This window comes from Natrinema gari JCM 14663 (assembly GCF_000337175.1).
GTDB lineage: Archaea > Halobacteriota > Halobacteria > Halobacteriales > Natrialbaceae > Natrinema > Natrinema gari.
Window position 1 is genome coordinate 54661 of the sequence record NZ_AOIJ01000044.1, and the last position, 47491, is coordinate 102151.

42 protein-coding genes and 2 pseudogenes (1 of these 44 cut by a window edge) are annotated in these 47491 nt (G+C 63.7%); 15 read left to right on the forward strand and 29 right to left on the reverse strand.

Annotated features, from left to right (window positions below):
* The 3 genes and pseudogenes from tuf to C486_RS22270 form a co-directional block, all read right to left on the reverse strand.
* Window positions 1–620: the start of a translation elongation factor EF-1 subunit alpha gene (gene tuf, locus C486_RS07430; protein ID WP_008454734.1), read on the reverse strand. 643 nt of this gene lie to the left of the window's left edge; only the first 620 of its 1263 coding nucleotides appear in the window; the start codon lies at window positions 618–620; its stop codon lies off the left edge, out of view.
* A 325-nt stretch (window positions 621–945) separates the two neighbouring features.
* Window positions 946–1062 (reverse strand): annotated as a pseudogene (locus C486_RS20910) (IS630 family transposase); the annotation flags it as partial.
* A gap of 68 nt (window positions 1063–1130) precedes the next feature.
* Window positions 1131–8003, reverse strand: a complete 6873-nt coding sequence (locus tag C486_RS22270; protein ID WP_008454735.1) for a hypothetical protein — start codon at window positions 8001–8003, stop codon at window positions 1131–1133.
* A gap of 292 nt (window positions 8004–8295) precedes the next feature.
* Between C486_RS22270 and C486_RS07440 the strand changes: the two genes are divergently transcribed.
* The 3 genes from C486_RS07440 to C486_RS07450 all read left to right on the forward strand — a co-directional run bounded on the left by C486_RS07440 (window position 8296) and on the right by C486_RS07450 (window position 15079).
* Window positions 8296–12687, forward strand: coding sequence for a hypothetical protein (locus tag C486_RS07440; protein WP_008454736.1), 4392 nt, complete (start codon window positions 8296–8298; stop codon window positions 12685–12687).
* Between the two features lie 87 nt (window positions 12688–12774).
* Window positions 12775–14745: a HEAT repeat domain-containing protein gene (locus C486_RS07445; RefSeq protein ID WP_008454737.1), complete on the forward strand. Its 1971-nt coding sequence runs from the start codon at window positions 12775–12777 to the stop codon at window positions 14743–14745.
* Entirely contained in the window at window positions 14720–15079 is a 360-nt protein-coding gene (locus C486_RS07450) for a hypothetical protein (RefSeq protein ID WP_008454739.1), read from the forward strand. The genes C486_RS07445 and C486_RS07450 overlap by 26 nt, the downstream gene beginning before the upstream one ends.
* 15 nt (window positions 15080–15094) lie before the next feature.
* Here the strand turns inward: C486_RS07450 and C486_RS07455 are convergent, their stop codons facing one another.
* From C486_RS07455 to C486_RS07495, 7 genes are all read right to left on the reverse strand, one after another.
* Window positions 15095–15565, reverse strand: coding sequence for an SMI1/KNR4 family protein (locus C486_RS07455; protein WP_241432477.1), 471 nt, complete (start codon window positions 15563–15565; stop codon window positions 15095–15097).
* A gap of 142 nt (window positions 15566–15707) precedes the next feature.
* On the reverse strand, window positions 15708–16832 hold the full coding sequence (locus tag C486_RS07460; protein WP_008454743.1) for a suppressor of fused domain protein: 1125 nt from the start codon (window positions 16830–16832) through the stop codon (window positions 15708–15710).
* A 400-nt stretch (window positions 16833–17232) separates the two neighbouring features.
* Entirely contained in the window at window positions 17233–17943 is a 711-nt protein-coding gene (locus C486_RS07465; RefSeq protein WP_008454747.1) for a HEAT repeat domain-containing protein, read from the reverse strand.
* On the reverse strand, window positions 17921–18289 hold the full coding sequence (locus C486_RS07470; protein ID WP_008454748.1) for a hypothetical protein: 369 nt from the start codon (window positions 18287–18289) through the stop codon (window positions 17921–17923). Before C486_RS07470 ends, C486_RS07465 begins: the two co-directional genes overlap by 23 nt.
* 653 nt (window positions 18290–18942) lie before the next feature.
* Window positions 18943–20115 carry a hypothetical protein gene (locus C486_RS07480; RefSeq protein WP_008454750.1) on the reverse strand — a complete coding sequence of 391 codons (1173 nt, stop codon included), beginning with the start codon at window positions 20113–20115 and terminating at the stop codon, window positions 18943–18945.
* A 421-nt stretch (window positions 20116–20536) separates the two neighbouring features.
* Complete coding sequence (locus tag C486_RS07490) at window positions 20537–20734, reverse strand: hypothetical protein (protein WP_241432478.1); 198 nt, start codon at window positions 20732–20734, stop codon at window positions 20537–20539.
* 158 nt (window positions 20735–20892) lie between these two features.
* Window positions 20893–21261, reverse strand: coding sequence for a hypothetical protein (locus C486_RS07495; protein ID WP_008454753.1), 369 nt, complete (start codon window positions 21259–21261; stop codon window positions 20893–20895).
* 125 nt (window positions 21262–21386) lie between these two features.
* Between C486_RS07495 and C486_RS07500 the strand changes: the two genes are divergently transcribed.
* Window positions 21387–21650 (forward strand): hypothetical protein, encoded by a 264-nt coding sequence (locus tag C486_RS07500; protein ID WP_008454754.1) that lies wholly within the window; start codon window positions 21387–21389, stop codon window positions 21648–21650.
* A 17-nt stretch (window positions 21651–21667) separates the two neighbouring features.
* Here the strand turns inward: C486_RS07500 and C486_RS07505 are convergent, their stop codons facing one another.
* The 3 genes from C486_RS07505 to C486_RS07515 are packed head-to-tail and all read right to left on the reverse strand — an operon-like array spanning window position 21668 to window position 23484.
* Window positions 21668–21985: a hypothetical protein gene (locus tag C486_RS07505; protein ID WP_008454755.1), complete on the reverse strand. Its 318-nt coding sequence runs from the start codon at window positions 21983–21985 to the stop codon at window positions 21668–21670.
* A gap of 21 nt (window positions 21986–22006) precedes the next feature.
* A complete protein-coding gene (locus tag C486_RS07510) occupies window positions 22007–22987 on the reverse strand; it encodes a hypothetical protein (protein WP_049910256.1) in 981 nt (326 codons plus the stop codon).
* On the reverse strand, window positions 22972–23484 hold the full coding sequence (locus C486_RS07515; RefSeq protein ID WP_008454757.1) for a hypothetical protein: 513 nt from the start codon (window positions 23482–23484) through the stop codon (window positions 22972–22974). The genes C486_RS07510 and C486_RS07515 overlap by 16 nt, the downstream gene beginning before the upstream one ends.
* 240 nt (window positions 23485–23724) lie before the next feature.
* Between C486_RS07515 and C486_RS07520 the strand changes: the two genes are divergently transcribed.
* A complete protein-coding gene (locus C486_RS07520; protein ID WP_008454759.1) occupies window positions 23725–26835 on the forward strand; it encodes a hypothetical protein in 3111 nt (1036 codons plus the stop codon).
* A gap of 126 nt (window positions 26836–26961) precedes the next feature.
* Here the strand turns inward: C486_RS07520 and C486_RS07525 are convergent, their stop codons facing one another.
* The gene (locus tag C486_RS07525) at window positions 26962–27483 is read right to left on the reverse strand and encodes an SMI1/KNR4 family protein (RefSeq protein WP_008454761.1); all 522 of its coding nucleotides are present in this window, start codon (window positions 27481–27483) and stop codon (window positions 26962–26964) included.
* Between the two features lie 337 nt (window positions 27484–27820).
* Between C486_RS07525 and C486_RS07535 the strand changes: the two genes are divergently transcribed.
* The gene (locus tag C486_RS07535) at window positions 27821–28141 is read left to right on the forward strand and encodes an SMI1/KNR4 family protein (RefSeq protein ID WP_152419134.1); all 321 of its coding nucleotides are present in this window, start codon (window positions 27821–27823) and stop codon (window positions 28139–28141) included.
* A gap of 64 nt (window positions 28142–28205) precedes the next feature.
* Here C486_RS07535 and C486_RS07540 read toward each other — a convergent pair whose 3' ends face one another.
* Window positions 28206–28829, reverse strand: a complete 624-nt coding sequence (locus C486_RS07540) for an Imm5 family immunity protein (protein ID WP_338042882.1) — start codon at window positions 28827–28829, stop codon at window positions 28206–28208.
* 178 nt (window positions 28830–29007) lie between these two features.
* On the opposite strand from C486_RS07540, the gene C486_RS07545 reads away from it, so the two are divergent.
* Window positions 29008–29322: a hypothetical protein gene (locus C486_RS07545; RefSeq protein ID WP_008454772.1), complete on the forward strand. Its 315-nt coding sequence runs from the start codon at window positions 29008–29010 to the stop codon at window positions 29320–29322.
* Between the two features lie 189 nt (window positions 29323–29511).
* Here the strand turns inward: C486_RS07545 and C486_RS07550 are convergent, their stop codons facing one another.
* From C486_RS07550 to C486_RS07575, 6 genes are all read right to left on the reverse strand, one after another.
* A complete protein-coding gene (locus C486_RS07550) occupies window positions 29512–29916 on the reverse strand; it encodes a hypothetical protein (RefSeq protein WP_049910262.1) in 405 nt (134 codons plus the stop codon).
* Between the two features lie 160 nt (window positions 29917–30076).
* Window positions 30077–31024 (reverse strand): homoserine dehydrogenase, encoded by a 948-nt coding sequence (locus C486_RS07555; protein WP_008454775.1) that lies wholly within the window; start codon window positions 31022–31024, stop codon window positions 30077–30079.
* On the reverse strand, window positions 31024–31593 hold the full coding sequence (locus C486_RS07560) for an amino acid-binding protein (protein ID WP_008454777.1): 570 nt from the start codon (window positions 31591–31593) through the stop codon (window positions 31024–31026). Before C486_RS07560 ends, C486_RS07555 begins: the two co-directional genes overlap by 1 nt.
* Window positions 31594–31746: 153 nt before the next feature.
* Window positions 31747–32112: a NifU family protein gene (locus C486_RS07565; RefSeq protein ID WP_008454778.1), complete on the reverse strand. Its 366-nt coding sequence runs from the start codon at window positions 32110–32112 to the stop codon at window positions 31747–31749.
* A 60-nt stretch (window positions 32113–32172) separates the two neighbouring features.
* The gene (locus C486_RS07570; RefSeq protein WP_008454779.1) at window positions 32173–33654 is read right to left on the reverse strand and encodes an LVIVD repeat-containing protein; all 1482 of its coding nucleotides are present in this window, start codon (window positions 33652–33654) and stop codon (window positions 32173–32175) included.
* A 77-nt stretch (window positions 33655–33731) separates the two neighbouring features.
* Entirely contained in the window at window positions 33732–34709 is a 978-nt protein-coding gene (locus C486_RS07575) for an ROK family protein (protein WP_008454780.1), read from the reverse strand.
* Between the two features lie 147 nt (window positions 34710–34856).
* Here C486_RS07575 and C486_RS07580 point away from each other — a divergent pair, with 147 nt between their 5' ends.
* Window positions 34857–35291: a hypothetical protein gene (locus tag C486_RS07580; RefSeq protein ID WP_008454783.1), complete on the forward strand. Its 435-nt coding sequence runs from the start codon at window positions 34857–34859 to the stop codon at window positions 35289–35291.
* A 56-nt stretch (window positions 35292–35347) separates the two neighbouring features.
* Here C486_RS07580 and C486_RS07585 read toward each other — a convergent pair whose 3' ends face one another.
* Window positions 35348–35812, reverse strand: coding sequence for a universal stress protein (locus C486_RS07585; RefSeq protein ID WP_008454788.1), 465 nt, complete (start codon window positions 35810–35812; stop codon window positions 35348–35350).
* A 123-nt stretch (window positions 35813–35935) separates the two neighbouring features.
* Window positions 35936–36391: a universal stress protein gene (locus C486_RS07590; RefSeq protein WP_008454790.1), complete on the reverse strand. Its 456-nt coding sequence runs from the start codon at window positions 36389–36391 to the stop codon at window positions 35936–35938.
* Between the two features lie 114 nt (window positions 36392–36505).
* Between C486_RS07590 and C486_RS07595 the strand changes: the two genes are divergently transcribed.
* The 6 genes from C486_RS07595 (at window position 36506) to C486_RS07620 (ending at window position 40647) form a co-directional block, all read left to right on the forward strand.
* Entirely contained in the window at window positions 36506–37246 is a 741-nt protein-coding gene (locus C486_RS07595) for an SDR family NAD(P)-dependent oxidoreductase (protein ID WP_008454793.1), read from the forward strand.
* 55 nt (window positions 37247–37301) lie between these two features.
* Window positions 37302–37994, forward strand: coding sequence for a YqjF family protein (locus C486_RS07600; RefSeq protein ID WP_049910264.1), 693 nt, complete (start codon window positions 37302–37304; stop codon window positions 37992–37994).
* Window positions 37995–38208: 214 nt separating this feature from the next.
* The gene (locus tag C486_RS07605; RefSeq protein ID WP_049910274.1) at window positions 38209–39006 is read left to right on the forward strand and encodes a YqcI/YcgG family protein; all 798 of its coding nucleotides are present in this window, start codon (window positions 38209–38211) and stop codon (window positions 39004–39006) included.
* Window positions 39003–39602, forward strand: coding sequence for a cysteine hydrolase family protein (locus C486_RS07610; RefSeq protein ID WP_049910275.1), 600 nt, complete (start codon window positions 39003–39005; stop codon window positions 39600–39602). The genes C486_RS07605 and C486_RS07610 overlap by 4 nt, the downstream gene beginning before the upstream one ends.
* A 97-nt stretch (window positions 39603–39699) precedes the next feature.
* The gene (locus C486_RS07615) at window positions 39700–40167 is read left to right on the forward strand and encodes a phosphopantetheine adenylyltransferase (RefSeq protein ID WP_008454800.1); all 468 of its coding nucleotides are present in this window, start codon (window positions 39700–39702) and stop codon (window positions 40165–40167) included.
* A 69-nt stretch (window positions 40168–40236) separates the two neighbouring features.
* Entirely contained in the window at window positions 40237–40647 is a 411-nt protein-coding gene (locus C486_RS07620; RefSeq protein ID WP_008454801.1) for a hypothetical protein, read from the forward strand.
* A gap of 33 nt (window positions 40648–40680) precedes the next feature.
* Here the strand turns inward: C486_RS07620 and C486_RS07625 are convergent, their stop codons facing one another.
* Complete coding sequence (locus C486_RS07625) at window positions 40681–41124, reverse strand: universal stress protein (protein ID WP_008454803.1); 444 nt, start codon at window positions 41122–41124, stop codon at window positions 40681–40683.
* A gap of 76 nt (window positions 41125–41200) precedes the next feature.
* On the reverse strand, window positions 41201–41998 hold the full coding sequence (locus C486_RS07630; protein WP_008454805.1) for a ZIP family metal transporter: 798 nt from the start codon (window positions 41996–41998) through the stop codon (window positions 41201–41203).
* 166 nt (window positions 41999–42164) lie between these two features.
* Between C486_RS07630 and C486_RS07635 the strand changes: the two genes are divergently transcribed.
* Window positions 42165–43805, forward strand: a complete 1641-nt coding sequence (locus tag C486_RS07635) for a potassium channel family protein (protein ID WP_008454807.1) — start codon at window positions 42165–42167, stop codon at window positions 43803–43805.
* Between the two features lie 29 nt (window positions 43806–43834).
* Here the strand turns inward: C486_RS07635 and C486_RS07640 are convergent, their stop codons facing one another.
* The 4 genes and pseudogenes from C486_RS07640 to C486_RS07660 all read right to left on the reverse strand — a co-directional run.
* Window positions 43835–45079: a digeranylgeranylglycerophospholipid reductase gene (locus tag C486_RS07640; protein ID WP_008454810.1), complete on the reverse strand. Its 1245-nt coding sequence runs from the start codon at window positions 45077–45079 to the stop codon at window positions 43835–43837.
* Window positions 45080–45457: 378 nt separating this feature from the next.
* Window positions 45458–45874 (reverse strand): universal stress protein, encoded by a 417-nt coding sequence (locus C486_RS07650; RefSeq protein ID WP_049910277.1) that lies wholly within the window; start codon window positions 45872–45874, stop codon window positions 45458–45460.
* A gap of 131 nt (window positions 45875–46005) precedes the next feature.
* The gene (locus tag C486_RS07655) at window positions 46006–46797 is read right to left on the reverse strand and encodes a hypothetical protein (protein WP_008454815.1); all 792 of its coding nucleotides are present in this window, start codon (window positions 46795–46797) and stop codon (window positions 46006–46008) included.
* Between the two features lie 115 nt (window positions 46798–46912).
* Window positions 46913–47491 (reverse strand): annotated as a pseudogene (locus tag C486_RS07660) (nitrite reductase); the annotation flags it as partial.

Here is a 47491-nt window from a genome sequence, read left to right on the forward strand (position 1 = left end):
TCGAGCAGGATTTCGCCGTCGTACCACGGCGTGTTGTCGGACTCCTCGGCGATGTTGTCGCCTTCGAACGCCGAGATCGGGATGAACGAGGCGTCCTCGGTGTTGAACTGGACCTGCTTGAGCAGCTGGTTGACCTCTTCGACGACCTCGTCGTACGTCGACTCCTCGTAGTCGACGATGTCCATCTTGTTGATGCCGATGATGAGCTCGTCGATACCGAGGGTTCGAGCCAGGAAAACGTGCTCCTGGGTCTGGGGCGCGACACCGTCGTCAGCGGCGACGACGAGGACGGCGTTGTCCGCCTGGGATGCGCCCGTGATCATGTTCTTCACGAAGTCGCGGTGACCCGGACAGTCGACGATGGTGAAGTCGTAGGCGTCCGTGGAGAACTCCTGGTGGGCGATGTCGATGGTGACACCACGCTCTCGCTCCTCGGCGAGGTTGTCCATGACGTAGGCGAACTCGAAGCCACCCTTGCCCTTCTCTTCTGCTTCTTCGCGGTGCTGTTCGATGACGTGCTCGGGTACGCTCCCCGTCTCGTAGAGGAGTCGTCCCACGAGCGTACTCTTCCCGTGGTCAACGTGACCGATGATGGCCAGGTTCTGGTGTTGGTCGCTCATTGTTGTAGCTCACGCGCAGAGGCGCTTATATCGGTCCCTTTGGCTCGTTGCGGTTAAAACCATTTCGAAAGCGTATTCTCCCCATCCCGACGCCGTCTTGCGGTTTGGCTAGCATTCACACGACACGGAACGTTCGAAAGACGATAACTGCCGCTGAGAAACGGGTCCGAGAAGTGGTGCGGTCCCGTCAAAGATTTTCGAGATTCCGACGCGCACGCGTTGATAATCTTTGGAGGAGAATCGGCGACGGAGAACCGCCGTTCGACGACATCGGTCCGGACCGTTCGGCCACACGGAGATGAGACGGAGCAGCGTATAGCAGCCATTAGAAGTAATTGCTCACTTCTGGAAGCGAGAGTTGCTCAAGAGCGGTATCAATCGCTGTTGTGAGTGCAGAACGTGAGTCAAAGAACCGGCTTCTAAGTGCTGATTGAAGTTGTCTCCCGAACGTGTCCCTCTCGGCTGATTCTGCCGTCGAAACGGCGGTTTCCTTCGACGGTGGGGTTCGGATTAGATGGACGAGGGACCGTCGAATCGGTCGTGATCGGCGAAGGGAGCGAACTGGAGTGCACTGGTTAGTTGTGACTGTATCTCCTCGTCGTCGGGGTACTCGTGGGCGAGCAGTTCGAGTCGTTCGAGAGCCGACTGACGGTCGTCGAGTGTCCCCACCTGATTTTCGATGGCGTGACCCAGTGCCCAGGCGAGTCGCCGCTGGATCGTCTGGCTATCGGGACGGTCCCGGGCGAGGGCCTGGAGACTATCAAGGTGAGCCTGGAAGTCGTCGCGTCGACCGGCAGCCGCCTCGCGTTCCATGAGTTTACAGATCGCAGCACCGAATTCTGACTGTAGCTCCTCGCTATCGGGATGGTCTTCGGCATGGGCTTGGAGTCGGTCGAGGTAGCCCGCCGCGTCTTCGAACTGCCAGGCACCACTCGACGCGAAAACCGCGTTGAACAGGACCTGTGCGAAATCGGACTGGATCGCATCGGCGGCAGGATTGTCGGCAGCCAGTGTTTCGAGGCGATCAACTGACCGTGCGAACGCGTCGAACCGCTTGTCCTCGGCCTGGTATCGCGCGGTGGTAAAGATCGCTTTCGAGAAGCGCTCCTGGACCGTCTCGATATCCGGATACGTCGTCGCCAGCGTTTCGAGACGGTCTAGATGTGTCTCCACAGCGTCGGTCCGACCGGCGTCGGCCGCGTGGAACGTGGCATTCCAGAGTGCCGTTGCAAAGGCTGCCTGGACATCGGCGATGTCGGGATATGCACCAGCATGTGATTCGAGTCGGTCGAGGGAACCGCCGTTCGCGAGAACGTCCGCGAGGACGACCTGCATCTCCTCGTCGGTCGGATGGTCGCGTGCGAGCGTTTCGAGGCGGTCGAAATAGTCCTGATCGTGGTCGAATCGGCCTGCCTCACGCTGGGTGAGGACCGCAGTCTGCAGCCCCGACGCGAACGTGCGTTGGATCCGCTCGCTCTCGGGATGGGCCGCTGCGATGGTTTCGAGCTGGTCGAGTCGCGCCGGGAGTACGTCGACCCGACCGGCGTCACTCTCGTGGGAGAGAGCCGTCTGCAGCGCGCTTGCGTAGTGGCACTGGATTTCAGTATCGTCACGATGGCTGCTAGCGAGGCGGTGGAGGCGGTCGAGATAGTCCTGTCCGTCCTCGAATCGGCCTGCCGAAACCATGTGATAGACTACCGCTCGGAGGGTGTCGGCGAACTGGCGTTGCACCGCCACGAACTCGGTCGAGGCTTCGGTGACGGATTCGAGACGCGACAGGACTGTCGTGAGGTCCTCCATCCGGTCGGCCTCGGCCAGGAACGTGACGACGTTGTACAGCGAGGTGGCGAACGCGTTCCGGATCTCCGCGTTGTCCGGGAAGTCGGCGACGAGTGCTTCGAGGCGGTCGAGATGGACGTGGAGACCGACGAGCAGCCCGGCATCTCCTTGCTCCTTCGTCGCGTTCAGGGTTGCAGTTGCGAGTCTGACGTGAATCTCCTCGATGCCAGGGTGGTTCTCGGCGAGGGTTTCCAGCCGGTCGAGAAGTCCTCGCTGGTGCTCGAACCGACCGGCTTGGCCCACGTTGTTCACGGCGTTGAACAGCGCGAGACTGAACCGTGACTGTATCTCCTCGTCGTCGGGCTGGTCATCGGCCAGCGTGTCGAGCCGGTCGAGAAAGCGGTCAAGGGCCTCGAACTGACCGTGATTTCCTGCGTGTGTGGCACAGCTGGCCAGGGTCTTGGCGAGATTGCGCTGGAGTGTATCGGTCTCCGGATTCTCGGCGGCGAGTTCCGCAAGCCGGTCGAGATCCGCCCGCTCTGCCTCGAGCCGCCCAGCTTCGCCCCGGAAGTAGCTGGTGTGATAGAGCGCTTCGCCGAGGCGGGTTCGAATCGCTTCGTTGTCGGGGTACTCGGCTCGAACCGAATCGAGATCGTCGAGACAGGAGTGTGCCGCTTCGAACCGTCCAGCGGTCCCGTTGTACGTCGCCGCGTTGCAGAGCCCCTTCGCGTAGCGGACGTGAATCGCTTCGGTCGGTGTGGCGTCACACAGCTGCTCGAGTCGGTCGATGCGGGCATCGAGTCGTTCGAATGCCCCGGCTTTGCCCTCCGACCCTGCAACGTTGTACAGTCCGTTGGCGAGCTGGAGCTGTATCTCGTCGGTGGTTGGATACTCCATCGCGAGGGCATCGAGGCGGTCGAGGTGCGTCTGAGCCACGTCGAGCCGGTCGGCGTCTGCCGCGTGATACACGGCATTGAACAGGCCCGTTGCGAACTGGGACTGAACTTCCATGTGGCCCGGATACGCACGGGCGTGGGCTTCCAGCCGGTCGAGTGACCGCTGAACGTCGTCGAATCGACCGTTTTCGCCCCAAGAGTAGACGGCACCGGCAAGCGCACTGGCGAGTTGGTGTTGTATCTCCTCGTCGTCGGGATTCTGGTCGGCATGCGTCGCCAGACGGTCGAGATACTGTCGCTGCTGGGCGAACTCTCCGCACTCGGCTGTGGCCGAGGCGACACTCCGGAAGCCCTCTGCGAGCCGTTGCTGAATCTCGGCACTGTGGGGGAAGCTCTCTGCAACGGTTTCGAGCCGCCCGAGATACCCGCGTTGCACCGAGAGCCGTCCGCTCTCGCCCGCGTAGCACGTCCCGTTGAACAGCGTCTTGGCGAGGTGACCGTGAATCGACTCGTCGGGATGGGCGGAAGCAAGGGCGTCGAGGCGGTCGAGCGACTGCTGGAACGCATCGAATCGGTCGGCTTCTCCCTGAAACGTTGCTGCGTTCGAGAGTGCCTTCGCGAGTTGCCGGCGAATCCGGGGGTCACTGGACGTTGCGGCGAGATGGTCGAGACGGGAGAGGTGTGCGGACACCTCGTCGGACCGGCCAGCCTCGCTTTCGTACCGGACGGCATTGAAGAGGCCCTGGGACAGTCGGAAGGTCAGCTCCTCGGTGGGGTAGTCGCTAGCGAGGTGTTCCAGTCGGTCGAGACGGTCAGTGAGTCGTTCGACTCGACCTGCCGCCCCCTCGTGGTGTGTGATGTTGACGAGCGCTCGAGCACATTCAACCTGAATTTCTTCGTCCAGTGACCGTTCGGCGAGCGATTCGAGTCGCTGAAGCGTCGTCTCGGCGACCTCGAACCGGCCGGCTTCCGCCGCAGCGTTTACCACGAAATGGAGTCCTTTCGCGAACCTGTGTCGAATCTCCTCGATGTGGGGGTGTGCCGCCGTGAGGGATTCGAACTGATCGAGACGGGACCGACAGTCGTCGAACCGGTCGGCCTCTGCCTCGGCTTTCGTGGCGCTGAACAGGACGAGTGCGAACGAATACTGGATCTCGTCTGTCGCGGGATAGTCGCCTGCTATCGTCTCGGCCTGTTCAAGACTGGTCTGCAGGTCTCCGGGTCGATCGGCTTCGCATGCGTATTTCGCGGCATTGGAGAGGGCCTTGACGTGTCGGCGCTGGATCGCTTCGGTGCTGTCGGGGTACTCCCCCGCCAGCGTCTCGATGCGGTCGACCGAGGCCGCGACCTCGGTGAACCGGCCGGCCTCACCCAGAGGAACCGTGGCATTGAGGTGGCCGATGGCAAGCTGAACCCCGATAGCTTCGGAGTCTGGGTGTGCGTCGGCCAGTGCGTCGAGTCGGTCCAGGCAGGTCCGGAGCTCGGCGAATCGGCCAGCCGCCCCTTCGTACTGGATTGCATTGGAGAGGGCTCTGGCGAGTTGCTGCTGGACCACGTCGTCATCGGGGTACTCGGCGGCGATGCCAGCGAGAACATCGACATGGCGCTGCTGGTCGACACCCTCGATCTGGCCGTTCTTACCGTCGGCATCGGCGATGTGGTGGAAGGCCTTCGCGAGTTCGGTCAGGACGTCTTCGTGTGGATGCTCGGCAGCCAGTGCTTCCAGCCGCTCAAGATACTGCAGACGGTCGTTGTCTCGGCCGGCTGTCACAGCAAAGCCAGTGGCCGTCCGGAGCGCAGTCGCCAGCTGAGACTGGATCTCGATCGGTTCCGGATACTCGGTGGCGAGTGCAGTCAGACGGTCGAGCGACGACTCGAAATCCGTGACTGCAGCCTCACTGGTCTGGCCCTCGGACACCGCTACCGTGACACCAGTTGCGTGTCCCTCGGCGAGACGGCATTTGATTTCCTCCTCGTCGGGATAGTCGGCCGCGAGCGATTCCAGCCGCTCGATGTAGCGCCGAATCCGATCGTATTCGAGCGGTCCCTCACTGTGTTCGATATAGGCCGGCACGGCGAGAGACCGGACGACTCCGACGAGCGTGCCGGCGAAATGGGTCTGGACGCTGCTGTCCGGATGCTCCGCGGCCAGCGCCTCGAATCGGTCGAGCCGGCTCTCGAAGTCGGCGAGCTGCGGCGTCTCCCACTCGTATGGGGCGACGTTGACCAGTGCCTTCGAGAGTGCCGACTGGAACTCGTCGTCGGACGGTCGGGCAGCCGCCAGTGTCTCCAGACGATCGAGATGCGTCTGGAGATCCGCGAACCGACCGGCTTCACAGTCGTGGAACGTAAGGAGCGAGAGGGTGTTCGCGAGTGCGAGCTGGATATCGTCGGTTTCGGGGTAGTCGGCGGCGAGCGAATCCAGCCGCTGCTTGTAGGTCCGTCGGTCCGCGAGGGAGTCCGCCTCCGCCGCGGCAATCGTTCCGTTGGCCAGTGCGCTGGCCAGTTCGGCCTGAAGACGCTCGTCGTCGGGATACCCTGCAGCGAGGGTTTCCAGCCGCTTGAGGTGGCGTCGGCGGTCGTCACCGCCGAGCCGACCCTCCGCCTCGTCTTCGTGTGCTGTTGCAGCGACACAGTTTGCGAGTGCGCTCGCGAATCTGCGCTGGATTTCCTCGTCGTCGGGGTGGTCGTCGGCGAGCCCGTCGAGTCGGTCGAGGCAGGCCTGGAGGCGTTCGTACTCGAGGGGGCTGTCGTCGGCGGAGAACACTGGGTCGAGAAGGGTCCGGATGGCATCGCGGAGTGCCTCGGCGAGGTGGAACGGAACCCCACTCTCCGGGTGGTCACTAGCCAGTGTCTCGAAGCTGTCGAACCGATCCCGGACGGTATCGAGTGCATCGGTCTGTCTCTCGTACTGGATGGCGTTCGCCAGTGCCTTCCCAAAGGCCGCCTGAACCCGCCATTCGAGTGGCGCGCCGGCAGCCAGTGTTTCGAGTCGGTCGAGGTAGGTCCGAACCTGCTCGTACCGGCCGGCCCTCCCTTCCTCGGTCGTCGCCACAGCGTAGGCCTTCGCGAGTGAGTGTTGCATCCGTGTCGCCGGAGTATCGTCGGCCAGGGTTCGAAGTCGTTTCACGGTGGCTTCGAGGTCTGCGAACCGGCCCGTGTCCCCATAGTCGATTATCGCGTTGGTGAGCGCCGTCCCGAATTCGTGAGGAATCCGCTCGGAATCGGGATGCTCCGAAGCCAACGCTTCGAGTCGGGCGAGTCGTGTCTGGAGCGTCTCGAACCGACCGGCGTCGCCATCGTGCGACGCGGCGGTGCGGATGGCCCGTGCCAGAACCGTCTGAGCCTCGGTGTCGGCGGGCGCTGCGTCCGCGAGCGCGTCGAGTCGGTCAAGCATGTCCCGCCGCGTTTCAAGCGACTCTGCCGAACTGCTGGCGGCACATGCCACGCGAAGCGCGTGGGCGAATACGAGACGGAGCAAGGCGTTCTCGGGATGTGCCTCGACCCGTGATTCGAGACAATCCAGGGAATGACGCAGCGTCTCGGCTTCGAACTGCCCGGTGTCGACGGGTTCGAAACTCCTGGTGACGACAGTCTCGGCGAGCTGTCCGAGACGCTCCTCGGGAGTGAGCCAGTCCTTGTCATCGTCGAGTGTTTCGATCCTGTCGAGCCGTTCCGGGAACGACTCGGTGAGGGGACGACCGGTCAGTGTCGCCATCAGGTCGGCTCGTGTGACCGTGAGTTGCACCCGAAAATCGTCCGGATTGTCGGTAGCGAGGGCGTCCAGGCGATTTAGTGAACTTTCGAGTGCGTCCAGGTCCTCACGCTGGTGCTCTGGCACACGAGAATGTGCAGTCGCACAGCGGCGCTGGACGGCGGCGGTGGAAGGGTACTCGTCGGCCAACGTGTCGAGCCGGTCGAGACACGCCCGCCGTTCCTCGAACCGACCAGCCGACGCGTAGTGGAAGCTGGCAACCGAGAGCGCTTTCGTGAGTGGCAGGTGGAGTCGCGAGTAGGGATACTCGGCGACGAGCAGTTCGAGTCGACTGCGCCAGGTCTCGAGACTGTCGAGCCGGCCGGCGTTCCCCGCATCGATGATGGCGTTGACGAGTGTCTGGGCGAACTCCTGTCGAATCCTCTCGGAGTGTTGGTTTTCCTCGGTAAGCGCATCGAGGTGCTCGATCCTGGTCTGGAGCACATCGAATCGACCCGCCTCTCCCTCGTGATAGGCAGCGGTGGAGAGCGCCCGTGAACGGAGATACTGTATCTTGTCGTCGGCGACGTACTCGCCAGCCAGTGTCTCGATGCGGTCGAGATGGGTCGCCATGGACTCGAGCCGTCCCGATTCCCCGTCGTCCTCGATTGCCCGAATCAGTGTCCGAGCCAGTAGCTGTCGAAGTGTGTCAGCGCTCGGATTGTGCGCGACGATGGACTCGAAGCGGTCGAGGGGAACCGAACGCTGTTCGAACTGTCCGGTTTCGACCGCATCGACGATGGCTGCAAAGAAAGTGTCGGCGATCCGAGGTTGATGCTCGTCGGCAGCGGTGTCCGCCAGTCGCGGGATGAGGCTGTCAACGTGTGACTGTCGGTCCTCGTGCCGGGACGGGGCGGCATCGGAATCGAGTGCGGTGAGAAGCGCCTCGACGATCTCAGTGTGGGCCGGAGGCGGACCAGTGGCGGCTTCAGTGGGTGATTCGTCGCCGTTCATTACGCGATATCCGACCCGGCTGACAATAAACAATGTGATTGTCCTGTTTCGAGTGAAATAAAATCCCACTCCATCGGTTGGAGTAACGGAGCACCGCAAACACAGGTCTGGGGCCATCAGACGTGCGAATCGACGCGGCAGCCAGATCAATAGCTGTAGTCAGATCGGCGATCAGTGGATAACTACTGCCCGATAGCAACTATTATATTACCTTCATAACGAACTGGATATATCCGCCTGCCGTTGTCGTTCTCTCAGACGAGTCGTCAACAGGGTCGGTTGCAGTACACTCATGGATTCCACGATACAAGAAGTCAGACCTGACGAACTGGCAGACACCATCGAACTGGGCGAGGTAACCCTCGTTCTCGGTGCACCCGGTATCGGAACGTCACAGCAGCTACGGCCACTGGGGCAGTCCGTCGACCGACTGCCCGAGACGGACGTTGCTGACGACGGGGAACTCGTAATCGTCGAGGACTTCGTCTCAGCAGCGTTCGCCCTCGACGACGAGTCCCTCTCGACCTACAGTTACGAGTACGGGGAGAAATCGCTGTTTTCCATATCGGGTGGCGCAGTACTCGTCACCCACCCCCGGAGTTTCGACTGGCTTTGCCGGAGTGATCTGGGAGTCTCGGGGAGTTTCATCGAGACTGTCGACAGGGTAGTGGTGGTTCGAACGCCGCCGACTGCTGCCGGGACAGCAATCGACGAGGTTCGACAGCGTCTCTCAGGTGGAACGCACGGATTGGGTGCCGACGAGCGAGCCGCCGTCCTGGAACGAGCTAGATATCCACCCTACTACTTCACCACCCCGGAACTGCAAGAGCACCTGGGATGGTACGACGGGACAGTCACGCCGGAAGCGTTTCTCCCCCTCTCGAAACACGACACGTCGGCAGTGCTCCTGCCTGGCGACGTCAGACGAGTGTTCGAGGGATGTGAGATCACGAGTGGTCCCTTCGATAGCGAGTTCGCGGATGCCATCGCACGACTCCTTCCGAGAGGGGGTCTCCCCAGCCGAATCCCGAACGAGCGGTCGCCAGCAGTACTGGCTGCGCTCGCGCTCGTCGCCGTTGGAATCGCCGAGGACGGGGACTGGCTCGATTCCCTCGCTCGAAATCGGACACTTTCACCGACCGCTGAGGCACTGGAACGTGCCCTGGATCTCCCGCCTGGAACAGCCGACCACCTCCAGGTCTTCGCTGGGGAGTCGATGCGAGCACGAATTCACGAACGTCTCGCGGCCGACGACGAGGAACCGATCCTCGACGTGTCTCGTGAGGCACTCGACGACGCACTGGATGCGCTACAGTCGGAGAGTGCATCGCTCGAAACCGTCTCCACGGACCCTGAAGCGTATGGCTCCTCGCCACTCGTCGGTGCCTGGCACTGGGACGGGCCGGAGGCACTGCACGAGGCTGCTGCCGAGCGTGAGCTCCCGGGCACGATTCAGGAGCCAGACGAGACCGACGAGGAGGGGCTGGACTGGCGGTCGTTCGTCGACGGGGAGGACGACGACGATGGCGACGACCTCCTCGATGCGCTCGATGGCGGGCTGGTCGTCCTCGATGGCCCGAAATCGAGCGGAAAACGACAGGTCGCTGCCACACTCGCTTCGGAACTCGAGGACTGGGGAACGACCGTCAAACTCCCCGACCTGAGAAACCCCGACCAGATTCGGACCGGGATCGAAGCGACACCGAACACGGTCGTCGTCGCGACGTACGGGGCCAAACCAGCGAAGATAATCAGCGACGAAGGCGTCCGAGCACTCCCCGAGTGGGTCGGGGACGGAAGTTGTGCCGGCGCGCTGCTCATCTGTGACGACACCAACCGCGAGCGCCTCGACGAGGTCGCTGAACGGGCTGGCTGTGACGAACTTCCAGCCTGGACCGACCGCGTCGAGTTCTCGGTCGAGGATCCGAGCGTCGATACTGATCGTGACCCGGCAGACGTTGCTCAGGAGCTACTGGATGTGATTGGCTGGAACACGGTGCAGTTCCCATCTCGTCGGAACCTCGATGTCGAGTCGGTCGCCGACCAGAGCACCGTAGCAGCCATTGCGGGTGTTCCGGATCACGCACTCGATGGGGAGTTCGTGGGGCGTGTTCTTGCCGAGGTTGTCGACATCGTCTCGACGACACACGGGCCCGACGCAGCACAGCAGTGGCTCTCGTTCGTCGACGACCTCGTGGCGGACGTGGGTCGGAATCGGAGTTCCGACACGGAGGAGGCTCTCCAGTACCGGGGGGAAGTGTACGAGACCGCAATCACAGCCGTTGCGTTGGCTAATCCGAGAACTGACGAGTGGGTCCACGCGGTCGCACTCGGTGTGTTAGAGGTCACGAACGAGGTATCGAATCCCCACGAGGTGAGCCTCGGCGTGAATTTAGAGCCGTTTGCCACCGCGTTCTCGGGTGCGCTGGCGAGGCTCGCACAGCCGTCGGACGGATCGGTGGTAAACCACGGCGCAATTGGGTGTGTCGACGAAACGCTTCACGCTATGGTTGCGGACGACGGGTGGCGGTTTCCGCTCCACTTCGTCTACGGGAAGGCCGTCGGCCGGATCGTCCGACGGGCGGAGAATCCAGCGGCAGCGAACGGCGGTCTCTCGACGGTCGTCTCCCTCGTTCGCCAGTACGCCTCGAGCCCCAGCGATCACTTTACGACGGTCGTGCTCGCACAGAGCTTCGGGTCCATGCTTGGGGCTGTCGCGGATGTCGACTGTTCGCCCGAGGCGATGGCTGCCTGGGTGGCCGATATCCAGTCTCGTGCCAGCGACGCGGTCGCTATCATTACCGAACAGGACGCCGGAACAGCGATGCTCGGAGCGTTCTACGTCGCCGCTGTCGGCCAGTGGGTGTTCGAACACGAGTGTTCGGACGACCGGATCGGCCCCTGGCTCGATGCCGTCGGGCTCAGTATGTGCAACACAGCGACAGTGTCGACACGCGACGTGGCTCCCGAGGCGTTCGTGACGGATGCCTACGGGGGTGCTGTTCGGACCGTCGTCCAGACGGGCGACCTCGACCGCGCCGAGCAGTTGTTTGCGACGTGTCACCGCCTCGTCGACGCCATCGCAGACGCCGGCCACTTCGAGGCCGAACAGGAACTTCGGGCAATGCTGCACGCCACGGCCTTCGCGGCCTTTGGCAACGTCGAGCAGCAATACCCAGATCAGGTCAGTCAGTACCCGTACGGCGTAGAATCGATTCCGTTCGACGACTCACTGGGCTTCGAGGACTGGATGGCACTGTACGACGAGTCAGTGACACGGGGTGGTGCCGCCACGGAGTCCACCCAGAAACGGACCCAGCATCTGACAGCCGTATATCGCGACGCCCTTTCGACAGCCGTTCAGGGGTTCGAACCTGATTCGGCTGATTCGGACGACAGCGTCGTGACGAACGGGATGGACGGGTCGGACGAGTGGGGCCACTGGGACGAGTGGAACATGTTTGGCGATTTGGCCGAACCTGACCCCAGTGTGACGCCACGCGAAGAGCACACGTGGTACACTGGCATCACGGACTGCATTGAAGCACGGGCGAGTTCGGTCGAGTCGATCGACGACCCGGTTCAGTTCCTCGCAGACGTCTACGGCGGCGCAGCCGTTCGCTGGGCGGCCGATGGCGCATCGAGTCGTACCCAGGAGTGGGTTACGGTGCTCGTCCAGTCGCTACGGACCAGTCGCGAGTCCATCGACGAGCCCGACAAGACGGCCTGGTTCGACGCGTTCGCGACGGTCGACGCAGAGATTCTGACTGCGGTGCTGACTCGGTCTGACGTCGGCGAACGCACGCACGAGCGACTGGTCGAGGCGGTGCTGTCCCAGATCGAAGCGGCTGCGACCGCGCCGGACAATCCACCACACCCAGTCGTGTACGTGGCCTCGGTGTTCGGTGGCGCACTCGGACACGCCGCCAGCGTCGAGTCCGAGGAGGTCCGCTTCTGTGTGATCGAGGTGCTGTCGGTTCTCGACGATGGGTTCTCCTTCGACTGGATCGAACTCGACCGAGCCGACATCTTCGAGCGGATCTTCGCCGAGGCGCTCGCGACGGTCGGTCGAACTCACGCCGACAGCCCGGTGACCGACGAGTGGTTCGAGATCGTGAGCGACAGAATCGAATCGACCGCCACGCGGGAAGCGCCGGACTGTCCGGACGAATTCGTCGCCGACGTGTACGTTCGAGCCCTGTTCGAGGCAGTGCAGGACGATGCCGACGAGTGGCGACGACGACTCGATTCGGAACTCCGTGAGTTCACCAGGGGATCGTACGTGAACGACCCGGAAGCGTTCCTGGAAGGCCTCTACGCCGATGTGATCGTCAAGGGTGCAGAGAACCACGGCCCCTGGACACGGATCGAAGCGTGTATCGACGCCGTGAACGAGTCCGTTCAGGATGCGATCGATGCTGATCTGCTCCGCGCCGATGGAGCCCACGAACGAACATTCTCGAACGCGCGCGACACGCTGTTCTCGGCCAATGGTCGAGCACGCGCGGACTATATTACACGCCTCGATCAGGGACTCCAAGCCACAGACAACGGCGACATCTCCAGCGCCATTTTCGATGCGGAGGGTGTCGACGACCCTGACGACCCCGCCGACGGGCCGGATTCGACAACTGACCGTGATACCGATGATGGTGAGAACCCACCGAGACAGGAGGATCGGTGAGCTCGATGCTGTAGCGAGAGGACTCGCTGACCGACAACAGACGACAGCCCCGATAAGTAGATTCCCAACCCGATTTCGGAATACAACATGACGAACGATACCCCAGACGACCCCGACGACGAAGCGCGACGAGCCAAGGAGCTCCGAGAGACAGTCGATCCCGCCACGGTGACGGACGAAGAGATCGAGGCCCTGTGTGCGCTCATCGACGGCCGCCACGGGCGCTCGGACGCCCAGGAAGCCCTCTGGAAGATCGGGGCCCACCCCAACTGCACTCGACGTGTCGCAGAGGCCCTCCAGCCGTACGTCGTCCACGAGACCAGACGGACACGGGAGGAGGCCCGCGACATGCTCATGTGGGTCGCACAGAATGACCTGGACGCGCTCGATACAACTGTCGAGTGGCTCGTGGAAAACCTCGACACCGAAGACGAGCACGTGCGAGAAACCTCCGTGACAGCGCTCGAGACACTCGCCGAGACCAAGTCCGTGCTGTTGCGCCCGCACGTCGACGAGATCATCGACTGCCTTGATGACGAGTCGCTGCGTGGCTGTGCAATCACTCTGTTGGCGACGATCTCATACGCCTACCCGATGGCGATCGCGCCTGCCAGACACGACCTGCTCGCACTGACCGAAGACGAGACGGTCGAGGAAAGTCCATTGTCAGCGCCACTTGTCCAGATCGCGCTCGTCTGTCCCGATATCGTCGATCCCGTCGTTGAGGGCCTGCGAGACCGGCTTACCGAACAGGCGGGACCACAGCAGATCGGCACTGCGGCCGCACTCGCAAACGTCGCTATCGCCTATCCTGACCAACTCTCGGTCGTCGTCGAAGAGCTGCTGACACGTGTTGAAACGGAGACGGGAGATCGGTTTCGCAACCTGGCCCGTGGGGAGATACTCAAAACTGTCGGGCGGATCGGTGCCGCACATCCCGATGCGGTCGTTCCCGAACTGGACCGTATCACCCCACACCTCGAAAGCGACGATCACCGTCTCCGATCAGGTGCCGTGAAAGCCCTTGGCGACATCGCGACCGTCCGGCCTGCTGCTGTCCGACCAACCGTCGACGACCTGGTGACGCTGGTAGACGACAATGACGAGTCCGTGCGCAACGCCGCCGTGACGGAACTCGGGAAGATTGCAGCAGCGGACCCTGAGGTCGCACCGCGCGTCGTTACGGCGTTGGACGACCGCTTCGACAGTACCGCGGACACCACAGACCCAATCCTCGCGGCGGTGGATGAGAGATATTCCGACGACGAGGTCGATGTGTCTGGGATCATCGATGCGTACAAGCGAATCGGTGCCGCACATCCCGAGGCACTCGACCCTGCCATTGAAGACCTCCGGACCTGCCTCGACGACGAGGTACTCTCGTGTGACGCCGCCGAAGCACTCGGCGAGATCGGTGCCAGCCGTTCAGTCACAGTTCGGCCAGCCGTTGAGGACCTTCGGGAGTTGCTTGACGACGGCTCGCTCCACAATCGGAGCGCCGCCGCAATCGCACTTGGGAAGATCGGGGCCGACGACTCCGAGGTTGCCGCGCTCGTCCGAGACGATCTTCAGACGCTTGTCGAGGACAGACAACGGTACGTGCGCGAGGCGGCAGCTGAGGCACTCGGAACGATTGCAGCAGCCGACACGGAACTACCGACGACGGTCAGTGACAGCCTGCGGCCACTCGTGGACGACGAGGATCGCGGCGTTCGAGTGGCAGCCCTCGAATCCCTCGGGAAGATCGGCGCGTCGGATCCCAACATAGACCCACACTGGTTCGACGAGTTGCAGGCCGACCTCGGTGATGTCGACGCTGAACTGCGGGAAGAGACTGCTGAAGCCCTCGGGCGGATCGGCGCTTCCCACCCCGAACTTGCCGCCCCAGCCGCCGATGTCCTCCAGTCCCGCCTCGACTGTGACGAAGAATATATCAAGGTGAAGGCATCGATTGCCGAAGCGGTACGGACGATCAAGCGATCCCACCCCGATGCCGTCACACGCTCCGAGACGGAACTCCAGCGGTACATCGATGCGGTGCCTCCCCTTCACGAGTAGCCCCTGGGATACGACGACGGATGGCGACTCGAACCCACCGCTTCGGTCGTTGGTCCGCCGGTCACTGTGGACGACTCTCGACAGTGGTCGAGATCAGCGGTCGTCGGCCGCGACGGCACTCGCCGCGGTCGGCGTCGCCCACTCAGCGCTGACCGCCACGGCCGTCGAGGCGCTCACCGCTCGGTTCGAGTGTGACGAGGAGCATCTCTCCGTCCGGTCGACGATCGCCGAGGGACTCCTTTCACTCGACTCGGCCCACCCCGATGCCGTCGAGGTGAACGAGACTGAGCTCCAGCAAGTCGCCGCCGCGTACGTGATTCTGGAGGTCGAGTAGCTTCGAGGGACTGTCTCATCGAGGTGCGTCGATGTCGTACAGCAGGGCCAGAAAGTCGTCGAACGACTCCGCAAGGCGAGTGGTGTTCTCGGGATAGTTGCCAGCACTCCCGTCGAACGGACGCTCGCCGGGCAGTTCGTGATCGATGTAGAACACCTCGCCGTTGGAATCCGCACGAATCGACAGGAGGACGAGATCACCGCCCGATCCCTCCGCAATCGGACAGAGCCCCTCCGGAATCCAGTGTTCGACGGTGTCGTAGCACCCTTCGATGTCCCGGGAGTCGTCGCGGATGCCAAGAAAGTCGTTCACGGAGGCACCCGACCGACCGTCCAGTGGGTCCGCGAACTCGAACGAGGCTTCGCGTGGCTTCCCGCCGTTGTACTCGCGGAGAAACTCCCGATACGCCTCGGGCAGCTCCCCGCCGAGTGCTGTCTCCAGCGATTCCAATTCCTCCGCAGTGACCGGCGGTCCCGTGTCTCGCATCTCGGTTATCATTGGGGTTGTTCAATCGACGAGGGAGACCGAAATAGCGATTGTCATTCGAAAAGACCAGTTCCGATCAATCGTGAATACGGAGAGCGGACGGGCAGCCACGAGACTGCTGGGTCGACGTGCTGGAGAGGACTTAGACGAGCGTCGTGACGTTCGGCCGGTCGACATCGACGACCCTCGGAATGTCGAATTCCTGAAACAGTTCGAGGAGTGCGGCTGGGTCGTGCTCCTCGACGTATTGCCACTCTTCCTCGTAGATAGGATACACCGAATAGAACTGCACGGGGCTACTGTCGGGTTTCGTGACGCGCTCCTCGCGCTCCTGATTCACGACTGTCAGGAAACAGGACATGTCCGTGTTGTCGGCGAGCGGTTCCGGTGGGTCCTCATTGGAGTACGTTCGGCTCTTCCCGAGCCACGTCCTGGTATCGTGGGGATAATGCGCGAGGCGTTGCAGCCACTCGACCGGCCAGCGGTATTCGTCCTGCGTCAGCGCCTGGTCGTCGAGCGGCCAGTCCGGTGGCAACTGCATCGTCAGTTCCGCATATCTGTACTCCTCTGCGCCCGGCGGTGCGTCGTCCGGGAGAACCAGCGGCGCGGTACTCATGCCGACGGTGGCGAGAATCGTCCGCGGATCGTCGCCTTGCTGTCGAATCACGCAGACATCGATTCCCTCGTCACCACCCTCTAGGGAGAGTTTTTCTGGCTCACCGTAGACCGTTTCCAGATAGCGTTCGAGGTTCGCCCTGTGGGTTGGGAGTGAGTCCGCGTCCGGCCCGCTCGCGTCTCGTAAGAGTTCGACGATCTCCTCGTGACTCTCGCCGAAGGACTTCGCGAACGGAATCGGAGAGTAGCCGAGTTCACCCCAGGTGAAATCGGTTCTGGAGCCGGCTTCGAGCAGCAGCCTCACCTTCTCGACGGACCCGGAGTGGATTGCATCGACCAATGGTGGGACGCAGTCTGAGTTGCCATTCACCGCAGCGCCGTGATCGAGAAACCATTGCAGGGTCTCGACCGAGCCGTCCATTGCGGCTTTGTTGATCGGGGGATCGGAGTCGTCCACCAGGCCGTCGACGGGGAGTCCCTCATCGACGAAGTATTCCATCAACTCGATGTGATCGTTCGACGCGGCGAAATGAAGCCACGTTTTTCCAAGGTAGACCTCCTCTTCCAGTAGATCGGGATCGCTGCCGAGGACCTCTCGGACGCGGTCGAGGTCGCCATCCGACACCGCAGTGTACATCGCTTTCTTGCTCATTCCGTCTCAGTACTCCGGTTCTGACACAGTCTGGCAGTACCCCCACCAGCCGTGGATATTTCAGTTCGCATACAGTATGTCTGTCTGGATTACATTAATACTATTCGAATAGAAAATACAGGATTAGCGTTCGAACACCGTTCGGAGTGGACGGACTGTAACCAGTGCAATTCACCCCCGTGTCCAGCGTAGGCAACTGAAATGGACGACGAGACTATCGATGGCCACCACGAGACGGGAACCTTCTAGGAATTCGCTGGGTGTCCGGTCGGCGAACTGACGGGCGTCGTGAGTGCTGGCGGGGTCGGTGCGTTCCAAGCACGAACCGAAGTCCTTTGGCGACTGTCACTGGTGTTCGCGTTGGCCCGTGACTTCCTGTGCCATGGCCAATGTTGTCTCTTCACTCATCAGGGTCGACACTGATGAGTGCCCGGAGTTTAGCCACTGTGTCGTCATCGTCGCGCTGTTCGAGGTGTGCCAGCAATACATCACGGTGGGGACGAACCACCGCTGGAACGTTCTCGAGCAGATGGGTAATCGCCTCACTGGCAGCGGTTCGTACGATCTCGAAGTCGTCGTCGAGTCGCCGGATAAGCACGGGAACGACGTGGGCTTCGAGCGTCGGATGGTCGGTGAGAAGTGAGACGGGAAACAGCTGTGCAGCGCGCTTTCTGATGAGGTCCGTCTCGTCGTCGAGACAGGACGCGAATCCGACCGCGGCAAGTTCTCGCACCTGTTCCGGATCGTCGTACAGTTCGGGGTCGTCCCAGAGCGGTGTATACGGTCGATTCCAGAACACGCCGAGTGCCGTCTGTCTAACCCGGTCGTCTTCGTCAGTGAAGAGTTCGAGAAGGGCCTCGAAGTGCGGTATCGGGTCGCAGTCGTCGAAGGTCTGTTGATCGAAGCCTGCTTCGCCGACGACAGCCCCAATATGGGCACGAACGACGGGATCGTCGTCGTCCAGATACGGGTGCAGTTCGAGAAGCGTTTCTCGACCGCTTTCGTCGACGTGCTGTGAACGGAGATACAACTCTTTCGCTGCCGCTCGTCTATCGGCACTATCAGTACAGTCGAGCGTTCTAACGTTGTTATCGAGGGCCTTGGATGTCATATTCTCGTTTAAAGTAATCGACGACGTCGATCCCGTACCGGTCCCTGCCTTCGAGTGATTCGACTTCAACCAGTTCGCCACTCTCACATCGGTACAACGTACCGATACCCGTTGCAGTGGTATCGATGACAGTCAGGCTGAATGCCCGGACGATCGCGTCACCGACCGCCGCTAGTTTCTCCCAGGGTGCCTCGAAATCTCCACCGTTTCCAGCGACGATGAGACAACCGTCATGTTCTGCTTCTCTAGCATCGTACAGATCACCCACTAACAGTCTGTTCAGCAGTTCGTCCCGATCGGTCCCTTCGATCGGTTCGACGCTGAGATACTGCTTGTCTGTTCCCATACCTGTCGAATGCTCTCTCAGACTATCAATCTGCCCAAGTGATAACTCCGTCGCCACCCTCCGAGCCTCAGTTGTCACACGTCGTCTCGGTGTTTCCGCCGAAATTCCCCGACTGATTCACAGTCGTGTTCGTCCAGTCGTGTGATCCAACCACCGAATTTGTATCGTCGCCAGCACTGCTGGCCGTCGATGAAGACGGGATTGTCCCCGACGTCGGCTACCACAGCGCTGTCGATGGGCTCGTCGGACTCACGTCGCAGATACTCCCTGCCAACCGCCGGCTCGTTACCGGTACTGCTCACTGCCCGTGCATCACAGGCCTGACAGACGACGTTTGCGTAGATACTGGTACGCTCTGCGTCGTACACCTCGAAGGGCGCGTCACAAAGTGCACAGACGGCCTGGGGTTCACCTGGCGGAAAGGAAACCATGTGGATACAGTACTTCGCTCTCGGAAATAAACACCCGCCTTGTCGCGGCTCACAGGTACAACCGACCGTATCATTCGTGGTCCGTGCTCCGAGCGCGGTCAAGGCTGGCCGGCTACGCATTTGCGGCCGAGGCGCTGGTGAGGACGAGTTCCGATCGGTCCTGAACAGTGGTAGAGCGGGTGCGCAGCCACGAGACTGCTGGGTCGACGTGCTCGCTATCGGTCAGTCGTCCACTCCGATTCCACCGGACTCGACGTACTCCCGTAGTTCCTCGAGGTCGTGGTCGTGCTCGTATGTCTCGACATTCTCGTCGTCCAGTACCATCAGTGTGGAAGCAGCCGCCGCCTGGACAGATTCCTCGTCGTCGTCGAGGAGATTCACGAGCAAACTAACATCCATGTGACTTATAACCGAATGGGGTGCAGCGATCATCCTCGACTGGGCGACGGGAGCCCGGGCGCGGACAGCGGGATCGTCGTCCTCGAGGCAGGCCGTCAGCGCTTTGGCCACGGTGATAGCAGCCTCCCGGTCCCTGGCCGCGATGAGCCCCAGCACCGACACTACGGCCGGCCGCTCGCTCTCCGACTCGCGGTCCTCGAGACGGGAGACTAACTCGGCAGTCACGAGCGAACGCACGGTAGCATCCGCGGCCTCGAACCGTCTGAGGGTCTTGGAAATCGTCACCTCGTCCCGTTCGGTGAGCAGACCGAGAAGGGTGAACAACCTCATACGAACTCGCGTACCAAGCGACAGCTCCTCGGCGTCGAGCAGTTCGAGCGCTTCTGCAGGTGCCCACTCGTTCACGTTGGCGAGCAGGGAACTGCAGATATGCTCGACCTCCGTTGCTCGTTCGGGATCCACAACGTCCGAAGCCACCAGCAACCTGGCGGCCGCGGTCCGCGTCTGAGTCCTTCGTCCTTCGAGGAGGGTTTCGAGGAAGTCCTGCTGTGCCTCGACAACAGGACGGACCTCGTCGGGGTGGACCTGTCCGATCGCTGCCAGCCCCTCGGCCGCAGCGCAGACGCGGCGAAGGTCAGGTGAGTGGGGTACCCCGTCAGAAAGCTGGACCCTGGTATCTAACATATCGAGAACGAAACGGGCCGCGTCGACGTGACGCCCGAAGAATTCCTTGAGCACCCCGGTCGCAGTCTCGGAGTCGCTCTCCGCGTCCCCACCGTTGACCCCGTCTGACTTCTCGAGTGCAGCACGAAGCTCGTCGATGGCGGGAACGACTGCAACGGGATGTTCAGTCGCAATCGGTGCCAATGCCTCGACGGCCGCTGGCACGATCCGCTCGGCGAACGGCTGTAGCGCTTCGACCATCCGGGGTGCCTCACTGGCGTACTCCGCGCCCATCGTCCCGAACAGTTGGAGACAGCCGGCCGGTCTTCCCATGGAAGACCCCTCTTCTCCGACGTGAGTGCGATAACGTCGTCGAGGGCAGGACGGACCGCATCGGATGTGTTTCCGCGAGAGATGCGAGCGGACTGACCGTGTTGGAACGAACTCCCGAGTTTCTGTCCTGCAGGCACTCCTGGAGGTCGTCGAACGGTGGTTCGATTGCCTCGGGGCTCCCTGCGGTGATTCCGACCAGCGCCTCCATCGCGGATTCCCGGGCCACGTCGTCGGAAAGACAGTCCCGGAGGTCGTCGACGAGCCCCACCAGCGGCTGGGAGAAACTCTCGCTCAAAGTCACGACCGCGAACGCGGCGTCTGCACGGACCGAATCGTCGTCGCCGAGATGGTCATGGAAGGTGTCGGATGGCGGGACGGATCATCGCCAAATTCTGCTCGGAACTGATGTCCGCCAGCCCGCTCACGGCGGTCGAGCGGACTGACCTGGGCTGGCGTACCAGTACTCCAGCAAGATATCGACTGCCTGTTCGGCAAACTTGTCGTATTTCATACCGGCCCACGTGATCGCGCTGATAGCGGCCGGTCGGTCATCGGCGTCCGCGGCCGCGAGCAACTCACGTGCCTCCTCGAAGTCGGCGTCCGTTGCCACCTCAATCAAAAAGCGACTCTCCAGTTCTCGCGCTTGCTTAAACGTTTCTGAGGGGGTTGCAGCGTAATCGAACGTCATCCAGTTGGCCGAAATTATCCGCCCGTGGTGATATCATGTCGGATTCGAGGTCGTCCGGTTCGTGCTCGAAACGATGCGTATTCGCGTCGCTACCGCCACTTCGCCACGGGGCCACCGACGACCCGGCGCTGGAGGTCGATCTCGTGTTGCCAGAGCGCTTCCCCGCGATGCGGTGGATCGTGGGCTACCACCATCGTCACCCCGAGATCCGTCACGACACTCGACACTACCACGTAGGGGGTACACCCATCGGGCAAACTGTACTCGAAGGCATCCCACTCGGTCCCGTCACCCGCCAGAACGCGGATCGTCCCCTCGGCGCTGGCGGTGACGACTACGTCCCGCGCCTCGGCGTATTCGGCGTGGACCGTCCCCGGGAGCGTCACGGACACTGACTCTCCCTCGTGTTCCCACGCCAGCGTCGTCGATTCGCCGTCGTCGCTATCGTCGATGTGCATTGGATCGCTGCCTGTATTCAGATTCGACGACACCGATGGTAACGGCATCGGTTGACGAATCTACCTTCGAAGGAGATACATCGACAACAGCAATCGACTTATCGGCCCGACTCGAAAACAGCCCAGTGCAAGTCCTCGACAGAGAGCCGTACTCCTACGTCCTGCTGGAGACGGACGGGGAGTGGATCCTCACCTTCTTGCTCGGGAGAGCGGTGATGGTCGACGTGTCAGTGCGATTGACGCCGGAGGAGGTTACCGCACTCGAAGACGGCGAGTCGTCGGCCGCCGATCTTATCGAGCGATTCAGCGCCGATCGCTCGGCCTACGAGGACAGACAGGTCATACCGGCAGTCTGGCCGGCACGGGAAGACGAGACGAGCGACGGGTAACCCGACCCGCTGTTCCGTCAGCGGTCTTCCGTTTTGAGCGGGACGTGTCTGTTCAGTCGCCGGACGAAGTCCGTCTCCTCGATGACAGTCAATGACTCGTGTCTTGATAGTTCCTCGCGGAGCCACTCGCCACCACAGCCCTCGAGGAAATCGGTCCACTCCTCGACCTCGAATTCCTCGAAGTCGTAGGATGCACCGCCGAGGCCGTGGCCCTTGCCCTGCCACAGCTTGATCTCTCGCGCCTCGAAGGAGATTCTGAGCACTTTCGGCCAGTTGCGACTGTGGGGCTGATCGGCGTCGTGATCCGGACTCGAAATGACGTAGTAGGTTGCCATGGGCTTGATTCGATCAGTGGGTCACTCTTGCGCTTCGTCAGGCGGACAGCCGCCGTCGAAGACGGCTGTTTCGAGGTCCTCCCCGCCGACCGCACGGAATGCCTGGCCGAGCAGGTAGCTGTGGTCTGCTGCGGCACGGGGATTTCCCGTCGGGAGCCGGTCGACGGCCAGCGAAAAGGTCCCCATGACTGGCTCGTCGGTTCGAAGGTGGTCGTCTTCGTTCGCCCGCTCGATGGACTCATAAACAGCCGCGACACAGGCATCGATCTCGTCGGCTGGGTGGCCCCTCGTCGTTCCCGCGACGACGATGTCGGCGTACACGCCCTTCAGGAACGCCGCCGGATCATCGACGTAGCACCCCATCGCGAACGAACGGAGTTCCGAATCGAGTCGGCGACGCCATGCGTCGGCCCCATGTTCGTCCACGAACGCCGCCTGCGTCGCACTCTGACAGAGCCGCTCACCGACGCCTTCCAGCCACGGCCCGAATCGGTCGTCCGGACACCCGTGGTCGAACGCCCAGCCGACGGCGCTCACAATGGCGACGTGCAACTGTTCTGTGCGCTCCTCGTCGTGCTGGAGTGATGTGGCGGCCTCCCTAGCAGAAGCGTCGATCGCCTCAACCCAGGTCGCCATCGCGTCGGCCGTCGACGCCGCGCCAGCGACGGCTCCGAACATGGAGCCGAACACGTTTCCGAACAGGACGGCCGCGGGGCTATCCTCGTACCTGGTCGCCGTCTGCTCGACGAGTCTCATCACCGGAGCGAGCACGTCCTCAGCACTCGCCGGGTCGTCGGCCGTCTCGACGAGCCCTGCGACCGTCTGGCCGTAGATCCGACAGAGCGGATACAGACCCGGTTCGTGGTCGATCGCACCCTGGTCGACGATCTCGTGGAGGAACTGGTCGACGGTCGCGAGCGCACCGTGGTTCGGGTCCGTACCGTCCCCCGACCGTGTGAGCGTCGCCAGCGCGGTCGTGAAGGCGGTCACGATGGGTTCCACGTCGCCACCGACGACTCCCGTCCGTGCGGGGTCGCCGTCTCGTTCGTGAGTGTCAGTGCACGGACCGCGAGCGCCTCGACCCACTCGTCGGCCGTCGGCTGTTCGCTCGCAACAGCCGCCATCGCGGTGCCAAAGACCGATCCCCGGTACCTGATGGCCCCGTCGGTGTCGCTCCGATTCCTTGCGACGGCTCCGACGAGGTCATCGACCAGGACTAGCCACTCCCTGGCGGCACTCGGGTTCGCGGTTCGTGCGACGACAGCGATGGCCACGGCCACTACCTGCCCGACGAATTCGGCGTCGAGGTTGGCGTCGGGGATGCCAGCGACCGCTGCCAGCGGACTCTGATCCGTGACCGGTTCGGCATCGAGCGTCCGACGGGTGGGGTTTCGATTTTCCGGCCACCCCATCGCATCGAGCAGATCGGTGGCGATCGCGTCGCACAGTTCCGCAGGTGTAACGTCTCGAGGTGTAACGTCTCGAATCATCTCGTCCATGTATTCTCCACGACCGACCCCGCCGACGCCTGTCCGGACGGCAGACGCTGCCGAGTATATCTTCCTCTACGCGTGATAGCGAATATAAACGTTTGCTGTCGGGTCAGCCGCTGTGCGACTGTGACATCTCGCGGTGGTCCACCGATACGAGGAGTCCCGATGGTTCTGCACCCGGAGCCGCTGCTCGCACGGCACGACGCAGATTGAGATTATTTATAACACATGATCGTAACACCACCAATGAACGACGGTGCATCGGACCGGTCGAGCGATAACTCAGCACCCGACGACGAGCGGGCTACGTTGGCGAGGGAGCTTCGTTCCGCTGTCAGAGACGCGTGTAACGCGGATGACCCCGGTGCACTCCAGCCCAATCTCGACCGCCTCGAAGAGTTGATCGCAGCCCATCCCGGACACGCGGACGTGCGGCGAGATTTCGCGTTGGCGCTCTCCATGGCGATGCACTACGCCGGTAGCACCGGTCGGATACAGGACCTCTCTCGCTGGGAAACACGTCTCGCTGAACTGGCTGCAGAGGCTAGGAACGACACGCAACTCCAGTTTCGCTGTTCGAAGGCGCTGGCCAATGCAACCGTCGACTTCCGGGCGGCCGGTCGTACTGATGCCCTCCTGCAGACGCTCGAACGGATCGAGACAGTGGCTGACAGATCACAGCGGGCCGCCGACGTGCAGTACCACCTCGCTAGGGCGCTGTGTACCGTGGTAGAGTACGAAATCGAAACCCGCCGGTTCTGGGATCACCAGCGCCACCTCGACCGACTCGAGACCCTCGCGGAAACCAACCCTGCCAACGCCGGGATTCAGAACCACCTCGCCACCGCACTGCAAACAACGAGTCATCGCGATGGGATCGCCCAGCGGTTCGAGGACAGAAACGCCCATCTCGACCGACTCGAGACGCTCGCTGAAACGAACTCCGAGACAGTCGGGGTACAGATCTCCCTTGCAGAGGCACTCAAACAGGCTGTGGCGGCCGATACCGTTGCCGGCCAGCTAGAGGACGGACAGGCCCAACTGGATCGGCTCGAATCCCACGCCGCGCGGTATCCAAACATCGACAGAGTCCAGACCCAACTCGCCGAGGCCATCCTGACGACCATCATTCACGAGGGAAGAGCCGGACTGATCGACGGCTTCCAGACTCGACTGGATCGACTCGAAACCGTCGCTGAACGCAATCCCGGGTCTGACGCGGTGCAACGCATGTTCGCCACTGCGCTGGTAACTGCCGTGGAACACGAGAGTGAGTCCGGGTATCTCGAACGAAGTCAGGCCCATGTCGACCGCCTCGAAACCTTGGTCCGTGATCGGCCACGGACCGACGAACTGCACCACCGACTCGCCTCGGCGCTTTCGTCCGACGCACGGTCCCAGGGGAAAGCCGAGCGGTTCGACATCCTCGACAGCCATCTCGGTCGGCTCGACCGGCTCGCCACCGAGTATGCCGACGACGAGGTGATCGCACACGAGTACACCAGCGCGCTCGTCAACGCCACGTACGCCGACGGGATGGCTGGGCGTCTCGATGCCCAACAGCAGCACGTCGAGCGGCTGGAAGAGCTCGCAGACGAGGGCACGGACGACGAGTTATACCGCCGGCTCGCCACAGCGCGGTTCAACGCCGCGCACGCGACCGGTGGCGCGGGGCAATTCGACACGCAGCGTTACAACCTCGACCGGCTCGAAGCGCTGACCGACCGACGCGACGATCCGAAGATTCGACAGCAACTCGGACTCGCCCTCTACACTGCGACGATTCACGCGGGGCAAGCCGAGCGATTCGACGACGTGGGGACTTGGCTCGACCGCCTCGAAACTCTCACTGCCACGTCGCCGCCCGCTGATGACATCCGGATCCAGCTCGCAAAGGCCCTCCGGACGGCTGTCACAGACTTGGGGCGAGCCGAGCAGTTCGAGGAACAACGGCAGCGACTCGACCGACTCCGAGCGCTGGCCGACGACCACCCTGAAACCGAAGCGATGCAGATCGAACGGACCAGAGCCGTCCACGCCTGCGTGAAGACTCGTCTCGACGCGGGGCGATTCGACGCCGTCCCGCAGTGGCTCGACCGCCTCGAAACCCTCGCCGCCGAGTACTCAGATGTCGTCGAGATCCAGCGTGAACTCGGCAAAGCCTACGTCAACGCCACTAAGGATCTGGGACAGGCAGAACGGTTCGAGACGGTCGCTGCATACGTGGCCCGGCTCGAAGCGATTGCGTCGGAGTGGCCCGGAGACGCCACGATTCACCTCCAACTCGGCAAAGGCTTGGTCAATGGCGTCACGTATCCGCTCGAAGCCGGCCGGTTCGAGAGTGCATTTCAGCGCCTCGACCGCCTCGGAGAGCTGGCGACCGAGTTTCCAGACGAACCGGAAATTCAACGCCGCCTTGGGAAGGCACTCAGGGTTACTATCAGGCATCTCGGAGTGGCCGACCGGTTCGATGCTCTCCAATCCCGACTCGATCAACTGGAACGTCTGGCCGCACGAAACGCCGACGACGAGGAAATACACCTCCAGTTCGCCACCGCGTTGTGGTACGCCAGTTACTACGAGGGTGAGGCCGAGCGGGATTCGGCGCAACGGGATCACATTGATCGTCTCGAAGAGCTGTCCGAGAATCATCCCGAAAACGACGACATCCATGACCAGTTCGCGAGGGCGCTGGGGAACGGCGTCATCGACGACGGCCGGTCCAGCCAGTTCGAATCACTCCACCGGCACCTCGACCGCCTCGAGACCCTCACCGAGACACACCCATCCGTCGACGACATCCAGTTGCGACTGGCTGGTGCGCTCGTGAACGCCGCCCATCACGAGGGCGAAGCCGGGGTGGTCGCAGATCTCCCGAACTACCTCGACCGCCTCGCGGCCCTTGTCGATAAGTATCCGGCGAACGATCGGTTGTATCCCCGTCTCGCCAAGATGCTGTACAACTGTGCGACGTACCTAGCAGCGGCCGGACGAGTAGACGACGGGAATCAGTATCTCGATCGGCTGGAAGCGCTGGCTGCCGATCGTCCCGACACCGTCGACGTTCAGGTCCAGTACGCCGATGCGCTGGCCAGTGCGATCGTCTGCGAGAGTGGGGGCGGGAACGGAGAACCGCAAACCGACCGCACCGCCTGTCTCGACCGACTCGCCGTCGAGTATCCGGAAAGCGACGCCATACAGCGACATTTCGCCGCCGCCCTCGCAGCCACGGCGACCGGGTGCGACGAGACCGAGGTCCAACAGCAGTACTTGGACGTGCTTGAAGACCTAGCCGCGACCAGTCCCGACGACGAGGAGATACAGTCACACCTCCGTGACGCCCGCAGCCGTATCTAGAACGCAAGACCGTGCCAGTCTGTCAAACCTCACTCGAACGGCAAGGGTCCCGAATCGGGTGTCCGGCGTCGCTGTGTTCGAGGACCTGCGATGGTCACACGGTCGGTGTTCTCCAGTATCCGAGACCTACAGATCGTCTTCGTGGACGAGCGCAGCGTCGTCTTCGAGATAGACGTATTCGCTGGCCTCCAGCGCATCGAGAAACGCGTCGAGGTACGCCGCGAAGGAGGATGCTTGCACGTCACGGGTGGGATCCTCGTGCCACCACTCGATCACGGGCGTCTCCGCCCCGTCGGGCGCGTGTTCGACGTACAGGAAATTGCCGCCCCCGTCGGCCATGATCGGAATCGCCGCGTCCGGATCCCAGTGGCCGAACTCGAAGTCGCGTTCGATCTCGCGTTGCTTCTCCCACTCCCTGACCACGTCAGTTAACGGGAGTAATTGCCACCCGCCGAACAGCCCGAACGTTCCGGGTTCCTGTCCATCGTGGATACGATAGGATTCTCGAACCGACGGCGGGAACGCGAGTCCCACGCCCGATTTGGCCCGACTGATGTCGGCGTCAGTTGCATCCGGTCGCAACACGTCCGTCAGGTCAGGCGCGTTCGTCTCGAGCCACTCTCGTACCCGATCCCACCGTTTTTCCATACCCACGGTGGGATTCAGAATTACATAAGTGGATGGCGTTCGGTCATCGTCTGGATTGTCGACGGTCTGATTGGCGTAATGTTGACCGGAAAGAGACAGAAGAATTCATGTTGCTTGGCATGCCGTTCGATCTCGGAGTTGGTATGTATCCCCAGGATATGGCTGAGAACAATGGCAATTGGGTGGAAGGACTACCTACGGATCGATGGATGGCCGCTGGAGCAGGCAACAGATGCAGATCTCGAGGAGTTGGAAGCGTTTCTGGACACGGAACTCCCGGAAGATCTCACGGAACTAGTGAAAACGCACCAGGGACAAATGCCGACCAATCTCAGAGTTGAGTTACCAGAGGGGGGGCGTGCGAGGGTTTGACTGTCACCTCCACGCGATTTTCGAACCTCCTGTTCCCGACGAAATCGAGGGGTATGGAATCGACTGGGTGACGACGGTCACGGAAGAAGAACTCGGACACGAGAACATCGTCGCCTTCGGAGATAGTGGGAACAGTGTCTATGCGCTCGACTACGGCGTCGACGAACCGAACCCGCCTGTGGTTTTCATCGACGCTGATATGACGGCTGCCAATCCAGAGAGCAAGATCCGGCTTGCATCGTCCGTGACTGAGTTTTTTGCAAAATTCGAGGCTGATGACGAGTGAGTGGAGGGGACAGAACATCGTGAGAGATCTCTGTAATCACACATCTACCGACTTCGATGGCCCGTCACTCGGCAATCCGGTGTGCCTGCTCGACGTACCAGAACCAGAACTCCTGCAGCCGGACGGGGTCGCTCTGAAACGCCCTCTCGTTGAACGGAAATCCGCCGGCATGTGCGCCAGCCGCGTACAGCGAATAGTCCCAGTCGTCTAGCGCTGCATCGTGAACTGTTTTCTCACCGACGTAGCAATCGGACAATGCCAGAGAGAGCATCTTGCAACAGGCCCAGCCGACTAACTGTGCGTTCAACTCTGCTGTTGTCGTCCCCGCTGTATTTTCGACGCCTGTAACGAACCGATTCACTGCCTCCCGGACGGTCTTGTCATCGGTCTCGCCAGTGAGAAACTGTTCGGCAAGCTGGAGGGCTCGCTGGGCAATATCAGACTGTGGTATCTGTCGTTCCCAAACCGGCAGCACTTTTTGACACGTCGTAATCGCCAATCGGACCCGTTTCGTGTGGGCGGGTGTTCGCTCGGCTCTCGTCCCGTCGGCTCTTTCCACTGGTCCGAACGATTGCCACAGTTCCTTTCGAAGCGGCAGCACGAAGTGGCTGTCCTCACGGTCACGAATGGACGCTTTGTATCGCCGCACGGCTGCTGACGTAACCATCGATACGATACAGTCGTGCATCTCGCGTATCTCAGTTCTGTTCGGGACTGGAGTCGGACCGTATCTGCGCTCGGCAATCGACGCTGACGTATGAGACTCGTCTGGGACGACAGTGTCGGTGACTCCGGTCCAACTGTCGTCGTGCGGGTGGCCGGGATGGACGATACGGACGCGCTGGTCGCTACGATTGCGGAAGCGAGTGACTTTCTGGACGAGATCGAAGACGAAATCGAGGACCAATCGACTCTCGTTCGTTGCCGATTTTATCGAATCGACGGACCTCGACCACGAATACCATCAGGTCACTCACGTCGACGCGCTCGTCGCCGAACATGGGTGGACGGCCGAGATCGAGTACCTGTTGACGATTCATGCGAGGGACGCGATCGGGCAACACGGTCTCGAACAACTGGAAAAGCACGCGGATCTCGTTCGTGACAACCTCTCGATCCCTCGCCACAAGTCGACCATGTTCGACGCGTTCCTGACGCACTGTCTGCTCTTGAGGAACTAACTCCGAGATGTCGAGTACGCTGTCGAGTGGGTAAGCGGTACGGGCAAATCCTTCTTGACGACGAGGAACACGACGCCTGGATGGACCGCCCTCGCCGCGAGCTAAAGCGGCGACTGTTTCGTGAGGTACTGCCAGACCGCGAAGTCTGGCACAGTCTCGATTCGTCTCGGCGTGAGAAGAGACGGCTCCTCAGAGGCTGCTTTCGAGCACAGAGACGATGGACTCGGTCCGTTTGTCGACCTTGTCCATGTTAGTACACGGTTCTTTGTCCACTGTGAGGACGCCGTCTTCGTAGCTGATGTCACCGGTCATCCCCGCTTCGTTCTTGAACACGACCGATTCGAGATCCGCCTGAAGCGCTTCTTGCCCCAGCTCGTCGCGACAGATCGACGCGAAAGCATCGATCGTCGGCTGGAAGTACACCTTTGTCCAGCCCTCGAACCAGAGTTCTTCGTCGACCCGCTCGTCGATGAGTGATTCCCACTCGATATCGAGATCGACCTCGAAACCGGCTGCATCGTCCAGCGATTCCGTTAGCGACGGCATCTTATCGTCTTCGAATTCTTTTACCTTTCGCTTATGACCTAATTCCATCAATTTCGCCTCAAGTGAAATTTGAGGCCAGATTGTTTAATACTACTCATTTGTTCTTGCTCTTTCGTCGTGAGACGCACCTCCTGCGGGCGGATGTGGGACAACCTAGTCGTCAACCGAGACGAAGAATCCAGAGCGCATCACGGGAGGCCGACCGCTCTTACAGCGGCGGCAGCCGGCCGACATCCGAAAGCACTGCTGTCGCGGTCTCCGGACCCCCGGCACCGCGGCCGCTCGAGTGGAGCGAGCCGGCGTGTCGCGTCTCGATCTGGACGATGTTCCGCGTGCCGGTCACGGCCAGCGCGGCGTTTTCGGGGACGAGCCGCGGCCCGACGCGGACGCCGTCGCGGGTCGCCTCGCCGATGAGGCGGATCGTCCGGCCGTCTTCGGCGGCGAGATCGAGCGCGCTACCGGGGATCGACTGGATGCCCTCGACCGTCGCGTCCGCGAGCGAAAAGCCGCCGTCGGCAAGTACGTTCGCGAGGATGACGAACTTGAGCGCGGCGTCGGTGCCGTCGACGTCGAACGTCGGATCGGCCTCGGCGACGCCGAGGTCCTGTGCCTCCCCAAGGACGTGTTCGTAGTCCAACCCCTCGGCCGCCATCCGAGTGAGGATGAAATTTGCGGTGCCGTTGAGCACGCCTCGGACCGCGGTGACGGCCTGTGGCGTGCAGTCTTCGATCGTCGAGAGCACCGGAATCGCACCGCCGACGGTCGCCTCGAAGCGGATCGAACCCGCACTGTCGGCCTCGAGCGCGCGGAGTTCCTCGTAGCGCTCGGCGACCGGACCCTTGTTCGCCAGCACGACGTGGCGGTCGGCCTCGAGCGCGCGTTGGACGTGTGTGAAGCCGGGTTCGGCGTCGCCGAGCGTCGTCGGCGTCGCCTCGACGAGCACGTCGTAGTCGGTGTCGAAAACGTCGTCGGGGCTGCCGGTCCCGAGAGGGTCGCCGCCGGCTTTGCGCTCGAGGACGTCGGCGACGGCAATCCCGTCGGGATCGACCGCGGCGGACGTGGAGTCGGCGAGCGCGACGACCTCGTGGTCGTACTCGCCGGCGAGGTCGGCGACCGAGCGACCAACATCGCCGGCACCGAGGATCGCGAGTCGCATCAGGCCTCACCTCCGAGCAGGGGTTCGACGACGGTCAGCTCCTTGTCGGTCCCGATCGATCGGATGGCCGCGAGCACGTCCCCGGAACGACCGGAGTCGATCGCGAGTCGTGCGCGCGCACTCGAGATGCCATCGGTTCCCTCGGGTGCAGCCAAGGAGAGGTCCTGAACGACGGCGTCGGCCTCATCCTCGATCCGCGAGAGGGTATTCGAGAGGTCGGTTTCGACGAGGTTGCCGACCAGCACGACGTTGACCGCCTCGCCGTAGTGCTCCGCGCCGGCCTGAATGACGTTCACGCCGGCGTCACGAAGTCCCTCGACCACGTCGTCGAACCGATCCGGCGGGCACTCGAAATCGACCTCGACGGGGATGTGTCCGCGAGGCGTGATATTGCCGCGCTCGTGGTGAATGCTCAATAGGTTCCCGCCGTTGTCGGCGATCGGGGCGAGCGCGCGGAGCAACTCGCCGGGTTCGTCGACGAGTTCGAGCCGGACGGTATAGGCCCGGAGGCCGCCGTCGGTCTCGGCGTCGGGGTCGTCCTCGTCGCCGGATTCCGGCGCATTACCCATCGCCGACACCTCCCGCCTGTAGGCGTCTACTCGTCATGATATCTAATGTCCGTAGTGAGCGCGTAAAAGAATATAGGACTTCCCAAAACTAACCGCCCCTGCCAACAAGGACCACGCGTCTCGGGGTATCCGGACCGATGCAACGCGAGGGACTCAGAGGTGATCCTTCCCCGGATTCGACGAGCCCCAGTCGCCGCGGCCGCCTTCAGTCCGGTCGACGCCCATGATCGATTCGGGCTGCTCGGGCCCGCCGAGGCTGTCGCGTGCATCGGGGACTCGGACGGTGACCTCATCGATTTCGGGCCACGTGATGAGTTCGGCCTCGATGTTGCCGGTCGTCACGTCGCTGACCGAACAGCCCGAACACCCGCCGCCGAGTTCGATGATGACCTCGCCGGTTTCGGGGTCAGCCGCCCGCACCGCACTGGTCCCGCCGTGCATCTGGATGATCGGCATCTCCCGGGCCATCCACTGCTCGACGCGTTCTTTCAGGGACGGGTCGTCCGCGGAATCAGTCATAGGTCGTGGTAGACGCTCGAGCGGTGAATAAGTTGGGTCACGCGTCCGAATACCGTCGCATTAATCCTGAACGTTTTCGCGGCGGCGCAGCCACTCGAGGGCGATCCCGCCACCGATGAGACTGGCGATGCCGGTGAAGCCGGGGGTCGAGTCGTTGGCGTCCGCAGTCCCGTTCCCGCCGGAGTCGCGGTCGGCATCGGTATCGGTTCCGGTCCCGGTTGCCTCGGTGTCGTTGTCACGCCAGTCCTCGGGGGCCTGAATCGAAGGCGGGTCGGCCTGTTCGCCGGCTTCGATCGGGAACGTGTAGAGTGCCCCATCGATCGACGCGTTCGGGATCGCCTCCGTACTGCTCGCGAGGAACGTTTCCCCGGGGTCGACGACGCGTGCGGTCCAGAACCCGGTCCGCGCGGGGTCGCGCCACCAGGCGATCCGTTCGGGAGCGGTCGGATCGGAGACGTCGTGGATCTTGACGCCCGCTCGATACCACGAGGAGTAGAGGTGTCCGTCGCGCAGTTCGAAGTTGTGCGACGTGGTCCACAGACCGCCCTCGCGGGACTCGTCGGTCGTCCGCGGCGGATCGATCGACCCCTGGCGTGTCGGGCGAGCGGGATTGCTCACGTCGTAGAGGTCGATCCCGCCCGGTCGGTCGGGGTCCGCCCCGCCGGTGGCCCAAGCCTCCCGGCCGACCGCCAGCAGGTCCCCCGCGTCGTCGACCATCGCGTAGTGGTCGTTGCCGGGCAGCCCGTAGACGGCCTCGAGCGGGTCGTCGATCCGGCGTTGGTCCGCGAGGGTGGTCGTTCGGACGTGCGAAACGTAGCTGGGATCGATCGGATCGCTGACATCGACCAGATAGGTCCCGGCGTTCCAGTAGGGAAGGTAGGCGATGTCGTCGTGGACGTAGATATCGTGCAGGTAGCGGGCGAGCCAGTAGATGTCCCCCCACCCGGGTTCGTGGTCCAGCAGGGACCAAGAGCCGAGTTGCGTGATGTCGTCGCCGCCGACGTCGAGGATCACGAGCGGGTTCCGGTCGCCCGTGTTCGCGGGGACGAACAGCAACTCGTCCTCGAGATAGCAGTTGTGGATGTGGTAGCCGGTTTCGTACGCGCCGGTCGGGACGGGGTTGGCGGGATCGCTCACGTCGTAACAGCGAACCCCCAGATACTGGTCGCTCGAGTTGACCGAGCTCACGGACTGGGCGGGGCCGGCGACGACCAGTCGGTCGCCGTCGACGGCCAGATCGAGGAGGTTCGTCAGCGGGCGCCCGTCGATTTCGACGCCGCGTTCCTCGGCGAGCACCGTCGGCTCGGCGGGATCGCTCACGTCGACGGTGACGAAGCCGGTCGTCGCGGCGACGTACGCGGTCTCGCCGTCGTCGCCGACGACGGCTTCCGCGGCGTTGTCGATCGGAACACGGCCGAGCGGCTCGTAGCCGGCCGACTGTCGGGCGCTGGCGGCGCTCGGACGGGACGCCGCGAGGCCGCCCGGCAGGGACAGGGCGAGACCGGCGGCCCCACTCCGCTCGAGGAACGCTCTCCGCTCCATATGCAACACAGCCGGACGCAGCCACATAGAGGTAGTCACTCGCGGCGCGCCCGCCTTTCGCGCCGCGTGCCGGACGGTCAGCCCCGCAGCCGCCGTCGGTCCCCGGTGCCCTCGGTCAGGGCACTCGCCAGCGCGCCTTCGAGGACGACATCGTCGCCATGGTCCGTGACGCGGATCTCGGGGACGTTCGTCATCACCATCTCCGAGACGCGCTCGCGGATGGGATCGACGACGAGGTCCTCGTTGTGCAGTGCGACCGCGCCGCCGAAGGAGACTACGATCGGGGCGAAGGCGTGGACGACGTTGGTCACGCCGATGGCGTTCCAGTGGGCGAGTTGCTCGATGACGTAATCGGCCAGTTCGTCCTCGCCGGCCAGTTCGAAGACGTCTTTCGCCGTGAAGTCAGGTCCCTCGACCGGGAGGGCCGTCGATATCGTCGGATCGTCCTCGGCGAGCAGTCGCGCGTAGTCGGGGATGGCGTTGCCGGAGCAGTAGGCCTCCCAGTGGCCATCGCGACCGCAGCCACAGGTCAGGCGACCCTGCGGGTCGACGACGTAGTGGCCGACCTCGCCGGCGTTGCCGTCCCAGCCGTTCATTACGGTCCCGTCACAGCAGACGCCGGCACCGATCCCCGAGGAGATGGTGATGTAGGCCATGTCGTCCGGGTTGCTGACGGCGTGAAAGCGTTCGCCGATGACGCCCGCGGTGGTGTCGTTGTGGAGATAGACGTCGTTGCTGTCGATCAGTTTCGCGATCGGTCCCGTCAGCGGGATCCGGTCGATGGAGTCGGGGAGGTTGGCGGGATCGATCACCGCACCCTCCGCGAGGTCGAACGGACCGATCGAGCCGATACCGGTCGCGGCGATGCGCTCGGGATCGATCCCGGCGTCGACACACGCCTCGCGCAGCGTTCGAAGGACACCTTCCGTCACGTCGATACCCGTCGGCCCGCGTGGCGTAGAGCGGCGACTCACGCCGATCGTCGTCCCGTCGGCCTCGGCAACGATGGCCCGGACGTTGGTCGCGCCGAGATCGACGCCCGCATAGTAAACCATGCTATCTAGGGGACGACTGTGACCGTACTTAACTACCCAGATTGTACTCGGCAACGAGTTGCGATTTCGATACATTACGGATCGGGAGGGAGCCGGCAGCGAGCCGTCGGCGACACACGTATGGTAGCATGCAACATAATTCGTCGTATGGGCACCGACGACACCCGGCCGACCGCGGAGCGGGCTGCCGAACCGGAACCGACGCTGTCCGACGCGGAACGTGAAGCGCTCCACGAGGTCGAACTCGGCCTCGAGTGGGTCCAGCGCGCACAGGGCTGTCTGCTCGAGTTCCACCACGCGACGGGCCACGGGATGGATCACCTCTATCGGGCCGAGGAGGTGCTCAGGACGGCGGGTCACGACGAGTTGGCGGACGCGATTCGGACCGACCTGCTCCCCCACGGCGTCGTCGACGAGGACCGCTGGTCCTACGATGTCGTCGAGAACTTTCAGGAGACGTTGCTCGCGGAGACCCGATCGCTCGAGCGGCGGGTCCGGCGAGACCTGGCCGACGGCGAGCGACACGTCCGCGAACGCCGTCAGGAGCGAGCGTGGAAACGACGCGCCGACGAACGGGAGTAAGAGAACCACGGCGGCGGGAGCCGGAGCACGCAGAGCCCGATCACGTCGGGTCGGCGCTAGTCCATCACGTCGAGGTCGCGGAAGTAAGTGACCGGGCAGGGCGCTTGCAGAATGATCTCCTGTGAGACGGAGCCGAGGACGGCCTTTTCCGCGGGCGAGCGTCGGCGACCGCCGACGATCATGCGGTCCGCGTCGATGTCGATCGCCATGTCGACGACTTCCGTGCTGACATCGCCGAGCGCGCCCTTGATCTCGTACTCGACGCCGGCCTCCTCGAAGCGGTCGGCCAGTTCGGGAACCGGTGCGCGCTGGGCAGCGACCGCGTTCGGGTCGACATCGTCGACGCGGGCGTCGAATCCGAGGTCGTCGTGAACGTCCTCGTACTCCTCTGCCGTGAAGGCGTGCCCGATCACGACGGTCGCCTCGAGCGGCGCTGCGACCTCAAGGGTCGTTTCGGCGAGTTCCGGCGCACGCACTGCGTCCATCGGTCCGACGGCGAGAAGTACCGTGTCGATTGCCATACCGTCACAGTGGTTGTGCCACCTGCTTAAGTATTCTCGTCGTTGCAGTATTGCGGAACCCACGCTCCCGGGACGGTGAGGGCGCTCTCGGGGCGACTCGGCGGACGAAGACACTGCACGAACTCAGTCCGCGTCGTGGCGAACGAACGTGACGGGACAGGGAGCCGACAGCAACACCTCCTGTGCCGTCGAGCCGAAGACCGCTTTGCCGGTCGGCGATCGCCGCCGCCCGCCGACGACGACGCGGTCCGCGCCGACGCTGGCTGCCAGATCGACGATCGTCGGGCCGTGTTCGCCGACCGCGCCCCGGACCGCGTAGTCGACGTCGTGCTCGTCGAGACGGTCCTCCAGATCGTGGATCGTCGCATGGCGCGCCGCCACCGCATCGGGGTCGATCTCGTCGACATCGGGGTCGAACTCGAGGCGGTCGAGCACGTCGTCGTACTCGCTGCTGGTGAACACGTGGGCGAGGACGACGGTCGCACCGGCCGGGTTCGCGACTTCGATCACCGCTTCGGCGAGTTGATCGCTGCGGTCGCCATCGCCGGGGCCGACGGCGAGCAACACCGTGTCTAGCATCAATGACTGATTGATCGCGCATCGCCGTAAATCCGCGGGGTGCAGACACCCACCTCCGGTCGCCGAGCCCCGGGTTCCGGACGATTTTTGCCTGTCGTCGCCGACCGAGACTGCATGGAGGGTCCCGATCTCGCAGGGCAGACGGTACTCGTCACGGGCAGCGCAACGGGCGTCGGTCGCGAACTCCTGCTTTCGACGGCCGACTGCGGCGCGCGGACGGCGGTTCACTACCACACGAGCGCCGACGCCGCCCGCGAGGTGGCCGCGGCCGCCCGCGACCGCGGCGCGACGGCGGCGATGACGGTCCAGGGCGACGTGACCGACCCCGACAGCGTCGACGAGCTCTTCGCCGCCGTCGAAGCCGAACTCGGGACCGTCGACGTATTGGTAAACAACGTCGGCGACTTCGCGCCTGCCCACTGGGCCGCCCTCGAGTTCGAGACCTGGACCCGCGTCCTCGAGACCAATTTCAACGGCACCTACCTCTGCTCGAAGCGCGCCCTGCCCGGGATGCGCGAGACCGAGTACGGCCGGATCGTCAATATCGGGTACGCCTCGAGCGAGCAGGGGCTCGTCAGTCCCGAGAACTTCCCCTATTTCGTCGCGAAGAAGGGCGTACTGATGTTCACGCGCATGCTCGCGGCTGACACGCAGGACGACGGGATCACGGTCAACGCCATCTCGCCGTACGTCGTGGAGAACTCCGACGAGTTCCCCGCGGAACTGCCCCGTGACCGGCCCGCTTCCTTCGAGGACCTGATCGCGCCGCTGTACTTCTTCCTCGACCCGGATAGCGAGTATATCAGCGGCGAGAACATCGAGGTCGACGGCGGCTGGTTGCCCGAGACGGTGTGATCCGGTCGGCGCTGTTTGGCTACGGCTTTTCGTGCGGTCGGCACCTGATCCCGGTATGAGTCTCCCGATAGCGATGGGCTGGCGGCACCTGCTCTTTGCCAACTGGCCGGTCGATCCGGCAATCGTCGCGGAACGGCTCCCCGATAGTCTCTCCGTGGAGACCTACGACGGCCGGGCGTGGCTCTCGGTCGTGCCGTATCTCAACGTCGACGTTCGCCCGCGAGGTCTCCCCGCAGCCGTCGGCGTCGACCTGCCCGAACTCAACCTCCGGACGTACGTCAGCCGGGACGGCGAACCCGGCGTCTACTTCTTCAGCCTCGATGCCGAGGGGGTCCTCGGCGTCGTCGGTGCGCGACTGTTCCATCGGCTGCCGTACTACTACGCCGACATCGAGATCGCCGGGACCGACCGCGGGATCGCCTTCGCGAGCGAGCGCCGGCACCCGGGTGCAGCCCCGACCGAATTCGTCGGCACCTACGAACCGGTCGGGGACGCCTTCGCGCCGGAGCCCGACTCGCTCGCGGCATTTCTCACCGACCACTACCGCTACTACACGACGGCTCGAGACGGGACGCTTTGCTACGCCGACATCGACCACGAGCCCTGGACGCTCCGTGCGGCGACGGCCGAGATCGAGCGGAACTCGCTGTTCGAGGCCAACGGGTTCGACGCGCCCGCTGGAACGCCGGTCTGTTACTACAGCCGCGGCGTCGACATCGCGTCCTCACGGAATCGGCAGTGGAAGTGAGCCGCCCGCGAGCCAGCCGGGGCGATCGGTAGACCTCGAGTCCCACCTCGAGAAACGGGGACTCCGTGCAGCGCTGGTCCATCGCGGCGATCTCCGCGCCCGAATCCTCGCGGGCGGCGTCGTGTGCGTCGGCGACGAACTCGAGCCACGGTCGTTACCGGTCGACTGGAAAGAGCGGAACCTACATGTTCGTGACCCCAAATGGGCACGTACGATGAACGACCCTGGCATCCAGTCGCTGATGGACCAGGAGACGCTCGATCGGCGTGTTCGGACCGGCGCGGCCCCTGAGTGGGTCGCCGACCACTGGCACTCGTTTCGCGAGGGACTGTTGGGCGAGCGAAACGGCACGTCGTTTCCGTGTTTCTTCGGGGCCGAATCGGTCCGGGACGGCGAGCCGATCTACACCGCCGTGCCGTCGATGAGCGACGCCGGCGCGCTGTTGACGCTGCGCGATCGGCTCCTCGAGTACCTCGACATCTACGAGGACCATTCCGAGCGGGCGTCGCTCGTGACGTTTTTCAAGCCGCCCGCGGAGCCGCTGTCGGAGCGGGAGTATCACGACGCGCTCTGGCACATCCTGCAGACGCTGCACTGTCACGATCCCGAGCCCTGGCCCGCGGATATCCCGACCGATCCCGACGATCCCTACTGGGAGTTCTGTCTCGGCGGCGAACCCATGTTCCCGACCTGCCGGGCTCCCTTCTACGGCGAGCGCAAGAGTCGGTACTGTCCGGTCGGCCTCGAGATCACGTTCCAGCCGCGGGCGCTGTTCGAGTCCCTCGATGTCACCGCCGACACTGAGGCCGGCCAGCGCGCCCGCGACGTGATCCAGGACCGCCTCGAGGAGTACGACGGCGTCTGTCCCCACGCCGACATCGGCGACTGGGGCGTCGAGGGCGACCGGGAGTGGCCCCAGTACATGCTCTCGGCGGACGAAGAGCAGGCCCCGTCGACGTGCCCGATCACGATCACGCGGACGCACCCGAAACCCGCCGCGAGGCTCCCATGACGAACGACGGGGGTCCCCTGGACGACCGCGCGGTCGACGACGGGCGACTCGCGGACGCCGCGCTCGTCCTGATCGACCTCCAGCGAGGGTTCGACGACCCCTCGTGGGGCGAGCGGAACAACCCCGACGCCGAAGCCAACGCCGCGGCCCTGCTCGAGCGCTGGCGCGAGACAGATCGCCCGATCGTCCACGTTCGACACGACTCGACGGACCCCGATTCGCCGCTCAGGCGTGGCGAGCCCGGGTTTGCGTTCAAACCGGAGACGGCACCGCTCGCGGACGAGGCGACGATGGCAAAGTCCGTCAACAGCGCGTTCGTCGGGACGGATCTCGAGGCGTGGCTCCGCGAACGGGGACTCGAGACGCTCGTGATCGCCGGGCTCACGACGGACCACTGCGTCTCGACGAGTACGCGGATGGCGGAGAACCTCGGCTTCAACCCGCTTCTCGTCAGGGACGCGACGGCGACCTTCGACCGGACGTTCGACGGCGAGTCCTTCGACGCGGCAACGGTCCACCGCACCGCACTGGCCCACCTCGAGGGCGAGTTCGCCGAAGTGGTGACGACCGCCGCGGTCATCGAGACGCGGTCCTGAGGCCGACCCACGTGGTCGCGACGCCCGACTCGCGTCGCTCGCGTGTGACTGGTGACTTCCACCCCACACTTAACCGGGTTCCCGTCCTCGAGTCGGTATGCGAGTCGCAGTCGCCGGCACGTTCGGCCCCCTCCACGACGGCCACCGAACCCTGTTCGAGCACGCGCTCCGGTTCGGTACGGACGGCGTCGTCGTCGCGCTCACCAGCGACGAGTTGGCGGTCGAAACGCGCCACGAACCCCGCCCCGTGCCGCCGCTCGCGGAGCGAACGCGGGCGGTAACGGAAACGCTCTGCGAACTCGACGCGTGGGACCGTGACGTCGAACTCCACGTGCTCGAGACCGAGTACGGAATCGCGACCGACGAGCCGTCGATCGACGCGTTGGTGGTGTCACCCGAGACGGCCACCGAACTCGAGGCGATCAACGACCGCCGCCGGGAGCGCGGGTTCGCCCCGGTGTCGGGAATCGTCGCCCCCTACGTCTACGCCGACGACGGCGAGCGGATCTCCTCGACGCGGATCGTGAACGGGGAGATCGACGAACACGGACGGACGGTCGCGTAGGTCGGCCCCGTGCCGACGAACGAGTCGATGACGCAATAATAATAGCTCGGGAGACTATCAACGTAGCTAATGACTGGAGACCGGCGACCGCTGTTGGTCCTGTTACTGGCGAGCGCACTGCTCGCGACCCTGATGATACACCTGCGGTTCGTGCCGCGATACGTTCCCGACGACGTACTGTTGACCATGCTGACCGTGGGTGCCGGATGGGTGACGTACACGCTCGCGTTTTACGCGCTCGGCCGGCTGACGGCTGCGCCACAACACCAGGAGTTTCCCGACATGCGGTTCGCGGACATCGGGATCGCGTTCCTCCTCGTCTCGATGTTGCTCCTGCTTGCCTTCGACGCGTTCGGACTCCCGTTCGACGGGTTGCTCGGCGTCTACGCCGTCCCCGCGCTCGGGATCTATGCCGGCCTCGCGTGCATCGGCTGGTCGATCGGCCGCCGGACGGAAGCGATCAACGAGATCGTAACATGAGGCGAGTCCGCGCTCGTCGTCAGCGCCCGAGACTCAGTCGTCGTCAGCGCCCGAGTTCGCCACGAAAACCGGCACGTCACCGAACCGGATGATGTGATCCGTGACGCTGCCCATCGCCAGCCGATGAACGCCGCCGCGACCGCGGGACCCGATAACGATGAGGTCAGCGTCGATATCGCGAGCGTGCTCGAGGAGCGTCTCCGCCGCTGCCCCTTCGAGAACCGTTCCGGTGACCTCGAGGCCGGCCGCCGCGGCCCGGTCGACGATCTCGTCGACGTACTCCTGTGCCTGGCCGCGGATCGCGTCCTCGGCGCTCGCGGCATCGCCAGGAAGCCGGAGATCGCCCAGCGGCCCGGTATCGGCGACGCAGACGACGTGGACCGTCGCGTCGTGGGCGGTCGCGAGTTCGATGCCGGTCTCGGCGGCGGCCGCGGCGTGGTCGCTGCCGTCCGTCGGCAGCAAAATCGTGTCGAACATCGTCCTGGTCGTACGACCAGGACCGTGAAATCCCTGCCGGAACGCTGGGTTCATTACGGCCGAGACGGGTACGGGCTCAGATCAGGGCCAGCGGAAACATCACCAGCACGCCGATACCGATGCCGGCGGCAAGCCGGACCTTGCCGCCGTGGGGTAATGGCTTGCCGACCGCCAACGCCTCAGGGATGAACTCCGTGAGGACGAGGTAGATCATCGCGCCGGCGGCGAAGCCGAAGCCGTACGGAAGGAACTCACGCGCGTAGCGGACGAAGCCAAAAGCGAGGACGGCCCCGATCGGCTGGGGCAGGCTCGAGAAGACGGCCCACCAGACGAGTTTCCAGTTCGCGACGTCCATCGAGCGCAGGGGGATCGAGATCGCGGTCCCTTCCGGAATATTGTGGATCGAGATCGCGATCGTCATGAAGAGAGCTAGGATCGGGATGGTAAACCCGAGCAGTTCGGTCCCACCCTCGAGTCCGAGATCGGCGAAGGAGACGCCGATGGCCACGCCCTCGGGGAAACTGTGGACCGTTAGAATCCCCAGAATGAGCACGAGTTTCTTGAAGTCGGCTTCCTCGTACTGCCGGGGATCGATCTCGGCGTCCATCAACACGTCGTGGGCGATCACGACGAGCGCGACGCCGGCCGCCATCCCGGTCGCGATCTCGAGGGCCGTCCCCTCGGCCAGCCCCTCCTCGACGAGCCCGAACAGCGAGGCGGAGATCATGATCCCGGAGGAGAGTCCCCAGAGGATCACGTTTCGTCGGTCGCTGATCCCCTCGAAGAAGAAAAACGGGAGCGCGCCGAGGCCGGTCGCCAGTGCGGTAACGAGCCCAGCAACGAACACCAGCGCGAGGTTCTCGAGGAGCACCATCCGTCGGAACGTAGAACCGAAGGCATAAATCTGCGGCGGAGCCAGCGTTACTGGCCGTTTCGACGGTGTCACTACCGTCGTATGAGGGGCGTAATGGCGCGGAAGACCCGGCCCGGAACCCCCGTCGATCGGTACCGTCAACAGTCGGCCGGCCAATGACGCGTGTATGTCACTGTGGCGGTCCCGTCGGACCGGCTACTATCTCGCCCTGGTGGCCGTGACGACCGTGGTTTCTACGCTGGTGTACAACTACGGCATGGCGACGTTGGAGAACGATCCACAGCCGCTCTACCGGTCGCTCGAGATCGTCTCCCAGACGTATACCACGACCGGGTACGGCGAGGACGCGGGGTGGTCGACGCCTCACATGAACCTGTTGATGATCGTCCTCCAGCTCACGGGGATCGGCCTGATTCTCACGGGAGTCGATGTCTTCGCCGTCCCGTGGCTTCGAAGCGCGCTCGCGACGACGGCCCCCACGGTCGCACCCGACATCGAGGACCACGTCGTCATCTGCGAGTATACGCCTCGTGGCGAGGCGTTCATCGAGGAACTCGAGTCCCGCGGGCAGGCGTACGTCGTCGTCGAGGAGGACGAGGAGACGGCCATGGAGCTCCACGAAGCGGACTATCGGGTCGTTCACGGGGACCCGGAATCGACCGATGTCCTCGAAAACGCCGGTATCGAACGGGCGACGGCGGTCGTGGCCGATGCAAGCGACGACGTAAACGCGAGTATCGTTCTCTCGGCGCGCGAGGCGAATCCGGACATCCGGATCGTGACGCTGATCGAGGAGCAGCGCCTCGCGGCATATCACGATATCGCAGGCGCTGACGAGGTGCTGTCGCCGCGGCAGTTGCTCGGCGAGAGCCTCTCCCATCGGGTGCCGACGGCCGTGACGACCGCAGTCGATGATGGGATCGAAATCGGCGACGATCTGGAACTGGTCGAGCTGTCGATCGCCGAGGGAAGCGACCTCTGCGGACGGACCGTCGACGAAATCCAACCCCGCGACCGGTTCGGCGTCGACGGGATCGGTGCCTGGATCGACGGCGCATTCGAGAGTCCGATCCCGTCGGACCGCGAGTTCGATACGGGGACGCGGCTACTCGTCGCGGGCGAACCGGAGCGGATCGACACCATGCGTGCGGAGGCGATGTCGACGGTCCACTCCTTTTCGGCCCGGCACGTGCTCATCGCGGGCTACGGCGAGGCGGGTGCAGCGGCGAGCGATGCACTCACCGATGCGCACACACGGGTGACCGTCCTCGACAGCGACGACAAGGACGATGTCGACATCGTCGGCGACGCTCGCGATCCGGATGCGGTCCGCGAGGCCGGTGTCGAGGACGTGTCCGCCGTGATCGTGACCCTCGACGACGATACGACGGCCGTCTTCGCGACGCTCGTCGCCCGCGATTTGAACCCGTCGGTCGATATCATCGTCCGCGCGAACGACGCCGACAACGTCCAGAAACTGTACCGGGCGGGTGCCGACTACGTCCAGTCGCTGGCGACGGTCAGCGGACGGATGCTCGCCTCGACCGTCTTCGACGACGAAGAAGTACTGGCCGTCGACAGGGAGATCGACGTCGTCAAACTGCCCGCCGGACGATTGGTCGGTCGGACGGTCGTCGACGCCGACGTTCGTTCGCGAACGGGGTGTACCGTCCTCGCCGCCGTCAGGGACGGTGAGACGATCTCCGAATTCGATCCGTCGTCGTTCGTCTTCGAGGCGGACGACGACGTCGTACTCGCTGGCACCGACGAGAGCGTTCAGTCCTTCGAAGCACGGTTTCTCGCCTGAGGGCCGACGTTGCGTTCACCGGTGGCGGATTAGAGGACGGAGCCGAGATCCAGTCGCTGTTTCGCGAGGTCGACGAGCAACGGTGCGTCCCCGGGCTCGAGGAGTTTCGCGATGGCACGTGCGTTGCCCTTGTTGGCCTTTGCCAGCGTGTCGTCGTCGAGTCGCTGGAGATCCCGCATGAGGTCGTCGTAGCGGTCGTTCGGGGCGAGATAGAGGAGCTGTGTCATCAGCAGCCGGCTCTTGGCGTTTGGCGCGACATCGCGGTGCCAGAGCGTCTCGTAGACTTCGAGGTTCTCGGCGGTCGGCTCGACGCCGTCGTGTTTGAGACAGCTGTCGGCGGTGGCGGCGGCCGCGCGACCGGACTGCATGCACTTGTTGATCCCTTCGCCCCAGAGCGGGTCGAGGCTCGGGACGGTGTCGCCGATCGCCATGAACCGATCGGTGTGGAGCTGTCCGGGTTCCTGAATGTGGGCCGAACCGCGGTGTTGTTTGCCCTCGATCGGTTCGGCGTTCCGGAACCGCGGGTCCGTCTCGAGCCAGTGAGAGAGGTAGTCGTCGATCGTGAAACCGTCGCGGCTGTACTGGTCGTGGCTGCCGTTCTGGATGTAACAGAGGCCGACCTTGGCGGTGTCTTCGCCGGTGTGGAAGATCCAGGAGTAGCCGCCGGGGGCGATCTCGTGATCCAGTCGCAACATCATGGCGTCGCGCAGGTCCGCGAAACCGGGACGATCGATGTCGATGCCCTCGAACTCGTACTCGATGCCGATGGCGTGGTTCTCGCGTTTGAGATCGACGACACCGAGTTGCTTCGCGAGGGGGGCGCTCGGGCCCGTCGCGTCGATCACGATGTCGCCGTAGACCGCCTCGTCGCCGTTGTAGGTGACGCCGACGATCTCACCGTGCTCCATGATCGGCGCGGTGACGCGAGCGTCGAACCGGTACTCCGCCCCGTCGTCGCGGCCATCGCGTACCAGATAGCGTTTGAAGTCCGCGAACTCCAACACGGCACCGGTCTGGTCGCGGACGTAGTGTTCGGTCGGCGACTCGAGGACGACGCTGTCGGTGTACTGCATCACGACATCGTCGGGGATGCCGAAGGCGGCCATCATGGAGTGGAAGGTCCCAGCGGTGGACTTGTTGCTCTGACGCGGGAACTCGTCCTCGGCTTCGGTCTCGAGGACGACGACGTCGTACCCTCTGGCGGCGAGATCACGGGCACACTGTGCGCCGGCGGGACCGGCACCGGCGATGACTACGTCGTAGCGGTCGTTCATGTAATCCAGACTGTTGTGGACCTTAATTAGTTTGTCCTGTTACGGTCGCCGGTACGTGGCGGAATCCCTTGCGCATCGGCCCTGGGACCGGAAACGCGTCGGACCCCGACCACAGCGTCGGTCGCGGGCGATGGCGTCACGCGACCGACGCGAGCGGACCGGTCCGCTCGAGCCAGAACACACTGCGATCGGACAGACCCGATCACTGATACGCTTGCGGTGGCCTGAGTGCCACGCTGTACTCGGTGCCGTCGTCCCGGACAAACTCGAACACTATTCAATCTCCGATAAATATTTTCAGTCCGAACGATTCGACGAGACGAACACGGATGCCGAACGTCACACTCGAGGCCGCCGCTCGACGGGCCGAGCCGATCGCTAACGGACGATCGTCACTGGAACGGGTGCGCGTCGCGCGACCCGCTCCGCGACGCTGCCGAGCAACACCCGCGAGACGCCGGTTCGGCCGTGACTGCCGACAGCGATTCGGTCCACATCGGTGGTCGTCGCGTAGTCGACGATCGCGACGGACGGCTGGCCGACGATCGTCTCCGTCTCGAGCGCACAGCCGTAGTCGGCCGCGCGGTCCTCGGCCTCGGCGAGCAGTTCCCGAGCGGCCTCCCGCTGGCGCTCGAGCAACACGTCCGGACCGAGGTGTGCCACCTCGCCGTAGCCGCTGTTAGTCGGATCGACGGCGTGGACGGCCGTGAGCGTGTCGTCGGGGTGTTCGGTACACGCGAACTCGAGCGCCGCCCACCCCGGCTCCGAGTCGTCGAGCGCGACCAGCAGGTGCATATCGACCGCTACGGGGGGCATCCACTTGAGTGTCATCCTCAGCCATATTCGGTCGCCCGGAACGCGGCGGCCAAGGCCAGACGGACCGTCGTCCTGCGGGGCGAACTCCAACTCTCGAGTCGGACACGGCACTACTCGATAGACCCGTCGTCGAACGATTGCTCGCGCCAGGTCGTCCAGTCGTAGAGGCGCTCGAGTTCGCCGCCCTGCTGGCGGATCGCGACGGCCGTATTGAACAGGAAGGCGGCGACGAGCGACGTGCCGACGAGCCACGTGGCGTCGGCGAGCGCACCGTACCCGGTCGCGTAACTCGTCACCAGGTCGACGAACACGATCGCTGTGACACAGACGATCGCCGGCAGCAGGTGCCGAGTCAGCGCGGCAAACGTCGTTCCCTCGTGGACGCGGACGGCCCGAACGCCATAGAGGACCGCCCACGCGGAGGTGACGACCCAGCCGACCGCGACAACCAGCCGAGTCGCGGACGTCTCGATGAGGAACGTCCCCCACCAGGCAGCGACGAACCCGACGATCACGACGTAGTCCGCCCACACGGGCAGCAACCGAGAGCGATCACCCCCGGTCGGCTGGTCGTGATACATCGCGCGGATCGCCAATGCGAGAAAGAGGATGAAAAACAGGATCGCGCCGTCGACGAACCGGCGGATCCAGTCGGGCTCGAGCAACAGCGAGGCGACGCCGGCGACGGCGTAAACGATCGCCGCACCGATCCCGATCAGGAGGAACCACTGTTCGGTGCGCGCCTCGACCGCGAGGACTTCACGGACGTAGACCGTCGCGTAATAGAGCAACACCACTGCTGCGACGCCCATCGCGAGATACGCGAACAGCCGTCCGATCGCGACCGTCGCGGCCGGATCACTGGCATCGAACGTAATCGACGGAATCGGGGCGAACACCATCGGGTGCAACTGTCGGCCGAACCGGTATAAGTATACAGCCCCGTTTCCGGGGATCGGGAAGGCACCGATGGGTCCAGGCCGCATGCTACCGCTCGAACGGGCGGCCGAGTGGGGCTTACGGGTTTTCGTCGTAGATGTCGCGGGTGGGCTCGCCGGTGACATCGATGATGCCGAGGGCACCACGGCGAGCGGCGCGGGTCAGCGCGTGGTCGACGATCTTGACCGGCCCGGGGACGGGGAACTCTATTTCGGCCGCCGCGGTGGTGCCGGGAGCGACGGGTGCGGTTTCGACGTTGCGATCGGGGGCGGTCAGGAGGTCGCCGTCGCGGTAGAAGCGNTCGGCCGCCGCGGTGGTGCCGGGAGCGACGGGTGCGGTTTCGACGTTGCGATCGGGGGCGGTCAGGAGGTCGCCGTCGCGGTAGAAGCGACTCCAGACGTTGCCGATGGCGTGCCAGGAACTCAGGAGGTTCGGGCCGCCGTTGGCGAAGTACACCCGGGCGGTCTCGCCGGTGGTGGCCTCCATGGGCACGCCCCCGTCGGGGGTGAAGCCGTAGGCCTGGCCGTTGAACACCACGTAGGTGGGTTCCTCCTTGAGCATCGCGTCGAAGTCGAAACCGTGGTGGCCTTTCTCGCCGAGGTCGCCGTCCGTGTAGATCTCGTGCTGGCCGAGGTAGAACTCGTTGTCGACCTCGGG

Coding starts and splice junctions, on each gene's coding strand:
- C486_RS07640 (WP_008454810.1), bottom strand. CDS start 45,079: ATGAACGACCGCTACGACGTAGTCATCGCCGGTGCCGGTCCCGCCGGC.
- C486_RS07615 (WP_008454800.1), top strand. CDS start 39,700: ATGCGAGTCGCAGTCGCCGGCACGTTCGGCCCCCTCCACGACGGCCAC.
- C486_RS07480 (WP_008454750.1), bottom strand. CDS start 20,115: ATGGGAAGACCGGCCGGCTGTCTCCAACTGTTCGGGACGATGGGCGCG.
- C486_RS07590 (WP_008454790.1), bottom strand. CDS start 36,391: ATGCTAGACACGGTGTTGCTCGCCGTCGGCCCCGGCGATGGCGACCGC.
- C486_RS07540 (WP_338042882.1), bottom strand. CDS start 28,829: ATGCACGACTGTATCGTATCGATGGTTACGTCAGCAGCCGTGCGGCGA.
- C486_RS07595 (WP_008454793.1), top strand. CDS start 36,506: ATGGAGGGTCCCGATCTCGCAGGGCAGACGGTACTCGTCACGGGCAGC.
- C486_RS07505 (WP_008454755.1), bottom strand. CDS start 21,985: ATGGCAACCTACTACGTCATTTCGAGTCCGGATCACGACGCCGATCAG.
- C486_RS07520 (WP_008454759.1), top strand. CDS start 23,725: ATGAACGACGGTGCATCGGACCGGTCGAGCGATAACTCAGCACCCGAC.
- C486_RS07630 (WP_008454805.1), bottom strand. CDS start 41,998: ATGGTGCTCCTCGAGAACCTCGCGCTGGTGTTCGTTGCTGGGCTCGTT.
- C486_RS07495 (WP_008454753.1), bottom strand. CDS start 21,261: ATGCACATCGACGATAGCGACGACGGCGAATCGACGACGCTGGCGTGG.
- C486_RS07525 (WP_008454761.1), bottom strand. CDS start 27,483: ATGGAAAAACGGTGGGATCGGGTACGAGAGTGGCTCGAGACGAACGCG.
- C486_RS07550 (WP_049910262.1), bottom strand. CDS start 29,916: ATGGAATTAGGTCATAAGCGAAAGGTAAAAGAATTCGAAGACGATAAG.
- C486_RS07460 (WP_008454743.1), bottom strand. CDS start 16,832: ATGAGCAAGAAAGCGATGTACACTGCGGTGTCGGATGGCGACCTCGAC.
- C486_RS07445 (WP_008454737.1), top strand. CDS start 12,775: ATGACGAACGATACCCCAGACGACCCCGACGACGAAGCGCGACGAGCC.
- C486_RS07470 (WP_008454748.1), bottom strand. CDS start 18,289: ATGGGAACAGACAAGCAGTATCTCAGCGTCGAACCGATCGAAGGGACC.
- C486_RS07610 (WP_049910275.1), top strand. CDS start 39,003: ATGACGAACGACGGGGGTCCCCTGGACGACCGCGCGGTCGACGACGGG.
- C486_RS07440 (WP_008454736.1), top strand. CDS start 8,296: ATGGATTCCACGATACAAGAAGTCAGACCTGACGAACTGGCAGACACC.
- C486_RS07515 (WP_008454757.1), bottom strand. CDS start 23,484: ATGGACGAGATGATTCGAGACGTTACACCTCGAGACGTTACACCTGCG.
- C486_RS07600 (WP_049910264.1), top strand. CDS start 37,302: ATGAGTCTCCCGATAGCGATGGGCTGGCGGCACCTGCTCTTTGCCAAC.
- C486_RS07580 (WP_008454783.1), top strand. CDS start 34,857: ATGGGCACCGACGACACCCGGCCGACCGCGGAGCGGGCTGCCGAACCG.
- C486_RS07465 (WP_008454747.1), bottom strand. CDS start 17,943: ATGACATCCAAGGCCCTCGATAACAACGTTAGAACGCTCGACTGTACT.
- C486_RS07455 (WP_241432477.1), bottom strand. CDS start 15,565: ATGCGAGACACGGGACCGCCGGTCACTGCGGAGGAATTGGAATCGCTG.
- C486_RS07625 (WP_008454803.1), bottom strand. CDS start 41,124: ATGTTCGACACGATTTTGCTGCCGACGGACGGCAGCGACCACGCCGCG.
- C486_RS07560 (WP_008454777.1), bottom strand. CDS start 31,593: ATGGGTAATGCGCCGGAATCCGGCGACGAGGACGACCCCGACGCCGAG.
- C486_RS07655 (WP_008454815.1), bottom strand. CDS start 46,797: ATGGTGTTCGCCCCGATTCCGTCGATTACGTTCGATGCCAGTGATCCG.
- C486_RS07450 (WP_008454739.1), top strand. CDS start 14,720: ATGCGGTGCCTCCCCTTCACGAGTAGCCCCTGGGATACGACGACGGAT.
- C486_RS07570 (WP_008454779.1), bottom strand. CDS start 33,654: ATGGAGCGGAGAGCGTTCCTCGAGCGGAGTGGGGCCGCCGGTCTCGCC.
- C486_RS07620 (WP_008454801.1), top strand. CDS start 40,237: ATGACTGGAGACCGGCGACCGCTGTTGGTCCTGTTACTGGCGAGCGCA.
- C486_RS07585 (WP_008454788.1), bottom strand. CDS start 35,812: ATGGCAATCGACACGGTACTTCTCGCCGTCGGACCGATGGACGCAGTG.
- C486_RS07605 (WP_049910274.1), top strand. CDS start 38,209: ATGAACGACCCTGGCATCCAGTCGCTGATGGACCAGGAGACGCTCGAT.
- C486_RS07635 (WP_008454807.1), top strand. CDS start 42,165: ATGTCACTGTGGCGGTCCCGTCGGACCGGCTACTATCTCGCCCTGGTG.
- C486_RS07650 (WP_049910277.1), bottom strand. CDS start 45,874: ATGCACCTGCTGGTCGCGCTCGACGACTCGGAGCCGGGGTGGGCGGCG.
- C486_RS07565 (WP_008454778.1), bottom strand. CDS start 32,112: ATGACTGATTCCGCGGACGACCCGTCCCTGAAAGAACGCGTCGAGCAG.
- C486_RS22270 (WP_008454735.1), bottom strand. CDS start 8,003: ATGAACGGCGACGAATCACCCACTGAAGCCGCCACTGGTCCGCCTCCG.
- C486_RS07575 (WP_008454780.1), bottom strand. CDS start 34,709: ATGGTTTACTATGCGGGCGTCGATCTCGGCGCGACCAACGTCCGGGCC.
- C486_RS07555 (WP_008454775.1), bottom strand. CDS start 31,024: ATGCGACTCGCGATCCTCGGTGCCGGCGATGTTGGTCGCTCGGTCGCC.